The organism is Rhodococcus sp. UNC363MFTsu5.1 (genome assembly GCF_000686785.1).
In the GTDB taxonomy this organism is placed as follows: Bacteria; Actinomycetota; Actinomycetes; order Mycobacteriales; family Mycobacteriaceae; genus Rhodococcus_G; species Rhodococcus_G maanshanensis.
In genome coordinates, this window is record NZ_JMLO01000023.1 from 1 (window position 1) to 57,671 (window position 57,671).

General features: G+C 69.1%; 51 protein-coding genes, 2 tRNA genes and 1 pseudogene (1 of these 54 running past the window's edge). 16 read left to right on the top strand and 38 right to left on the bottom strand.

What is annotated here, in order from left to right:
- A pseudogene (locus tag BR31_RS29095) lies at positions 1–548 on the top strand (cytochrome b); the annotation flags it as partial.
- A 68-nt stretch (positions 549–616) separates the two neighbouring features.
- Here the strand turns inward: BR31_RS29095 and BR31_RS0117705 are convergent.
- The 3 genes from BR31_RS0117705 to BR31_RS0117715 all read right to left on the bottom strand — a co-directional run bounded on the left by BR31_RS0117705 (position 617) and on the right by BR31_RS0117715 (position 2,969).
- Positions 617–1,309: an alpha/beta hydrolase gene (locus tag BR31_RS0117705; protein WP_027502146.1), complete on the bottom strand. Its 693-nt coding sequence runs from the start codon at positions 1,307–1,309 to the stop codon at positions 617–619.
- Between the two features lie 218 nt (positions 1,310–1,527).
- Entirely contained in the window at positions 1,528–2,187 is a 660-nt protein-coding gene (locus tag BR31_RS0117710) for an aminodeoxychorismate/anthranilate synthase component II (RefSeq protein WP_027502147.1), read from the bottom strand.
- 83 nt (positions 2,188–2,270) lie between these two features.
- Complete coding sequence (locus BR31_RS0117715; protein WP_027502148.1) at positions 2,271–2,969, bottom strand: DUF881 domain-containing protein; 699 nt, start codon at positions 2,967–2,969, stop codon at positions 2,271–2,273.
- Between the two features lie 277 nt (positions 2,970–3,246).
- Between BR31_RS0117715 and crgA the strand changes: the two genes are divergently transcribed.
- Positions 3,247–3,510, top strand: coding sequence for a cell division protein CrgA (gene crgA / locus BR31_RS0117720; RefSeq protein ID WP_027502149.1), 264 nt, complete (start codon positions 3,247–3,249; stop codon positions 3,508–3,510).
- Positions 3,511–3,601: 91 nt separating this feature from the next.
- Positions 3,602–4,081 (top strand): PH domain-containing protein, encoded by a 480-nt coding sequence (locus tag BR31_RS0117725; RefSeq protein ID WP_231496546.1) that lies wholly within the window; start codon positions 3,602–3,604, stop codon positions 4,079–4,081.
- Between the two features lie 12 nt (positions 4,082–4,093).
- On the opposite strand, the gene BR31_RS0117730 is transcribed toward BR31_RS0117725, so the two are convergent.
- Both BR31_RS0117730 and BR31_RS0117735 read right to left on the bottom strand, forming a co-directional pair.
- A complete protein-coding gene (locus tag BR31_RS0117730) occupies positions 4,094–5,014 on the bottom strand; it encodes a rhomboid family intramembrane serine protease (protein ID WP_027502151.1) in 921 nt (306 codons plus the stop codon).
- A gap of 13 nt (positions 5,015–5,027) precedes the next feature.
- The gene (locus BR31_RS0117735) at positions 5,028–5,555 is read right to left on the bottom strand and encodes a peptidylprolyl isomerase (RefSeq protein WP_027502152.1); all 528 of its coding nucleotides are present in this window, start codon (positions 5,553–5,555) and stop codon (positions 5,028–5,030) included.
- 49 nt (positions 5,556–5,604) lie between these two features.
- Here BR31_RS0117735 and BR31_RS30670 point away from each other — a divergent pair, with 49 nt between their 5' ends.
- Positions 5,605–6,087, top strand: a complete 483-nt coding sequence (locus BR31_RS30670; RefSeq protein ID WP_051637531.1) for a hypothetical protein — start codon at positions 5,605–5,607, stop codon at positions 6,085–6,087.
- On the opposite strand, the gene BR31_RS0117745 is transcribed toward BR31_RS30670, so the two are convergent.
- The 20 genes from BR31_RS0117745 to dnaA form a co-directional block, all read right to left on the bottom strand.
- A complete protein-coding gene (locus tag BR31_RS0117745; RefSeq protein WP_156042533.1) occupies positions 6,014–6,823 on the bottom strand; it encodes a CPBP family intramembrane glutamic endopeptidase in 810 nt (269 codons plus the stop codon). The two genes, BR31_RS30670 and BR31_RS0117745, sit on opposite strands and share 74 nt — an antisense overlap.
- 81 nt (positions 6,824–6,904) lie before the next feature.
- Positions 6,905–8,197 carry a lipase family protein gene (locus BR31_RS0117750; protein WP_027502154.1) on the bottom strand — a complete coding sequence of 431 codons (1,293 nt, stop codon included), beginning with the start codon at positions 8,195–8,197 and terminating at the stop codon, positions 6,905–6,907.
- A 354-nt stretch (positions 8,198–8,551) separates the two neighbouring features.
- The gene (locus tag BR31_RS29105) at positions 8,552–9,208 is read right to left on the bottom strand and encodes a DUF8020 domain-containing protein (RefSeq protein ID WP_051637533.1); all 657 of its coding nucleotides are present in this window, start codon (positions 9,206–9,208) and stop codon (positions 8,552–8,554) included.
- Between the two features lie 190 nt (positions 9,209–9,398).
- A tRNA-Ala gene (locus BR31_RS0117760) sits at positions 9,399–9,471 on the bottom strand.
- 142 nt (positions 9,472–9,613) lie between these two features.
- Positions 9,614–9,687 (bottom strand) — tRNA-Ile (locus tag BR31_RS0117770).
- A 112-nt stretch (positions 9,688–9,799) separates the two neighbouring features.
- On the bottom strand, positions 9,800–11,113 hold the full coding sequence (locus BR31_RS0117775) for a DUF3566 domain-containing protein (protein ID WP_027502155.1): 1,314 nt from the start codon (positions 11,111–11,113) through the stop codon (positions 9,800–9,802).
- Positions 11,113–13,626: a DNA gyrase subunit A gene (gene gyrA, locus BR31_RS0117780; protein WP_027502156.1), complete on the bottom strand. Its 2,514-nt coding sequence runs from the start codon at positions 13,624–13,626 to the stop codon at positions 11,113–11,115. The genes BR31_RS0117775 and gyrA overlap by 1 nt, the downstream gene beginning before the upstream one ends.
- Positions 13,627–13,907: 281 nt before the next feature.
- On the bottom strand, positions 13,908–14,459 hold the full coding sequence (locus BR31_RS0117785) for a GTP-binding protein (protein ID WP_027502157.1): 552 nt from the start codon (positions 14,457–14,459) through the stop codon (positions 13,908–13,910).
- Positions 14,460–14,475: 16 nt separating this feature from the next.
- The gene (locus tag BR31_RS0117790) at positions 14,476–14,850 is read right to left on the bottom strand and encodes a DUF742 domain-containing protein (RefSeq protein ID WP_027502158.1); all 375 of its coding nucleotides are present in this window, start codon (positions 14,848–14,850) and stop codon (positions 14,476–14,478) included.
- A 13-nt stretch (positions 14,851–14,863) separates the two neighbouring features.
- The gene (locus BR31_RS0117795) at positions 14,864–15,298 is read right to left on the bottom strand and encodes a roadblock/LC7 domain-containing protein (protein WP_037177155.1); all 435 of its coding nucleotides are present in this window, start codon (positions 15,296–15,298) and stop codon (positions 14,864–14,866) included.
- A 14-nt stretch (positions 15,299–15,312) separates the two neighbouring features.
- Positions 15,313–18,171, bottom strand: a complete 2,859-nt coding sequence (locus BR31_RS0117800; protein WP_027502160.1) for an ATP-binding protein — start codon at positions 18,169–18,171, stop codon at positions 15,313–15,315.
- Between the two features lie 313 nt (positions 18,172–18,484).
- Positions 18,485–20,494 (bottom strand): DNA topoisomerase (ATP-hydrolyzing) subunit B, encoded by a 2,010-nt coding sequence (gene gyrB, locus BR31_RS0117805; protein ID WP_027502161.1) that lies wholly within the window; start codon positions 20,492–20,494, stop codon positions 18,485–18,487.
- Positions 20,495–20,669: 175 nt separating this feature from the next.
- Positions 20,670–21,623 carry an alpha/beta fold hydrolase gene (locus BR31_RS0117810; RefSeq protein ID WP_027502162.1) on the bottom strand — a complete coding sequence of 318 codons (954 nt, stop codon included), beginning with the start codon at positions 21,621–21,623 and terminating at the stop codon, positions 20,670–20,672.
- A 16-nt stretch (positions 21,624–21,639) separates the two neighbouring features.
- Positions 21,640–22,749 carry a PDR/VanB family oxidoreductase gene (locus BR31_RS0117815; RefSeq protein ID WP_051637534.1) on the bottom strand — a complete coding sequence of 370 codons (1,110 nt, stop codon included), beginning with the start codon at positions 22,747–22,749 and terminating at the stop codon, positions 21,640–21,642.
- A 25-nt stretch (positions 22,750–22,774) separates the two neighbouring features.
- The gene (locus tag BR31_RS0117820) at positions 22,775–23,683 is read right to left on the bottom strand and encodes a metal-dependent hydrolase (protein WP_027502164.1); all 909 of its coding nucleotides are present in this window, start codon (positions 23,681–23,683) and stop codon (positions 22,775–22,777) included.
- Between the two features lie 104 nt (positions 23,684–23,787).
- Positions 23,788–24,375 carry a DUF721 family protein gene (locus tag BR31_RS0117825; protein WP_027502165.1) on the bottom strand — a complete coding sequence of 196 codons (588 nt, stop codon included), beginning with the start codon at positions 24,373–24,375 and terminating at the stop codon, positions 23,788–23,790.
- 40 nt (positions 24,376–24,415) lie between these two features.
- Entirely contained in the window at positions 24,416–25,606 is a 1,191-nt protein-coding gene (gene recF, locus BR31_RS0117830; RefSeq protein ID WP_027502166.1) for a DNA replication/repair protein RecF, read from the bottom strand.
- Positions 25,607–26,554 carry a phosphogluconate dehydrogenase (NAD(+)-dependent, decarboxylating) gene (gene gnd / locus BR31_RS0117835; RefSeq protein WP_331281143.1) on the bottom strand — a complete coding sequence of 316 codons (948 nt, stop codon included), beginning with the start codon at positions 26,552–26,554 and terminating at the stop codon, positions 25,607–25,609.
- Positions 26,551–27,735 carry a DNA polymerase III subunit beta gene (gene dnaN, locus BR31_RS0117840; RefSeq protein ID WP_027502168.1) on the bottom strand — a complete coding sequence of 395 codons (1,185 nt, stop codon included), beginning with the start codon at positions 27,733–27,735 and terminating at the stop codon, positions 26,551–26,553. The genes gnd and dnaN overlap by 4 nt, the downstream gene beginning before the upstream one ends.
- Positions 27,736–28,489: 754 nt before the next feature.
- Entirely contained in the window at positions 28,490–30,070 is a 1,581-nt protein-coding gene (gene dnaA / locus BR31_RS0117845; RefSeq protein WP_027502169.1) for a chromosomal replication initiator protein DnaA, read from the bottom strand.
- Positions 30,071–30,662: 592 nt separating this feature from the next.
- On the opposite strand from dnaA, the gene rpmH reads away from it, so the two are divergent.
- From rpmH to BR31_RS0117855, 5 genes are read left to right on the top strand one after another with little or no spacing between them, the layout of a single operon-like run.
- On the top strand, positions 30,663–30,806 hold the full coding sequence (gene rpmH / locus BR31_RS31190) for a 50S ribosomal protein L34 (RefSeq protein ID WP_072754329.1): 144 nt from the start codon (positions 30,663–30,665) through the stop codon (positions 30,804–30,806).
- Positions 30,807–30,827: 21 nt separating this feature from the next.
- Entirely contained in the window at positions 30,828–31,205 is a 378-nt protein-coding gene (rnpA, locus tag BR31_RS31195; protein WP_081830555.1) for a ribonuclease P protein component, read from the top strand.
- Complete coding sequence (gene yidD / locus BR31_RS31200) at positions 31,202–31,579, top strand: membrane protein insertion efficiency factor YidD (RefSeq protein ID WP_081830556.1); 378 nt, start codon at positions 31,202–31,204, stop codon at positions 31,577–31,579. The genes rnpA and yidD overlap by 4 nt, the downstream gene beginning before the upstream one ends.
- 4 nt (positions 31,580–31,583) lie before the next feature.
- Positions 31,584–32,660, top strand: a complete 1,077-nt coding sequence (yidC, locus tag BR31_RS0117850; protein WP_027502170.1) for a membrane protein insertase YidC — start codon at positions 31,584–31,586, stop codon at positions 32,658–32,660.
- 20 nt (positions 32,661–32,680) lie between these two features.
- Positions 32,681–33,247 (top strand): Jag family protein, encoded by a 567-nt coding sequence (locus tag BR31_RS0117855; protein WP_027502171.1) that lies wholly within the window; start codon positions 32,681–32,683, stop codon positions 33,245–33,247.
- Positions 33,248–33,356: 109 nt separating this feature from the next.
- Here the strand turns inward: BR31_RS0117855 and BR31_RS0117860 are convergent, their stop codons facing one another.
- Entirely contained in the window at positions 33,357–33,770 is a 414-nt protein-coding gene (locus BR31_RS0117860) for a hypothetical protein (protein WP_027502172.1), read from the bottom strand.
- A gap of 2,999 nt (positions 33,771–36,769) precedes the next feature.
- Here BR31_RS0117860 and rsmG point away from each other — a divergent pair.
- The 4 genes from rsmG (at position 36,770) to BR31_RS0117880 (ending at position 40,549) form a co-directional block, all read left to right on the top strand.
- Complete coding sequence (rsmG, locus tag BR31_RS0117865) at positions 36,770–37,441, top strand: 16S rRNA (guanine(527)-N(7))-methyltransferase RsmG (RefSeq protein WP_051637535.1); 672 nt, start codon at positions 36,770–36,772, stop codon at positions 37,439–37,441.
- 67 nt (positions 37,442–37,508) lie between these two features.
- Positions 37,509–38,510 (top strand): ParA family protein, encoded by a 1,002-nt coding sequence (locus tag BR31_RS0117870; RefSeq protein WP_027502174.1) that lies wholly within the window; start codon positions 37,509–37,511, stop codon positions 38,508–38,510.
- Complete coding sequence (locus tag BR31_RS0117875; RefSeq protein WP_027502175.1) at positions 38,507–39,637, top strand: ParB/RepB/Spo0J family partition protein; 1,131 nt, start codon at positions 38,507–38,509, stop codon at positions 39,635–39,637. The genes BR31_RS0117870 and BR31_RS0117875 overlap by 4 nt, the downstream gene beginning before the upstream one ends.
- Before the next feature lie 234 nt (positions 39,638–39,871).
- Entirely contained in the window at positions 39,872–40,549 is a 678-nt protein-coding gene (locus BR31_RS0117880; RefSeq protein ID WP_027502176.1) for a hypothetical protein, read from the top strand.
- A 33-nt stretch (positions 40,550–40,582) separates the two neighbouring features.
- Here BR31_RS0117880 and BR31_RS0117885 read toward each other — a convergent pair whose 3' ends face one another.
- From BR31_RS0117885 to BR31_RS0117900, 4 genes are all read right to left on the bottom strand, one after another.
- Entirely contained in the window at positions 40,583–41,782 is a 1,200-nt protein-coding gene (locus BR31_RS0117885) for an N-acetylmuramoyl-L-alanine amidase (RefSeq protein ID WP_027502177.1), read from the bottom strand.
- Between the two features lie 118 nt (positions 41,783–41,900).
- Complete coding sequence (trxA, locus tag BR31_RS0117890) at positions 41,901–42,224, bottom strand: thioredoxin (protein ID WP_027502178.1); 324 nt, start codon at positions 42,222–42,224, stop codon at positions 41,901–41,903.
- 41 nt (positions 42,225–42,265) lie between these two features.
- Positions 42,266–43,255, bottom strand: coding sequence for a thioredoxin-disulfide reductase (trxB, locus tag BR31_RS0117895; RefSeq protein WP_027502179.1), 990 nt, complete (start codon positions 43,253–43,255; stop codon positions 42,266–42,268).
- Between the two features lie 44 nt (positions 43,256–43,299).
- Positions 43,300–43,920 carry a TetR/AcrR family transcriptional regulator gene (locus BR31_RS0117900; protein WP_027502180.1) on the bottom strand — a complete coding sequence of 207 codons (621 nt, stop codon included), beginning with the start codon at positions 43,918–43,920 and terminating at the stop codon, positions 43,300–43,302.
- Between the two features lie 280 nt (positions 43,921–44,200).
- Between BR31_RS0117900 and BR31_RS29110 the strand changes: the two genes are divergently transcribed.
- Positions 44,201–44,491 carry a hypothetical protein gene (locus BR31_RS29110; protein WP_037177133.1) on the top strand — a complete coding sequence of 97 codons (291 nt, stop codon included), beginning with the start codon at positions 44,201–44,203 and terminating at the stop codon, positions 44,489–44,491.
- A 6-nt stretch (positions 44,492–44,497) separates the two neighbouring features.
- Here BR31_RS29110 and nox read toward each other — a convergent pair whose 3' ends face one another.
- On the bottom strand, positions 44,498–45,703 hold the full coding sequence (gene nox, locus BR31_RS0117910; RefSeq protein ID WP_027502181.1) for a 4,4'-dithiodibutanoate disulfide reductase: 1,206 nt from the start codon (positions 45,701–45,703) through the stop codon (positions 44,498–44,500).
- Positions 45,704–45,797: 94 nt separating this feature from the next.
- On the opposite strand from nox, the gene BR31_RS0117915 reads away from it, so the two are divergent.
- Positions 45,798–46,364 carry a TetR/AcrR family transcriptional regulator gene (locus tag BR31_RS0117915; protein ID WP_027502182.1) on the top strand — a complete coding sequence of 189 codons (567 nt, stop codon included), beginning with the start codon at positions 45,798–45,800 and terminating at the stop codon, positions 46,362–46,364.
- A 12-nt stretch (positions 46,365–46,376) separates the two neighbouring features.
- Here BR31_RS0117915 and BR31_RS0117920 read toward each other — a convergent pair whose 3' ends face one another.
- The 5 genes from BR31_RS0117920 to BR31_RS0117940 form a co-directional block, all read right to left on the bottom strand.
- Positions 46,377–47,114 (bottom strand): hypothetical protein, encoded by a 738-nt coding sequence (locus tag BR31_RS0117920; protein ID WP_027502183.1) that lies wholly within the window; start codon positions 47,112–47,114, stop codon positions 46,377–46,379.
- Positions 47,115–47,168: 54 nt separating this feature from the next.
- The gene (sigM, locus tag BR31_RS0117925; RefSeq protein ID WP_027502184.1) at positions 47,169–47,753 is read right to left on the bottom strand and encodes an RNA polymerase sigma factor SigM; all 585 of its coding nucleotides are present in this window, start codon (positions 47,751–47,753) and stop codon (positions 47,169–47,171) included.
- A gap of 55 nt (positions 47,754–47,808) precedes the next feature.
- The gene (locus BR31_RS29115) at positions 47,809–51,732 is read right to left on the bottom strand and encodes a murein biosynthesis integral membrane protein MurJ (protein WP_156042534.1); all 3,924 of its coding nucleotides are present in this window, start codon (positions 51,730–51,732) and stop codon (positions 47,809–47,811) included.
- Between the two features lie 239 nt (positions 51,733–51,971).
- Entirely contained in the window at positions 51,972–54,365 is a 2,394-nt protein-coding gene (locus BR31_RS0117935; RefSeq protein ID WP_027502185.1) for a glycoprotein, read from the bottom strand.
- Positions 54,362–54,958 carry an NUDIX hydrolase gene (locus BR31_RS0117940; RefSeq protein WP_442970224.1) on the bottom strand — a complete coding sequence of 199 codons (597 nt, stop codon included), beginning with the start codon at positions 54,956–54,958 and terminating at the stop codon, positions 54,362–54,364. Before BR31_RS0117940 ends, BR31_RS0117935 begins: the two co-directional genes overlap by 4 nt.
- Positions 54,959–55,012: 54 nt before the next feature.
- On the opposite strand from BR31_RS0117940, the gene BR31_RS0117945 reads away from it, so the two are divergent.
- Positions 55,013–56,461 (top strand): CCA tRNA nucleotidyltransferase, encoded by a 1,449-nt coding sequence (locus BR31_RS0117945; RefSeq protein ID WP_027502187.1) that lies wholly within the window; start codon positions 55,013–55,015, stop codon positions 56,459–56,461.
- Positions 56,462–56,464: 3 nt separating this feature from the next.
- Here BR31_RS0117945 and BR31_RS29120 read toward each other — a convergent pair whose 3' ends face one another.
- Together BR31_RS29120 and BR31_RS0117955 are read right to left on the bottom strand one after the other, a co-directional pair.
- Positions 56,465–57,184: a hypothetical protein gene (locus BR31_RS29120; RefSeq protein WP_051637536.1), complete on the bottom strand. Its 720-nt coding sequence runs from the start codon at positions 57,182–57,184 to the stop codon at positions 56,465–56,467.
- Between the two features lie 18 nt (positions 57,185–57,202).
- On the bottom strand, positions 57,203–57,671 hold the 3' end of the coding sequence (locus tag BR31_RS0117955; RefSeq protein ID WP_442970223.1) for a DUF4185 domain-containing protein. Its footprint extends 1,046 nt past the window's final position; 469 of the gene's 1,515 nt are visible here — the last part of the coding sequence; the start codon falls outside the window, past its right edge — the gene reads right to left on this strand; it ends in the stop codon at positions 57,203–57,205.

Consider the following 57,671-nt stretch of genomic DNA (forward strand, 5'->3'; position numbering starts at 1 on the left):
CCTCGCTCGGCGCGATGGCCCTGACGTTCTACGCCATCCTGACGATCATGTGCGTCAACGACATCATCGCGTACAAGTTCAACATCTCGATCAACGCGACGACGTGGATGGGCCGCATCGGCATCGTCCTGCTGCCCCCGCTCGCCTACTTCGTCACCTACCGGTTCTGCCTCGGCCTCCAGCGCAGCGACCGCCAGGTGCTCGAGCACGGCCTCGAGACCGGCGTGATCAAGCGCCTGCCGCACGGCGAGTACGTCGAGGTCCACCAGCCGCTCGGACCCGTGGACGACCACGGCCACCCGATCCCGCTGGAGTACCAGGGCACCACAGTCCCGAAGAAGATGAACAAGCTCGGGTCGGCAGGCAAACCCGGCTCCGGCAGCCTGCTCGTCGCCGACCCGGCCGAGCAGTCCGATGCCCTCTCCGCGGCCGCCCACAAGAACGAGCACGACCAGCTGGCGATCCTCAAGGATGTCCAGGACAAGGCCCACGGCCACGGCGCGTACGCCAAGGGACACGGACCGTCGGGCGACGGCAGCGAGCGCTGACACGCACGGTCCCCGACCACCGCGACAGGTGGCCGGGGACTCCTGCTGAGTCAGGCGACAGCGCTGAGTCAGGCGACGGCGGCGGCCGCCGTCAGGATCAGCTGGGTCACCTCGTGCGGATGCGATGCCAGCGAGGCGTGACCGGCGTCGAGTTCGACGGTCTCGCGGGCACCGATGCGCTCGGCCATCCACCGTTCGGTCTCCGGCGGGATCATCCGGTCCTGGCCGGAGACCAGGTACCAACTCGGCTTCTGCTTCCAGGCCGGTGGGCCCGACGGGTCGGCGAAGCACTGACCCGAGATCGGCTTCTGCGTCGTGGCCATGACCAGGGCCTCGGTGTCGTCGAGGTCCTGACTGAAGCTCTCCTGGAACTTGTCCTGTGCGATCCACAGGAATCCCTGCGCATCGGGGGCGATGTTGGCCGCCCCCGCCGGCTGATCGGTGCGGGCGAAGATGCTGCCGAGGCTGTCCCCCTCATCGGGCGCGAAGGCCGAGATATACACCAGTCCAACGACATTCGCGGCGTGCCCCGCCCCCGTGATGACGGCGCCACCGTAGGAGTGACCGACCAGCAGCGTCGGCCCGTCCATCGATTCCGCCAGCTTTCGCGTGCGGTCCACGTCGTCGGCGAGCGAGGTCAGCGGGTTCTGCACGGCGACGACCTTGTGCCCGGCGTTGTGCAGGGTCGGGATGACGTGGCGCCAATGCGAACCGTCCCCCCAGGCGCCGTGCACCAGAACGATGTTCACCTTGTCGGCCATGATGGGCCCACCTCTCGGGTCGAGTGTTCGAACGGTGGTCACGGCCCGCCGTCCGATTGGGGGCCGCCGCGCGCGGCCCGAACTCCTCGTTGGCCGCGCAGAATCCACGCTAGGCAGACTTTGGGGCAAAGACCATGATCAGATCGCCATGATTTCGTGCCCAAACGCCGAACACCACCCGCGCCGTCCGATTGACGCGGCGCCGACCCGACGGTGGTTCAGTTGTGGGTGAGCGCCGACCCCAGCGCCTGCGCGACCTCGGCCTCCAGCGTCGCGACGAGCGCCTCCGGCGGCCGCTGCCCGCACACCTCCAGCCAGTTCGCCAGCATCCGGTGGCCGCCCTGGGTCAGCACCGATTCCGGATGGAACTGGACGCCGTGGATCGGCAGCTCCCGGTGCCGCATCGCCATCACGATGCCGGTGTCGGTGTGCGCGGTGGCGATCAGCTCGTCCGGCATCGTCTCCGGCAGCACCGTCAGCGAGTGATAGCGGGTGGCGGTGAACGGATCGGGCAGACCGGCGAGCACCCCGGTGCCGTCATGGCTGACCTGGCTGGTCTTGCCGTGCAACAGTTCCGGCGCCCGGTCGACGGTGGCCCCGAACGCGGCGCCGATGGACTGGTGACCCAGGCACACACCGAGCAGCGGGGTACGGGCCGCCGCGCACGCCGCGACCAGGTCCATGCTCGCGCCCGCCCGCTGCGGCGTGCCCGGTCCAGGGCTGAGCAGCACCCCGTCGAACTCCGCCGCGACGGCGTCGCGGTCGGCGAGCTGCGGGTCGTCGTTGCGCCAGACGGTGGCCTCGGTGCCGAGCTGGCCGAGGTACTGCACCAGGTTGAACACGAAGCTGTCGTAGTTGTCGACGACCAGGATGCGCATTGCAGCAGGATATGCGGCTTCGCCGGTTGTGCGCGATCGGCACCCCACCTGGGGTACGGATCACGCACGGGCGGCGCGGGCGCCTAGTTGGCGAACTTGGTCCTCAGTTGGCCCGTGTACGCCGGCACGGTCAACGAGTCCGAGGCGTCCTGGGTGTATCCCAGCCCGTAGCGGACCGCGTACTGCTTGAAGGTGCGCACGCCGGGCTCCGCGGCGAGCGCGGCCTCGATCCGGGCCGGGTCGCCGATCGCCGTCATCTGATACGGCGGGCTGTAGGTCCGCCCGTGCAGCAAGAGCGTGTTGCCGATGCAGCGCGGCGCCGAGGTGTTGACCACGCGCTGGTCCTGCATCCCGACCGCGGTCGCCCCGCCTGCCCAGAGCGCGTTCAGCACGCTCTGCACGTCCTGCTGGTGCACGACGAGGTCATCGGGCGAGGCGCCGGCGGGGAACTTGCCGTCGGAGTCTCGGGGCGCGTCGGTGAGGGTCACCCGCACGCCGGGTCCGGTGACCTCGCTCAGCCCCGCCGCGGCCTCCAGCGCCCGGCTCTGCTCGAGAACGCCCGCGACGTCGGAGTCGGAACCGGCCGCCTGGTCCTGCAGGGCGGCCAACTGCGCGGCAAGGCCGTCGCGCGCCCCCGCCGCGTCGTCCACGTCGGCCTGCGCACTGCGCACCAGGTCGGAGAGCCTCGTGGTGTCTCCACGCCGCAGCTCGTTGCCCTCCGAGACCGCGCGGGTGGTCGCCAACAGCAGCCCGGTCACCACGCAGACCACCGGGACGCAGATCTTCCAGAAGAGCTGCCTGCGCCGCGGCGCCGCGTGCGCCGCAGGCCGATGGGAGGCGGTCGGATCGGGATCGGTCGGATCGGGATCGGCCACGGTCCTCACCTCCTCCCCCTGTCCGCGCTCGCCTGCGCTCGCGGGTCCACCCAGCAGACCCTGCCCGGGCACGTCTGTGCTCGGCTAGCGTGTACTCACCACCGGTAATCTCGAATCTACCTGGTGGGCGTCGACGCCGACGCCGACGCAATCGCACGATCCGCACTGAACCAACGAGGACGTCATGCCCAAGTCGAAGGTCCGCAAGAAGACCGACTACACGATCAATCCCGCGAACCGCACGCCTGTGAAGGTCAAGGTCGGCCCCTCCAGCACGCTCTACGTGTCGGTGATGCTCGGCTTCATGCTGCTCGGGCTGGCGTGGCTGATCGTCTACTACCTGGCCGCGGACCAGATCACCTGGATGAACGACCTGGGGGCCTACAACTTCCTGATCGGCTTCGGTTTCATGGTTGTCGGCCTCATCATGACGATGAGATGGCGCTGACCTGGGAATATCCCCAGCCCAACCGCATCAATTACATCGTTGTCATTCATCCCCAATGTGGATAAACCCTGTGGATAGCTGTGGAGAGCCTGTGCACAACCCCGAAAACCCTGTGCACAACCCCGAGCTCGCATGGTCCACACCCACCGGTGCGCTGATCGCGACCGGTGTCGGCGGGGTGGCCATGCTCCTCGCCGCCGCGGCGGTGCCGTCGGATCCGGCGGGACGGGTGCTGATCGGTCTCGGCGCACTCGGGCTGCTGGCGATCACCGCGCTTGGGCTGCGTCAGCGGCCCCGGCTCGCCGTGCTCGACGGCGCGAGGGGGATCGCGGTGCAGCGGCTGAACGGGCGCCGCGAGTACCAGGCGTCGGAGCTGAGCCGGGTCAGGATCGTGCGCTATCCACGGCTGGGCCGTCGGGTGCCGATGCTGGAGATCGACGTGCGCCCGCCGGGCGTCGACGACGACAAGCTGCTGATCTTCGGTCGCTGGGACCTCGGCACCGATCCCACCGATGTCTTCGAGGCGCTCGCCGGCCGCGGGCTGGTGCCGCCGGAGCGACCGCGCCCGTAGCCGGCGAGGCGACTACATCCCGAGTTCGGCCCGCAGCTGCGCCATCCGCAGCGCGATGACACCGACCGAGAACACGGTGACGGCGGCGAGACCGCCCCAGCCGAGGGTGCGGGCCTTCTGACGCTCCGCTGGGGTGCCGAGGCTGCCAGGGGCGAACATCAGCGCGGCGGTGGCGGCGGCGCCCGCGACGAGCCCGCCGAGGTGTCCCCACAGCGAGATCCCCGGGATCGTCACGCTGATGATCACGTTGAGGGCGATGATGGCGAGGACCGGGCCCGGGCTGCGCTTGAGCCGCAGCAGGATCACCGCCTGCGCGCCCATCAGCCCGAACACCGCGCCCGAGGCGCCCGCGGTGACGGCGTTCACCTGGAATGCCATCACGGCGGCCGAGCCGCCGAGGATCGAGACGAGGTACACCGCGACGTAGCGGGAACGCCCGAGGATGATCTCGGTGTCGCGGCCGATCACCCAGAGCGCGAACATGTTGACCAGCAGGTGGACCGCACCGAAGTGCAGGAAGCCGCTGCCGAGCACGCGGACCAGGTCGCCGTCGGCGACCGCGGGCGGCCACAGCGCCCAGCTGGTGAACAGCGGCGAGCCGAGGTGGTTGTTCGCCACGTTGCCGGACTGGAGCACCGTGATCGCGTAGATCAGGACGTTGAGCCCGATCAGGACGTACGTGACGATCGGGGTCGGCAGGCCGGTCCGCACCGGCGCGCCCGCGACGGTGCGGGCCGAGCGGGTGGTCTTGGCGTCGGCGGCGATGCAGTCGACGCAGTGCTGGCCGACGGCGGCCGGTCGGAGGCACTCGACGCACGCGGGACGGCCGCAGCGGGTGCAGGACAGCGCGGTGGGCCGGTCCGGGTGCCGGACGCACCGCGGTTGGGGCGGCGTGCCGTCACCGGACACGCCACCCCAACCGGGGTTGGTCATCTCGCGGTACCGATCAGGAGATGGTGATGCTGTTGATGACGACCGCCTCCAGCGGGCGGTCCGTGCGGTCCACCGAGGTTCCGGAGATGGCGTCGACGACCTTCTTCGACTCCTCGTCCACGACCTCACCGAAGATGGTGTGCCTGCGGTTGAGGTGCGGGGTCTTGCCGGTGGTGATGAAGAACTGCGAGCCGTTGGTGCCCGGTCCGGCGTTCGCCATGGCCAGCAGGTACGGCTTGTCGAACTGCAGCTCCGGGTGGAACTCGTCGCCGAACTGGTAGCCCGGGCCGCCGCGGCCGGTACCGGTCGGGTCGCCGCCCTGGATCATGAAGCCGTCGATGACGCGGTGGAAGACGGCGCCGTCGTAGAACGGTCCGGTCTTGGTGCCCGAGGCGTTCTCCGTGCTGTAGGCCTTGGTGCCGTCGGCGAGCCCGACGAAGTTCTCGACGGTCTTCGGCGCGTGGTTGCCGAACAGGGCGATCTTGATGTCGCCGCGGTTGGTGTGCAGCGTTGCGGTTGCGGTCTGATTCGGTGAGGTCACTCCACCATGGTGCCATTCCGTCCCAGGGAACATGTGCGACAGTGGACAGATGACTCGCGCGACGAAGTCCACCCCGGTTTCTGTCCCCGCCCCGGCCGACCAGGCGCCCACCCTCGAGCTCGTACCCCCCGCACCCGAATCCTCCACGGTCAGCAGCGCATTGAGGCTCGCGCAGCTCGCGGCGCTCGGGTTCGCCAGGGGCACGGGAGGTGTCGCGAAGGGCACCGGAGTGGTGGCCAAGAGCACCGGGGCGTTGAGCCTCTACCTCGGCCGCCAGGGCTACGCCCTGGCCAGGAAGGCACTGTCCTCCCGACCCAAGGCCGTCCCCGCGCTCGCGCTGGTGGACGAGCAGGCCGTCGCGGCCGTGGCCGCCGAGCAGGTCAAGGGCCGCAAGCGCGGCAGGCGGGCGCTGCTGGTCATCGGCCTCGGTGCGGCCGTGGCCGCCGGCGCCGTGTACGTCAAGCAGCGTCGACGGGAGATGCCGCCGGTCGCGTCGGCGCCGCCGAGCCTGCGGGACGTCGAGAACTCCTGAACACCGCTGTCGCCGCGGCGCAGCCCGCCGCGGCGACGGCCATCGACGACCACAGCAGGGGCTCGCGGCCCCCGGCGTCGCCGAACACCAGCAGGCCGAGGTTGACGGCCGCGTGGAACCCGGTGGCGATCAACAGGCCGCCCTTGCGTCCGTTGTCGAGGAGCACCGCCAGCAGCACGGACATCGCGATCGTCGCCGAAAGGAAGGCCGCCGCGTACGCGGCGCCCTCCGTGAACACCTGGACGTGCCACACCCCCCACACGGTTCCGACGAGCACGCCGGTGACCAGCACGGAATACCTCGTGCGCAGGTAGGGCTGCAGGAACCCCCGCCAGCCGAGTTCCTCCCCACACGCCCCGACGCACTGCGCGAGGACCAGCAAGCCCAGCGGCGCCCCACCGGCCCGGACGGCCGAGAAGTCGGGGTCTGCGCCGAGGGACACGAGCACCGCCGCCGGCAGCGCCAGAACGACCAGTACCGAGCCGAGCGCAGCCGCGAGGGCGGCCATGTCGGGCCGCCACATGCCCAGTGCCAGCGGCGGACGCCATCTGCCCCGCCAGACCGCCAGGACCGCCGCCACCGCGATGGCCGGTGCGAATTGCACCAGTTCGAGCAGGTCCGCGTCGGGGCCGGTCACCGCCTGGAGCGCCACGAGGACGCCGCCCGCGAGAAACGCCACCAGCACGTAGATCGTCGTCGGCGCCCACCTGCGGGGCGGAGCTGCGTCGGTCGTCATGCCACGAGCATCGCGGCGCGCCGACGGCAGCACATCACCCCACGGTATCGGTGGCCCCTGCTACCGGAGGACCAGCAGGCGTCAGGACGAGCAGGTGCTCGGTGCCGGTCGATCGTGGAATCGGTCGACCATGTAGGTCAGTGCCTCGGGCAGGCCGAGGACCAGCGGCGCACCGTGGTTGATCACGGAGCCCGGCAGGACGCTCGGTAGCGGGTTCTCGGTGAACTGCACCGTCGCGCCGCGGCCGCACCAGGCCGCGGCCAGCTGTTCGGCCTGGCCGAACGGCACCACGTCGTCGTGGTTGCCGGACTGGATCAGGACCGGACCCGACGGCGTCCCCCTGCCGATCCGCTGCCGCTCCAGCAGTTCCTTCGCCAGCGGCAGCCGATCGAGCACCACCGAGAGCGATTCGCCGCTGCGGGTGTACTCGCTGGTCTTCTGGAAGGCGAAGCGCGCACCGGTTTCGACGACGCAGTAGTCGCGCGTCGCCGCCAGCATCGCCTTGCCCTTGTCGTTGAGCTCGGCCTCGATGAGCGGCCGGGACTCGGGGTAGGCCTGGGCGAGGCCGTTGATCGCGTACCCGATCGCGCCGGTGAGGAAGGACCCGTCGATCTGCGCCAGCGTCGCGGCGAGGTCCGCGGGCGGCGCCCCGGCGTAGGTGCCCTTCACCTTGAGTTCCGGCGCGTAGTCGGCGGCGAGCTCGGCCGCGGCGGCCGCCGCGCCGCCACCCTGCGAGTATCCCCAGAATCCGACAGGGCCGGACGCGGTGATGGAGGTGCCGGACAGGTTCCTGGCGGCCCTGGCCGCGTCCAGGACCGCATGCGCCTCGGCCGCGCGGTTGACGTAGGTGTGCATGCCCGGCGTGCCGAGGCCGTCGTAATCGGTGACGACGACGGCGATGCCCTGCAGCAGCAGTGCGTTGATGCCGAGCACCTCGTACTCGGTCATCAGCCCGATCGGCCCCTCGTAGGTCAGGAGCTGGTTCAGCAGCTTGGAGGGGGCGCACTGGTCGCCCTGGCCGTGGGTGCCGACCGCGAGGCTGACCAGGGGCCGGGGTCCGGGGCCCTCCCACGGCCGCTGCGGCTCGAGGTAGGTGCCGGTGACCGCGTTGGCCGCGCCGTTCGCGTCGGTGCTGCGGTACATGATGCGCCGGCCATCGGCGGGGAACGCCCCATCGGTTCCCGGCACCCGGAGCGCGAGTTCGGACGGCTCGGTGCGGATCAGGTCGCCGGGCGCGCTCGCCGTCAGGTCGGCTGGCGGCGTGTAGAAGTCCGCAGGCGCCGCCGCCGCCATGGGCGCCACGATCGCGGCCACGACCACCGACATGGCCGCCGCGACGACCGCACCCCGCCAACCGTTTACGCGCGCACTCATGTCCACCGTCGACTCCGCCCCGTGTCCGTTGACTCCGGTCGCGAAGCCGTACGCACGGTAACACATACATTTCGGCAGGTGGGCGGGCCGATTCCAGGGCGTCGACACCCGACCGCGCGGTACTGAAACCAATTGCTGCACAGGTTTGTTCACAATTGCACAGGCTCGGCATCGGCCATCGAGTGTGCAGCTACCGTCGGCTTCTCTCGACGTTCGCCCCCTCCCCCGAGCACTTCGTGCAGGGAGGTACCCCCAAACTGCACACTCGGCGATGCACAGCGCACAGCACACAGCCCGCGACCAGGAGCTGATCGCGGGCTGTGTGCCTACCGTCTGTTGCTGCGCGGGCGCGAATCAGGGCGCCGCGGGTGCCGGCATCCCCGGCAGGGTCGGGAGTGGCCCGACGAAGTTGAAGAACGCCGATCGCAACGGTTCGCCACCGACCATGTCCAGTCCGATCACGCCACCGATGAGCGAGCCGATGATCGATCCGGGGAAGCAGCCGGCGAGCACACCGACCACGCAGCCGACGAGGAGCCCGATGATGCCCCCGACGGTCTGCCCGACGATCCCGCCCATCTGTGCCTTCTGGATCTCCCCCATCAGGCGCTGCTGGTCCGCGGGGTTGTCCCAGGCGACCGGCTGAGCGAACGAGGGGATCGTGTTCGGGGTCAGCGTCAGGGTCCGGCCGCCGTCGCCGATCACGGGCGCGATCGAGTGCGTCTCACCGTTCGCGCGATATGCGAGAGGAATCGTGCCGATGGGCGAGCCGTCGTCCCGGAGCACGCTCACCCCGGACCCATCCCCCGAGACCCGGAACACGCCCGCGTCCAGCAGGGTGACGACCGAGTTCCCGCCCGGCGCGAGCCCGGTGCTGTACCCGACGCCCTGGTCCCGACCTTGCATCTGGGCGCCGACCAACGCGGCTGGCTCGGCGTGCGAGGTCGCCGCCCCGGCGCCCATCGCGGCCGTCACGAACAGTGCAGTGGCGACAATCTTCCTGAGTTTCATGTCGGCTCCCGGGTTCGGTTGCGATTTCCCCCAGCCGAACAGTAGTCGAGACCGTGTGATATCGAACACAATTCGATGAACTTGCCTCGGCATGCGATCCGCTTGTGACGTTGGCCCGCCGCCGCACCCTGTCGCCCATCCAGCAAAGAACACCCCTCACCGGAAAGTGAGGGGTGTTGATGTGATGCTGTGGAGCCTAGGAGATTCGAACTCCTGACATCTGCCTTGCAAAGGCAGCGCTCTACCAACTGAGCTAAGGCCCCGTCCGCGCTAGCGGCTGGTGACCTCGTGCCATACGTCCTGACTGCGGCGCGACCGCAGCTTGGTCAGCCCGAAGAGAACGGTCACAACGGCTGCCGTGAGAAGCAGTACCTTCATGCTCGAACCCTTCGTCGGCACGGGGAGTGGGCCTAGGAGGACTTGAACCTCCGACCTCTTCCTTATCAGGGAAGCGCTCTAACCGCCTGAGCTATAGGCCCTTAACCTCGGTCCGGGAGACGCGTTGAACTTGTCTCCCCGAACCGAGGCATGAGATTACCCCACCGACCGGCCGCGACCAAAACCGGCCCGGCGGGGAACCAAAACCCCTGGTCAGTCGCGATCGGCGAGGGTCACTTCGACCCCACCGACCAGGTCCGTGCAGAGGTTGTAGATGAACGATCCGATGGTGGCGAGCGCCGTGAAGAGCACCACATTGATGGCACCGACCAGCGCGGCGTAGCCGAACACCTGCCCGGCGCTGACGAGGCCCTCGTCGCCCGACTCCGACACGATGTCGGTGAAGGCGTTGTTCAGGCGATCCCAGACACCCATGCCGTCGAGCACGACGTACAGGAATCCCACGGCGAACATCCACACGAAGAACAGCGCCACCGAGATCACCAGGGACACCTTGAGCGTCGACCAGGGGTCGACCTTGCGCACCTGGATGGTCGCGCGCAACGGGTCACCCGCGACCGCGTCGATCGGGACGGCCACGACCGCGGGCTGCGCGCCCGTCTTGGCGCCGGCACCGGCGGCCGCGGGGGCGTCGCCCGGCAGCGGATGCTTGACCGCGGACAGGTCCGGCAGATCCTTCGCCAGATCGGAGCGGTCGATGTGCCGGGTCGGGCCGTCGATCACCGCCGTCTTGGCCTTGGCGGCCTCCTTGCGGGCCGCCTTCGCCGCGTCGTCCCCCGAGGGGGCTCCCGCCGCGGGCTTACCGGCCGCAGGACCACCGGGACGGGTCCCCTGGCCACCCGGGGCCGAGGCCGGACGCGTGCCGGGCGCGCCGGCGGCGGCACCCGGACGCGTCGCAGGACCACCGGCCGGCGCCGCGGGGCGCGTACCGGGACCACCCGTGGGCGAGCTCGGACGAGTGCCTGCGCCGTTGGCCGGGCCGCCGTTCTGCTGGGGCCGCTGGCCGGGCCCCTGGCCCGGCGCCTGGCCCGGCGCCTGGCCCGGCGCCTGGGTCGGCCGACCACCCTGCGGGGCGGCCGGGGCCGCACCGCCCTGCGCCGGAGCGCCCGCGGGCCGCGATCCCTGGGCGGGCGCCGATCCCTGGGCGGGCGCCGCGGGGGTCGCGGCAGACGGCTGGGCCTGGGCCGGACGGGACGGTCCGGTCGGCTGCTGACCCTGCGGCGCCTGCCCCTGAGGGCGCGGCGGTGTCTGGCCCGCGCCCTGCGCGGGCGGGGCAGGACGGTCCTGGCCGGGAGCCTTGGCGGGGGCCTGCTGCGCGGGGGCGGCGGGCTGACCCGGTGCCGACTTCGCCGACTCGGGAGCGTCGGGCTTGGCAGGCGGCGTCGGGGTCGACGGCGCCGGTGACGGGGCCCCGTTCGCCTCCTCCGGCTTACCGGCCTGCGGCTGGGAGCCCGGACCGGCAGGTGGCCCCTGCCGGTCGCTGCTGGGCTGGTTGGGAGTGCTCACTAAGACTCCTTCGATCCGTCACTCGCGGCGGTGTCGGACTCATCGGGTTCATCGGCGTTGCGCGCGATCGCGAGCAGGGTGTCACCGTCCCCGAGATTCATCAACCGCACGCCCTTGGTCTGTCGGCCGGCCTTCCGCACCTGCTTGGCCGCGGTGCGGATCACTCCCCCGCCGGAGGTGATGGCGTAGAGCTCGTCATCGTCGTCGACGATGAGCGCCCCGACCAGGGTGCCACGGCGCTTGTCGTACTGAATCGTCAGCACGCCCTTGCCGCCGCGGCCCTGGACCGGGTAGTCCTCCATGGCGGTGCGCTTCGAGTACCCACCCGAGGTCGCGACCAGGAGGTAGGTGCCGTCGCGCACCACGTTCAGCGACAGCAGTTCGTCGTCGCCGTTGAAGCGCATGCCCTGCACGCCGGAGGTGGCGCGGCCCATCGGCCGCAGCGCCTCGTCGGTGGCGGAGAAGCGGATCGACTGACCCTGCGCCGACACCAGCAGCAGATCGTCCTCCGAGGAGGCGAGCACGGCACCGACCAGCTCGTCCTCGCCGCGCAGGTTCACCGCGACGATGCCGCCGCTGCGGTTGGAATCGAAGTCGGTCAGCTTCGACTTCTTGACCAGGCCGTTGCGGGTGGCGAGCACCAGATACGGCGCGTCCTCGTAGGTCTTGATCTGGATGATCTGGGCGATCCGCTCGTCCGGCTGGAAGGCCAGCAGGTTCGCCACGTGCTGCCCGCGTGCGGTGCGGCTGGCCTCGGGCAGCTCGTAGGCCTTTGCCCGGTACACCCGGCCCTTGGTGGTGAAGAACAGGATCCAGTCGTGGGTCGAGCTGACGAAGAAGTGCTTGACGATGTCGTCCTGCTTGAGCCCGGCGCCCTGGACGCCCTTGCCGCCGCGCTTCTGCGAGCGGTAGAGGTCGGTCTTGGTGCGCTTGGCGTACCCGGTCTCGGTGATGGTGACCACCACGTCCTCGCGGGCGATCAGGTCCTCGTCCGCGACGTCACCGTCGGCCGCGATGATGCGGGTGCGCCGGTCGTCGCCGTACTTGTCGACGATCTCCTTGAGCTCGTCGCGCACGATCGCACGCTGACGCTCCGGCTTGGCCAGGATGTCCTCGTAGTCCGCGATCTCGCGCTCGATCTCGGCGAGTTCGTCGATGATCTTCTGACGCTCGAGGGCCGCGAGGCGGCGCAGCTGCATCGCGAGGATGGCATCGGCCTGGATCTCGTCGACGGTGAGCAGCTCGATCAGTCCGGCCCTGGCGATGTCGACGGTCTGCGACGCCCGGATGAGCGCGATGACCTCGTCGAGCGCGTCGAGCGCCTTGACCAGGCCGCGCAGGATGTGGGCCCGCTCCTCGGCCTTGCGCAGCAGGTACCTGGTGCGCCGGACGATCACTTCGAGCTGGTGCGTGGTGTAGAGGCGGATCATCTGATCCAGCCGCAGGGTGCGCGGCACCCCGTCGACGATGGAGAGCATGTTGCAGCCGAAGCTGGTCTGCAGCTGGGTGTGCTTGTAGAGGTTGTTGAGCACGACCTTCGCCACCGCGTCACGCTTGACCGTGACGACGATCCGCATGCCGACGCGGTCCGAGGACTCGTCGTGGATGTCGGAGATGCCTGCGATCTTCGCGTCCCGCACCTGCTCGGCGATCGAGGTGATCAGGTTGTCCGGGTTCACCTGGTAGGGCAGCTCGGTGATCACGATCGTGGTGCGCCCCTTGGCGTCCTCCTCGATCTCCACCACGCCGCGCATCCGGACCGAGCCGCGGCCGGTGTGGTACGCGTCGCTGATGCCCTGGCCGCCGACGATCAGGCCCGCGGTCGGGAAGTCCGGTCCCTTGATCCGCTCCATCACCGCCGCCAGGGTGGCTTCCTCATCGGCCTCGTGGTTCTCGAGCGCCCAGTAGATGGCCTCCGCGACCTCGCCCAGGTTGTGCGGCGGGATGTTGGTGGCCATACCGACGGCGATGCCGCCGGAGCCATTGATCAACAGGTTGGGGATACGGCTGGGGAGAACCGTCGGCTCTTGCGTCTTGCCGTCGTAGTTCGGCGCGAAATCGACGGTATCGTGGTCGATTTCGCGGAGCATCTCCATCGCGAGCGGCGTGAGCCTGCACTCGGTGTAACGCATCGCGGCCGCGCCGTCGTTGCCGCGGGAACCGAAGTTGCCCTGGCCGTCGACGAGCGGGTAGCGCAGCGACCACGGCTGGGCCATGCGGACCAGGGTGTCGTAGATCGAGGTGTCGCCGTGCGGGTGGTAGTTACCCATCGTGTCGGCGACCGGTCGCGCGGATTTCACGTAGCCGCGGTCCGGGCGGTACCCGTTGTCGTACATCGCATAGAGCACGCGGCGGTGCACGGGCTTGAGGCCGTCGCGCACGTCCGGCAGGGCACGGCCCACGATCACGCTCATCGCGTAATCGATGTAGCTGCTCTGCATCTCTTGCTGAATGTCGACGGGCTCGATGCGGTCGTGCCCCGTCCCCTCAGGCGGCAACGTGGTGTCGGTCATGAGCTCCTCTTCTACTCGGCTTCGCGTCTCCTCGCGGACTGGCCGCCTCGCAGGATGTCGCGCAACCACACGAGTCTATAGGTGCAGGTCAGCTAGACCCGGCATCACTCGCGGATTGTCGGCAGTTACCACGGGGAACACACCGTGACGGCGCTCGAGTCCGCAGGTCGATCCGTCGATCACCGGGGTCGTCCGGAGCCGGAACCGGCCCCCCGTCTACGACGGGAGGCCGGGGCTGGCACCGCGCGTCGCGGCACCACCGAACAGGGAGGAGACGAGTGTTACGCGACCGGCTGACCCAGCCGGCGCAGCGCGTACTCGGTGATCGCGACCAATCCGCCCTTGGCCGACTCCCGATCGCGGGCGTCGATGGACATGATCGGCACATCGGCCGACACCGCGAGCGCCTGCCGGATGTCCTCGAGCGGGTACCGCGGCGCGTCGTCGAACTCGTTCACCGCCACCAGGAACGGCAGCTTGCGGGCCTCGAAGAAGTCGACGGCGGCAAAGCTCTCGTCGAGCCTGCGGGTGTCGATCAGCACGATCGCGCCGATGGCGCCGCGGATCAGGTCGTCCCACATGAACCAGAACCGGTGCTGTCCCGGCGTCCCGAACAGGTACAGGACCAGGTCGTCGGCCAGGCTGATGCGGCCGAAGTCCATCGCAACCGTCGTGGTGGACTTCTGCGGAATCCCGGTGAGGTTGTCGACGCCGTCGGAGGCGTTCGTCACCAGCGCCTCGGTCCGGAGCGGCACGATCTCGGAGACGGCCCCGACCAGGGTTGTCTTGCCCACGCCGAATCCACCGGCGATCACGATCTTTGTCGAGGTCACCCGATTCTGCTGGGCGCTAGATTTGGCGAAGTCCACCGAGGACCCTTTCGATGAGTTCCCGACGCTCGCTGTCGCTCGCGTCTTCTTGCAGCGTGGCCAGGATTCGCAGGTGACCGGCCTCGACGAGGTCCGCCACCAGCACGCGCGCGACCCCGATGGGGACGCCGACCCGAGCGGCGATCTCCGCCAGCGAGGGCGATTGTGCGCACAACGCGACGATGGTCGCCTCGATGTCGCCCAGGTCCCAGTTCCGGTTCTCTTGATCGGGCAGGACCTGGATCAGCGCCTCCAGCGCCAACTCCACCGCGGGTTTCGTGCGCCCTGATGTGAGGGAGTACGGCCGGACCAGGCTGGGCCCGGTCTCCGTCTCTGCGTTGTGCTGCTCGTCCATGGCTACCTCGGAATCAGGTCGCGATACCGGCTCGCGGCGTCGCCTGCACGGAGGCGCCGACACGATCGACCAGTAGTGCCATCTCGTACCCGACCTGGCCGATGTCGCAGCCCGACGAGGTGAGCGCGGCGAGGTGCGAGCCGTCGCCGACGCTCATCAGCAGCAGGTACCCGTGCTGCATCTCGACGACGGACTGGAGGACGCCGCCGCCCTCGAACAGTCGGGAGACCCCGGCCGACAGGCTCGCCAGCCCCGAGGTGACCGCAGCGAGCTGCTCGGCGCGGTCCAGCGGCAGGTGCGCACTTCCCGCCATGAGCAGGCCGTCCGCCGACACCAGCACGGCGTGCGAGACGCCCGGCACCTCACGCGCGAAGTTCGAAACCAACCAGTCGAGCGAGTAGCCGCCCGCGGATCCCTGATCCGAGTTGAGCGCGGATCCCTGATCCATGTTCATCTGTCTCCTTAGATGCTGTTGCGTTCGGCATGGCTGGCCGCACGACCGTCGCGGATGCCCTGTTGGTGGCGGCTGAGCTTCTCGCGGATGGCCTCCGGGTCGCGCAGCTTGGCAGTGGTGATCTTGTCAGCTCCGTCGACGCCGCCGGGAACCAACTGGTGTCCCGGTTGCCGCTGCGGGAGTCCGGACTCGGTGCGGGCCTCCACCCGAGGGGTGATGGCGCGCTCCGCGGCGCTCCAGCCCTCGTCCGCGGCCGAGGTCCAGTTCTTGTTGACCTCCCCCTCTGCCGGCGTCGTCAACCAGTCCGAGACGATGCCGGTCGAGACCATGCCGCTGAAGATCGGCGTGGTCTCCTGCGGGTGCAGGATCGGGCGCAACGGCTCGACGTTGGCGCGCGGCTGGAAGAACGACGCGGTCTTCTGCGAGTTCACGCGGTAGCGGTGCTGCGTGCTGCCTGCGGGCTCCGCGCTCGTGGCCGGTGCCGCAGGTGCGGCAGGTGCGGCAGGCGCCGCCGGTGCCGATTCGACGGCAGGCGCGGCCCGAACCGGGGTGCTCACCTCGGGATTGACCGGGGGCAGTCCGGTCGTCGCACCCGGGGTGCGCTGCGGCAGACCGCTGGCCCCCGGGGTGCGCTGCGGGAGACCGGCCGACGGAGCCAGCGGACTCGGCTGCGGTGACGGGCTCGGCACGGACTGGCTGGGCTGAGGCAGACCCTCCGGAGCGGCCGGGGTGCGCTGCGGCAGAACCCCGAACATCGCCGGGGTGCGCCGGGGCGGAACGTTCGGCTCGGCCGGGGCGCGCTCCGGCAGACCGTTCGGAGCGGCCGGGGTGCGCTGCGGCAGACCGTTCGGCGCGGCCGGGGTGCGCTCGGGCAGCCCGATCGGACCCGTGGTCAGCGGTCCGGGGCCCACGGTGACGGTGACCGGGACCGCGGGTTCCGCGACGACGGCCTGTTCCCCCGTGACGGGGTAGCCGTCGGAATCGACCTTGCCCTGCGGGCCCGTCATCCCCATCGTCATCGACGAGACGAGTGCGGAGTGCGGGATGTGCACGCTGACCGTCACGCCCTGATTGCGGGCGGTCTCGAAGGTCGGCCGCATCCGCACGGTCAGCCCGTGCTGCTCCGCGAGTCGGCTGGCCACGAACAGACCCATGTGGCGGGCCGTCTCGGGGCTCACCTCGCCACCCGAGGCGAGGCGGTCGTTGATGACCGCCATCTCCGCGGTGGGGATGCCGATGCCGCGGTCCGTGATCTCGAGCAGGAGCCCGCCATCGACGGCACGCGAGAAGTTGAAGGTCACCTTGCTGTCCGGCGGGGAGGCCCGCAGCGAGTTGTCCAGCAGCTCGGCGAGCAGGTGCACGATGTCGGTGGCGACGGCGCCGCTGATGGCACCCTGCGGCGTGGCCTTGACCTCGACCCGCTGGTAGTCCTCGACCTCGGACATCGCGGCGCGCACGACGTCACCGACCTGGACCGGGGCGGAATGGCCGCGGCGGGTCCTGGTGCCCGACAGGATCAGCAGGTTCTCGCCGTTCCTGCGCATGCGGGCGGCGAGGTGGTCGAGCCGGAACAGGCTCTCGAGTCGCTTGGGGTCCTTCTCCTCGAACTCCAGGTTCTCGATGAGTCCGAGCTGCTGGTCGACGAGGGACTTGCTTCGCCGCGCCAGCGTCTCGAACATGTCGCCGATCCTCAGGCGCAGGTGCGCCTGCTCACCGGCGAGACGCAGGGCCTGGCCGTGGATGTCGTCGACGGCGCGCGCGAGCTGTCCGATCTCCTCGGTGGTCTGCACGGGCACGGGGTCGAACTCCATGACCCCGGAGTCGTCGCCGTCCTTGATGCGATCGATCGCATCGGGCAGATCGTGGTTGGCCACCTGGAGCGCGCCGCGGCGCAGCCTGCGGATGGGGTTGATCAGCGACCGGGCCACCAACAGGCCGAGCACCGTCGCCGCGATCAGCGTGCCGAGGACGACGAGCGAGTCGCGGATCGCGGCGCTGGTCGTTTCCTTCTCGCGCTCGGCGACCGTGGACGCGATCGTGTGGGTGGATTCCTGGAGCAGCGTGCCGTAGAGCTTGACGCTCTCGAGCATCGAGGCACGGAGCTCGAGCAGCGGCAGCGCGCCACCCACCGCCCCGTCGATGATGGCCACTCGGGCGCGGTTGCGATCGCGCAGTTCCTGGATCTGCGCGTCGGACTGGGGGTACGACCGGGCGAGGACGTCGATCATCGCCCGCTCCGCACCCGCCGCCGAGTACAGGGCGTTCAGCGAGGCGTTCGGGTTCTTGAGCACCTCGAGTGCCGCGGTGACCTGGTCGGCGAGGCGACGCTGCGATGCCCAGACGCCGACGAGACGGTCGTGCGCGTTGAGGACCTCGGCATCGTCGATGGGGAGGATGATCTCGTCGACGATGTCGGTCATGTCCGCACGGATGGCGGCGGTCTTGGCGGAGAGCTCGGGGTCGGCGACGCCGTTGTTGACGTCATCGCGGATCTTCTCGATCCCGACGAGCGCGTTCCGCAACTTCTCCGCGACGTCGTCGGGGAAGGCCGGGTTGAAGGTGGCGGCCTTGGCCGCGACGATCGCCTTCTCCATCGCGACGATGTCCTCGTTGGTGACCGTCTTCGTCGCATAGCCGGCGGACACGGTGCCGAAGATGGTGCCGAGGTCGACGATCTCGGGAATGTCTGCGACCTGTTTTGCCTGGTTGCGGAACTCGATCGCCTGGCTGACCTCGTTCTGAACCCGAAGTCCACCGAGCACGACGGCAACGGTGAGCGGGACCGCGAGCACCGCGGCGACCTTCCACCGCAGGCCCCAGCCCTCGAGGTTCCACGGCCTGTTCGGCGGCGGCGTCTCAGTGTTCATGTTGCAAACTCACTTTCCTCCCAGGTGCGGCACGACGGCCTGCATTCGTGCCGTACGCCCGATCGCGGAAAGCGAGTTCGCCGGGGTACGAGTCGAGACAGACGCCTAGGCGGTACAGAAGTGTAGATGCCCAAGCGTTACACGTCGACATTTGAATGTTCCCAAGAAGTTATCGTTTCGTTATACAGGTAGTTGAAGCCGAGAAAATAGCGACGTAACCGGCATCACTGGCACCACTGGCACCAGGACGCAATCAGCCGGGTCGGGCATTGTGACTCAGATCACAATGCGCCGACCCGGCTGGTGGGATGGATCAGACGTCCAGGAAACGGACATCCTTCGCATTGCGGGTGATGAAGCTGCGTCGGGCCTCGACGTCCTCGCCCATCAGGACGCTGAACAACTCGTCGGCTGCGGCCGCGTCGTCGAGCGTCACCAGGCGGAGCACCCGGACGCTCGGGTCCATCGTGGTCTCCCACAGTTCCTTGGCGTTCATCTCGCCGAGGCCCTTGTAGCGCTGGATGCCGTCGTCCTTGTTGATCTTCTTGCCCGCCTGCACGCCGGCCTCGAGCAGACCGTCGCGCTCACGGTCGGAGTACGCGAACTCCGGCTCCGACCGCTGCCACTTGAGCTTGTACAGCGGCGGCTGCGCGAGGTAGACGTGCCCGTGCTCGATGAGCGGCCGCATGAAGCGGAACAGCAGCGTCATCAGCAGCGTCGAGATGTGCTGGCCGTCGACGTCGGCGTCGGCCATCAGCACGATCTTGTGGTACCGCAGCTTCGCGATGTCGAACTCGTCGTGGATGCCGGTGCCGAACGCGGTGATGATCGACTGGACCTCGTTGTTCTTGAGGACGCGGTCGATGCGGGCCTTCTCGACGTTGATGATCTTGCCGCGCAGCGGGAGGATCGCCTGGTACATCGAGTCGCGGCCGGACTTCGCCGAGCCGCCTGCGGAGTCACCCTCCACGATGTAGATCTCGGACTTGCTCGGGTCGTTGGACCGGCAGTCGGCCAGCTTGCCCGGCAACCCGCCGAGGTCGGTCGCGCTCTTGCGGCGGACCAGCTCGCGGGCCTTGCGGGCCGCGACGCGCGCCTGCGCCGAGGAGACCGCCTTGGTCACGATCGTCTTGGCGTCGGCCGGGTTGGACTCGAACCAGTGCGAGAGGTGCTCGTTGCATGCCTTCTGCACGAAGGACTTGACCTCGGTGTTGCCGAGCTTGGTCTTGGTCTGGCCCTCGAACTGGGGTTCGCCGACCTTGACGCTGACGATCGCGGCGAGGCCCTCGCGGATGTCGTCGCCGGTGAGGTTGCCGTCCTTCTCCTTGAGGAGCTTCTTGTCCTTCGCGTACTTGTTCACCACCGTGGTCAGGGCCGCGCGGAAACCCTCCTCGTGGGTGCCGCCCTCGTGGGTGTTGATGGTGTTGGCGAAGGTGTGCACGGACTCCGAGTAGCCGGAGTTCCACTGCATCGCGACCTCGAGCTCGTGGCCGGTGCCCTTCGCGGTGAAGCCGACGACCGAGTTGTGGATCGACTGCTTGGTGCGGTTGATGTGCCGGACGTAGTCCTCGAGGCCGCCCGGGTAGTGATAGGTCCTGGTGCGGACGGACTGGACCTCGGGCGCCTTGGTCGCGTCGGCGTCGTACTCGGCCTCGGCCGCGACCTCCTCGTCGGTGATCCGCTCGTCGGTCAGGGTGATGGTCAGGCCCTTGTTGAGGAACGCCATCTCCTGCAGCCGGCGGGCCACGGTCTCCGCGTTGTAGGTGGTGGTCTCGAAGATGTCCGGGTCCGCCCAGAACCGGACGGTGGTGCCGGTTCGCTTGGTGGGCTCGCCCTTGACCAGCTCACCGGGGACCGCCTTGGTGTAGGTCTGGTTCCAGTGGTAGCCGTCGTTGTCGATCTCGACCTCGACCTTGGTCGACAGCGCGTTCACGACGGAGATACCGACGCCGTGCAGGCCGCCGGAGACGGCGTACGCGTCGGAATCGAACTTGCCGCCCGCGTGCAGCTGGGTCATGACGACCTCGACGGTGGGCACGCCGGAGGCGTGCATGCCGGTCGGGATACCGCGGCCGTCGTCGACGACCTCGATCCCGCCGTCTGCGAGCATCGTGACCGCGACGATGGTGGCGTGGCCTGCCATCGCCTCGTCGACCGAGTTGTCGACGACCTCCCAGATCAGGTGGTGCAGGCCCCGCTCACCGGTGGAGCCGATGTACATGCCTGGGCGCTTGCGCACAGCCTCCAGGCCCTCGAGAACGGTGATGGAGGAGGCGCCGTAGTCCTTGTTGGGAGTGCTCTTGTCTGATTTCTGGGCAGCCACGGGCGGGTTGCACTCCTTCTCGTCTCCAAGGCGGTCGCGGCCTGTCGAGCGTCGACCGCGTGGTACCCGGCCATCTTACTGTTACGTGCGTGGCCGGGGCCGCCAATGACACCCCTGACGGCCCCGTGAGCGCATTTTCGACCTCCCCGGTAGGTCGAAAGCTGGGCGGACTCCGTCAGGAGATGGCGGCGGACTCGTCGCTCTCGCCTCGGTCGATCACCGACATCACGAAGTCGGTGGTGAGCCGTGCGAGGTCCTCCGGGTGCGAGATCGGCGACCAGTGGCCCGACGGTATCTCCCGTCGCCGCAGGTCGCTGACCCATTCCTCGGTGTCCTCGTATCCGACCGGGCGCACGGCCTTGTCGTGCAGGCCGAGGATCAGCTGCACCGGGACGTCGGTGCGGCGCGGTGCGGGGTTGCCCAGCTTGGCCCGGATGTTCGCCCGGTACAGCTTGAGACCGTTGATCATGTCCGCCCGCAGAGTCCGCGCCGAATGCACCATCTTCGGATCCTGGCCCTCGAAGAAGCGCAGGAATTGCGGCCAGACCCGGTCCATGCCGAGCCGGAAGGGCAGCGGTCCGAGCACCGGTGTCTGGAAGAGCACCGTGTACGCCGAGGCCACCGCCTGGGTGAGCCGCTTCCACACCTTGCCGGGGGTTGGGGCGACGAACCCTCGCCGGGTCCAGGTCCCGAGGTGGTCGAGATTCGGCCCGGACACCGAGGTGAACGAGGCGATGCGACGCCTGGCGTCCGGCTCGCACACCGCCTCCCACGCCTCCACCGATCCCCAGTCGTGCGCCAGCACGTGCACCGGCTCCCCCGGGCTGACCGCATCGATCACCGCGAACAGGTCCTGGGCGAGCAACGCCAGCCGATAGTCCGCGACCGCCGTCGGCACCGTGGACTGCCCCGCACCGCGGCTGTCGTACCTGATCACCCGGAACTTGTCGGCGACAAGGGGGACCACCCGATCCCAGAGCTGGTGGGTGTCCGGCCAGCCGTGCACCAGGACCAGCGTCGGGCCGGTCGGATTGCCCTGCTCGAACACCGCCAGCTCGACCGAGCCGCTGCGGACGGTACGGGCAACCGCCGGTCTGGTCGAGTGAGAGTCGTTGGCACTGTTGGTCATTGGGTAGTCCTTACCGTCAGATATCGAGAACCAGGCGCTCGGACCCGGTCGATCGGGACACACAGATCAGCATCGAATCCTCGCGCTCCTCGTCGGTCAGACGGGTCTCGCGATGGTCCGGTTCGCCCGAGATGACCCGGACCTTGCAGGTGCCACAGAATCCCTGCTGGCACGAGTACCCGACGCCGGGCAGCCGCTCCTTGATCACCGACAGCGCGGACTCGTCGGCGGGCACGGTGAGCACCTCGCCCGTGCTCGCGAGCTGGATCTCGAACTCGGTTCCGTCGAGAACAGCTGGCGCACCGAATCTTTCGAAGTGCAGCGCGGTGGCCGCGGTGGCCGGGAAGTGCTCCCGCACCAGATCCAGCATCGGGTTCGGTCCGCAGCAGTAGACGGCACCGCCTGCCGCCGCCCGGCCGAGCAGGTCATCGGCGGTCGGCATTCCGAACTCGTCATCCGGACGAACGAAAACTCTGTCCTGTTCCCAGGTTTCGATCTCGTCGAGGAAGGGCATGGACTCACGGGAGCGACCGGAGTAGACGAACTGCCAGTCCATCCCGGCCGCGCGGGCGGCCCGCACCATCGCGAGGATCGGGGTGATACCGATACCGCCCGCGACGAAGAGCGCGCTGCCGTGCCCCACGAACGGGAATCCGTTGCGGGGTCCGCGGACGGTGACCGTCGTGCCAGGGGCCAGTCCGTGCATCTCGACCGATCCGCCGCCGCCGTCCGGAATGGACCGCACCGCGATCCGGTAGTGGGTCCGGTCGGCCGGGTCCCCGCACAGGGAGTACTGCCGCCGGCGTCCCGACGGAAGGTGGAAGTCGAGGTGGCAGCCGGGCTGCCAGGCCGGCAGCTCGCCGCCGTCCGGGGCACCGAAGGTGAGCGCGGCGACGTTCTCGTCCTGGGCCACGATCGTGCGGTCGGTCACCACGAGGGTCATCGCGGAGTCCGGGTTGTGACCCGCGTGCCCCGGGTCATAGTCATGGCGGGCGACCGCGCCGACGTACCGGTCCGCGAACGCCTCGAGCGCGGTCATCACCCGGTCTCGGCGAGGACGGCCGCGCAGATCAGCGGGGACCGCGGGTCGGGACTCTCCCGGTCGACGAATCATGGTTGGCAGCATCGGTTCTCGTGTCCTGATGTGGGGGTCAGCGGAGCGCGGCCTGTGCGGCGGGCGACGACGCGAGGTACGCCGCGGCCTGCGCGGTGGACCCCTCGCGGGAGGGATGGTAGTCCCGGCGGAAGTACCGGCTCATGCGCCTGACCAGGTCGGTCGAGGTCGGCAGGACGCCCCTGCGGCCTGCGGCCCTGAAGTCCGACAAGCGCGGCCGGCGCCGGGCAGGCGCCCAGTGCGCGAGCTCGGGATCGTTGGCCATGAGAAAGCGGGTCCCGCGGACCCACAGGTACACCAGGACGGGGGTCGCCACCAGCTGGGTGCGCAGTCGGCGGCTTTCCCGCTTGTCGAAGTACCGCATCACGTCATAGGCCACCGAGCGGTGTTCGACCTCCTCGGAACCGTGCCAGCGCAGCAGATCCAGCATCGTCGGGTGCACGCCGGCGGTGTCGAGCGCCCGGGCGTTGAGCACCCAGTCTCCGAGGAACGCCGTGACGTGTTCGATCGCGGCGATCAATGCCAGGCGTTCGACGAGGTAGTTCTCCCTGCGCCCGGCGGTGAGGGGGCGGGGCCCGAGCAGCGTGGTGAACAGCCAGTTCATCTGATCGGTGTACGGGGTGGTGTCCAGCCCCTTCGCCGCGAGGTGCCCGAGTACGCCGGAGTGCGCGTGCGAGTGCATCGCCTCCTGGCCGATGAAGCCCGCGACGTCGTCGCGCAACTTCTCGTCCTCGATGAGCGGGAGCGCCTCCTTGAAGGTCTCGACGAACCAGTCCTCCCCCGCCGGCAGCAGGATGTGCATCACGTTGAAGACGTGGGTGGTGAACGGATCGCCCTCGACCCAGTGCATCGGCAGGTCGGACCAGTCGAATTCCACGTCGCGGGCCTGCAGCAGGATGTGGTCCGGCTCGGCGACGGCGGTCGGGTGCGCGCTCTCGATGGACATCGGAATCTCCTCCGGCACCCAATACCGGGATGCCTGTGACACGGCTCATTCACTGTATAGCGAAGTAACCGTAACACGGAGTTATACGTACATCTAGGGGTCGATCAGCCGTAGGTGTCCCTCGGCCCGCGGCCCTTGATGTGCCGCTCCCCCTTGCGCCAGCTCGGAGCGGTCGGCCCGGTGATCCGCAGGCTCGTCACGATCCCGTCGCCGACCGCCGCCGCGATCTTCGCCAGGATCTGGGACTGCAGCATCCGCAGCTGGGTGGCCCAGGCCGTCGACTCGGCGGAAATGCTCAGGACGCCCTCGCGCAGCGCGACCGGTTCGGCATGCGCCGAGATGTCCTCACCGACGACCTGCTGCCAACGGCCGAGAACCGTGCCCTCGGCCACCCGCGGCGACCAGCCCCGGTTCTTCGCGACCAAGCCCGTCAACGCCCCGAACGGTTGCGGATCGCGTGCGTCCGGGCCCGCGCCCGACCAGCCCCGCCGCCCGGTGCCGGCACGCAGTCGCGGCTTCGGCGACGACCTGCCCTGTCCGACGGACTTCCCGCTTGCCTTCGCGGCCGCGCGCGCCTCTTCGAGCGCCCGTCGGGCGAGGTCGATTCCGCGCAGCTCGGGCACCGGTTCGGCGCTCGTGGGCTGCGCCGGTTCCGGCCCCGCCCCCCTGACCGGGGTCGACTCGTCTGTCATCCGTGCTCGCTTCCGTTCGTCCGTCGATGATAGGGCGAGCTCAGACGAGTCGTGAGATTCTCCCCGCTGTGGTGCTGACCGCCTCGATGCCGAAACGCCGGGCATCCAGTTCCGCCGGCACGTCCTCCGCGACGGCCGCGGTGATGAGCACCTGTTCCGCGTCCGCCGCCACGGCGGCCAGCGCGGTCCTCCTGGTGCGGTCGAGCTCGGCGAAGACGTCGTCGAGCATCAACACCGGATCGGCGCCGTCGGCGCGCAACAACGCGAACGCCGCGAGCCGCAGTGAGAGGGCGAACGACCAGGACTCGCCGTGACTGGCGAAGCCCTTGGCCGGCTGATCGCCGAGATGGAGCTCGAGGTCGTCGCGGTGCGGTCCGACCAGGCACACCCCGCGCTCGATCTCGCGCTGCCTCGACACGGCCAGCTCGTTGAGGAAGCTCGCCTCGAGCAACTCGACGTCGTCCCGGATCCAGGAGTGGTCCGGATCGACGAGCTCCGGGGGCATCGAGTCACCGAGGCTGCTGCGGTATCGGATCGAGGCCGGCCGGGATTCCGGAGCGATACCGCGATACGAGCTCGCGACGTGCGGTCCGAGCTCGGCGACCAACCGCAACCGCCCGGCCAGCAGTTCCGCCCCGTGCGCAGCGAGGTGCCCGTCCCAAACATCAAGGGTGGCAAGGGCACTCGCGCCGTCGGTCGATCGGGTACCGCGCCGAAGCGCGCCGCCCGCGGTCTTGAGCAGGGCGGATCGCTGCCGCAGCACCTTCTCGTAGTCCGCCTTGACCGCGGCCATCCGCGGCAACCGGGAGCAGAGCAGTTCGTCGAGGTAGCGGCGCCGATCCCCGGGGTCACCCCGCACCATCGACAGGTCCTCGGGTGCGAACAGCACGCTGCGCAGGACGCCGAGGATCTCGCGCGGGCGCCGCAACGGCGACCCGTTCATGCGCGCGCGGTTGGCCCGGCCGTCGTTGATCTCGAGATCGATCGCCAGCTCGCGTCCGTCGTTGACGACCACCGCACCGATCTGGGCCTGGGTCGCTCCCGCCCTGATGAGCGGAGCGTCGGTGGAGACCCGGTGCGAGGACAGCGCGGACAGGTAGCCGAGCGCCTCGAGCAGGTTGGTCTTGCCGTGCCCGTTCGGCCCGACGAACAGGGTGACCCCGGGTCCGGGTTCGAGGGCGACGGCGTCCCAGGAACGGAAATCCCGGAGCGTGAACTTACGAACGAACACCTATCCGGATTCCGACACCCGCTGCACCGCGTGACCGCCGAACTGGTTGCGCAGCGCCGAGACGGCCTTCATCGCGGGCGAGTCGGACTGCCGAGAGGCGAATCGGGCGAACAGCGCGGCGGAGATCACCGGCGCAGGCACGGCATGGTTGATCGCTTCCTCGACGGTCCAGCGACCTTCGCCGGAATCCTCTGTGTAACCAGAGATTTCGGCGAAATTGGGGTCTTCGTCCAGCGCCTTAACCAGGAGGTCGAGCAGCCAGGAACGGACGACGGTGCCCTTGGTCCAGGCGCGCAGGACGCCGTGCACATCGGTGACCAGGTCCTCGGCCTCGAGCAGTTCGAAGCCCTCGGCATAGGCGTGCATCAGGCCGTATTCGATGCCGTTGTGGATCATCTTCGAGTAGTGCCCGGCGCCGACCGGTCCCGCGTGCACGAATCCGTCGGCCCGCTCACCCTCGGGACGGAGGGCATCGAAGATCGGCATCACCAGGGCGACGTCCTCGTCCGAGCCGCCGACCATCAGGCCGTATCCGTTCTCCAGACCCCAAATGCCGCCGGACACACCACAATCGAGGAACCCGATGCCGTGCTCGGCCAGCAGGTCGGCATGAATCTTGTCCTCGGTGAAACGGGAATTGCCGCCGTCGATCACCAGATCGCCCTCGTCGAGAACGGTGGCGAGAGCGGTGATGGTCTCGCGGGTCACCGTGCCGGAGGGAACCATCACCCAGACCACCCGGGGTGCCTGCAGCGCGCCGGCCAGTGCGGCCAACGAGTCGACGTCGGTCACCTCGGGACGGGGGTCGTAGCCGATCACCTCGTGATCGTGTGCACGAAGTCGATCGCGCATGTTGAAACCCATCTTGCCCAGACCGACCAGTCCCAGCTGCATTGTTCGGTGTCCCTTCACTCGCGGTCGGTGCTGCTGCGGCCTTCCCGGGGTCAGCCGGGGAGGCGGACGGGCATCAGCAGGTAGGTGTAATCGGTTTCGGGCGCCGCGAAGGTGCCGGACTCGCCCGGCACCGGCTCCTCTTCGGGGGCCGGTCGCAGCACGGCGGGCCTGCTGGGGGTGGTGAACCCGAACGAGACCCGCTCGGTGTGCAGTGAACCGAGACCGTCGATCAGGTATCCGGGGTTGAACGCGATGGTGAGGGCTTCGCCCTGGAACTGCGCTTCGAGCGCCTCCTCGGCGCGACCGGCGTCATCGCCACCGGCGGCGAGCAGCAGCCCGTCGGCGGAGAACTGCATCCGGACCTGGGCACCACGTTCGGCGACGAGGGACACACGCTTGATCGCCTCGACCAGCGGCGTCACCTCGACGGTGGCGATGGCGGTGTGCTCGGTCGGCAGCAGCTGGCGGAACTTCGGGAACTCGGCGTCGAGCAGGCGGGTGGTGGTGCGCCTGCCTTCCCCGACGATGCCGAGCAGACCCTCGGATCCGACCGACGAACCGACGCCGAATGCCAGCTCGACGGGTGAACTAGAGACTCCGCCAAGGGTTTTCGCGGACTCCGAGAGGGTCTTGGCCGGGATCAGCACGGCCGCGGAGGTGTCGGGGTTTGCCGGGGTCCACTCGATCTGCCGGACCGCGAGGCGGAACCTGTCGGTCGCGGCCAGCACCACGTTGGTGCCCTCGATCTCGACCCGGATGCCGGTCAGCATCGGCAGGGTGTCGTCCTTGCCTGCGGCGATCGCGACCTGGCTGATGGCCTCGGAGAACACGTCGACCGGCAACGATCCGGTCTGCTGAGGCAGTTCCGGAAGTTGGGGGTAGTCCTCGACCGGCATCGTGGGCAGCGAGAACTTCGCGCTACCACAGGAAATGAGAACGCGAGTGCCGTCGACGGTGACGTCGACCGGCTTCGCAGGCAGCGAGCGGGTGATGTCGGCGAGCAGTTTTCCGGAGACCAGGGATTTTCCTGGAACGGAGACCTCGGCGGAGATCCGGACCTGCGCGGAAACCTCGTAGTCGAAGCCGGAGATGGTCAGTCCCTGGTCGTCGGCCGAGATCAGGACACCACCGAGAACCGGTACCGGGGGCCTGGACGGGAGGCTGCGGGCCACCCACGCGACGGAATCCGCGAAATCCTCCCGAGCGACACGAAACTTCATACTTCCAAGCTCCATCGCTCGGCTGATCCTCTCCGTAGGCATGGACATCTGCGGATGCCAGCAGTGTGACACGGCAGAAGCACACCGTATGCCCTTCGCGGCGAAGTTGAAAGCCGAAAGCGACGCCGGAACCGGGGTCGGGCGGCCGGTTCGGTCGGGTGTGAGCAGCCGCGGTCCACAGGACCTGTTTTCAAAGAGCGAATTACAAGTAGAGATCAGCAGTAGTAATAGGCACTGTGGATTCTGTGGACGAAGCTTGTAATCCGCTGGTCCGCCGGTGTGGCGCCGTGGGGATCACACCAGGCACGAACCGTGGACAGATTGGGGCTCGCTGTGGATGAGATTTTGTTGTTCACGGCTCGCCCCCGATTCATCCACAGGTTCACGGGGTTGTCCACACCTTTGTCCACAGGTGTGAGTAGTTTTCATGAAGATCACAAAAGTCGGCGAGTCGCGCGTGGCGGGCCCCGCAGGTACGGCACAGGAAAGGCCGAGCGGGCCGAGGCGGGTGAATGACCGGTCCGGGTGGAGGACGGGATTCCGGTGACGACACGGAGTTGCCCAGATGACACGGATCCGGCGAGATACACGAGATAGAGGTGTGGGGCGTGCGACCCCCTGCGGCGCACGCCCCACCTATAACGATGGTCGTCATCGTGGGGGCGGGGCGCACGCGTAGTGCACTACCTGTTCCGCTGCCGGACTACCTGCGGGCGTCGCGCGGGTAGTCCGGATTCCGACCGCGGCCGGGCCGGGACGGAGACGGGCGTCAGCGCTTGGAACGCTGCTTGATCCGGGCCGTCAGCTCCTGGACCTGGTCGTATACCTTCCGGCGCTCGGTCATCTCCTTGCGGATCTTCTTGTCCGCGTACATCACCGTGGTGTGGTCGCGGCCGAAGGTCTGACCGATCTTGGGCAGCGAGAGGTCGGTCAGTTCGCGGCACAGGTACATCGCGATCTGCCGGGCCTGAGCGAGCGGGCGCGCCTTGCCGGGGCCGCAGAGGTCCTCGATGCTGGTGCTGAAGTACTCGGCCGTCACCGCCATGATGGTCGCCGCGTTGATCTCGAGACTCGTCGAATCCGGCATCAGGTCGCGCAGGACCACCTCGGCGAGGGTCAGGTCGAGCGGCTGGCGGTTCAGTGAGGCGAACGCGGTGACGCGGATCAGCGCGCCCTCGAGCTCGCGGATGTTGCGCTCGATCCGGCTGGCGATCAGCTCGAGGACGTCGTGCGGCACGTCGAGTCGGTCCATCCGCGCCTTCTTGCTGAGGATCGCGATGCGCGTCTCGAGCTCGGGGGGCTGGACATCGGTGATGAGGCCCCACTCGAACCGGGTCCGGAGCCGGTCTTCCAGGGTCGCCAGCTGCTTCGGCGGGCGGTCCGAGGAGACGACGATCTGCTTGTTCGCGTTGTGGAGGGTGTTGAAGGTGTGGAAGAACTCCTCCTGGATACCCTCCTTGCCCTCGATGAACTGGATGTCGTCGACGAGCAGCACGTCGGTCTCGCGGTACCGGCGCTTGAAGGCGACCTTGCGGTCGTCACGGAGGCTGTTGATGAAGTCGTTGGTGAATTCCTCGGTGGAGACGTACTTGACTCGCATCCCGGGGAACAGCCGCTGCGCGTAGTGGCCGGCGGCATGCAGCAGGTGGGTCTTGCCCAGACCCGAGGCGCCCCAGACGAACAGCGGGTTGTAGGCACGGGCCGGCGCCTCCGCGATGGCGACCGCGGCGGCGTGGGCGAACCGGTTCGATGCGCCGATGACGAAGGTGTCGAAGGTGTACTTCGCGTTGAGGCTGTTCCCGCCGGAGGCGGCGGGGGCGTCGGCGGGCGGCTTGGTGAAGTACGACGGCCACGATTCGTTCACGCTGGCGATGGCCTCGCGGTCCTCGTCGATCTCCTCGTAGTCCAGCGTCTCGGAATCGGACGTCTCGGCCTCGGCCGCGCTCAGGCGCCTGCGGCGGAACGTCGGCACGCTCGGGGTGGAGGGCTCGCCCAGCGTCTCCTCGGCGACCGGCGGCGTCGGGGAGGTGGGTGCGGTGGGAACCGCTTCGACCGGGTCGACTGACGGGGGCGCGATGCGGACACCGAGTCCCTCGACGCCCGCGCCGATATGCCGGTTGAGTGCCTGCAGGATCGGTTCGCGCAGGTCGCGCTCGATCGCCTCCTGGACGAACGACGACGGGACCGACAGCAATGCGAATCCCTGCGCCAGGGTCAGCGGGCGCACCAACGCCAGCATGGCCTTCTGCGCCTTGGTCAGCTGTGGCCCGCCCTCGGGGGGTTCATCCGACGTCAACTCGGTGAGCACATCCACCCAGACCTGTTCCAGGGTGATTGCTTCCTCGGTCAACTCGTCCCTCCCCACATCGATGTGGGAGGGAGACGCACAGGGCTCATCACGATGTAGGCCGAGCTCTCCCACCCTGGGGATAACTTCCCCGCACAGAGATACGAATATGCCACCTGATCTGTAATTCCACACAATTATCCACAGATGTGGATAAAGCACAGGGTTGTGAGTAGCGGACCCTCCTCGCGTGGTTGATCTTGAACTGCACGTACCTCACCTGCGACGATGACGGCCAGCGGGCGATCGAGCCGTCCGGCCGGGGGTCGGCGTCCGGGACGATTGGCCGATCCGCGGGTGTTAGTTGGCTTACAGGGCACGACCGCCGCGGGTGCGGTTCGGATGGGTGGGTCGGCGGCACACTCGGCGGCCGAACACAAGCATCCTCGGGAGCGTGGCGTGTCCTTGGGCGTCCGGGTTTGACCTTGCGTCCGGCGCTGCGTACCCTCGTACAGTCACCCGAAGTCGAGGTGGCGGTTGCCTGCTGGCCATCTCGGTCTGCTCGGTCCCCGCCGGGATTTCGTCGCCGGGGACCACCAATTTTCAGTTACAGATGGCGTCGAACGGCGCCGATTATCTATGAGGAGTGTTCACCGTGGCCAAGGGCAAGCGGACGTTCCAGCCGAACAACCGACGCCGCGCGCGTGTTCACGGCTTCCGTCTCCGTATGCGTACCCGTGCCGGGCGCGCCATCGTTTCCGCGCGTCGCCAAAAGGGCCGCGCTTCCCTCACCGCCTGATCCAGACTTCGGGAGCTCGGGGTGCTACCTGAGCCGCACCGGTTGCGTCGGAAGGCGGACTTCGCGTCCACCGTTCGACGAGGTCAGCGGGCGGCCCGGCGGGATTTGGTTGTTCACGCTCTCGCCGGGGCAGATGCTGACGCGCTGGTGAGTGACCCGGGTCCACGATTCGGACTGGTGGTAAGCAAGGCTGTCGGGCCGGCGGTGATTCGACATCGAGTCGCACGCCGGCTTCGTCATATCTGTGCGGGCCTGGTGCACGAGATGCCCGAGGGCGTCAACGTGGTGATCCGTGCGCTCCCCGGCGCCGCGACAGCGTCCTCCGCGGACCTGGACCGGCAGCTGAGGTCCGGTCTTCGTAAGCTCAATCTTCTTGTCAGCGTGGGTAATTCGGTATGACCGAAGTTTCTGGTGGCCCCCCGTCCTTCTGGACGGCGGTGCGGCGTGCCCCCGCGCGAACACTCATCTTCGTCATCGAGCTGTATCGCAGCTATGTGTCACCCCTGCGCCTGCCGACCTGCCGGTTCACCCCAACCTGCAGCGAGTACGCGGTCGACGCCCTGCGTGAGCGCGGAGTCGTGATCGGCCTCGGACTGACCACGGTGCGCCTTCTCAAATGCGCGCCCTGGCACCCTGGAGGCTGGGATCCCGTTCCGCCGCGCAGGCCCCGTCGTGAGGAAGCCCTTGCGACCGTCGGAGCCGCGCGATCCGGTAGAGATACTGGCAAGCAACCCCACTGTCTGATCGAAGTGGACGAACAGAGGAGTACATAGAGCCGTGCTCGACTTCATCTACTATCCGGTGTCCGGGATCCTGTGGGTCTGGCACAAGGTGTTCGGCGCGATCCCGTTCCTGGGTCCGAACAGCGGCATCACGTGGGCGCTGTCCGTCATGTTCCTCGTGTTCACGCTGCGTGCCATTCTGTACAAGCCCTTCGTCAAGCAGGTGCGCACCACCCGCCAGATGCAGGAACTGCAGCCGCAGATCAAGGCGCTGCAGAAGAAGTACTCCAAGGATCGCCAGCGGATGGCGCTGGAGATGCAGAAGCTGCAGAAGGAACACGGCTTCAACCCGATCATGGGTTGCCTCCCGGTGCTGCTGCAGGCTCCGGTGTTCATCGGTCTGTTCCACGTGCTCCGCTCCTTCAACCGCACCGGCACCGGTTACGGGCAGCTCGGCATGTCGGTCGAGGAGAACGCCAACACCGCGAACTACTTCTTCAGCCCGGCCGACGTCCAGTCGTTCCTCGAGGCACGACTGTTCGGCGCTCCGATCTCGGTGGCGATCACCACGCCCCAGGCCCAGCTCGAGACGTTCGGTCAGTACGGCACCGTTCCGACCGTGCTGAACATCGCGGCCGTCGCGATCCCGCTGATGGTCATCGCGTCGATCGCGACGCACTTCAACTCGCGGGCCTCGGTGGCGCGCCAGAGCGAGGCCGCCGCGGCCAACCCGCAGTCCGCGATCATGAACAAGCTTGCGCTGTGGGTCTTCCCGCTCGGCGTGCTCGTCGGTGGTCCGTTCCTGATGATCGCCATCCTGCTGTACTGGGTGGCCAACAACATCTGGACCTACGCGCAGCAGCACCTCGTCTTCCGTCGCATCGATGCGGAGGAAGAGGAGAAGAAGCAGGCCGCGCTCGAACGTCGCGCCGACAATGCGCCGAAGCCCGGTGTGCGACCGGACCAGGCGAAGAAGCGTAAGGCCGCGACCGAGTCCTCCCCCGTCATCGAGGAGGACAGCGAGGCCGGCGCGGGCGGCGGTTCGGCCGCTGCCCCCGGCCAGGCCCCGAAACCGGGGGCGCGCCCGCAAGGCAATCGCGGCAAGACCACCAAGCCCAAGCGCAAGCGCTGATTCAAGGAAAGTAGACGACGATGGCGAATGATCCGGAAATCGGACAGGACGGGGTAGACGAGGCCGTGTCGGACGTGGTGGTCGAGACCGAGACCGAGGTCGTGGAGTCGGAGGCAGTCGATGCCGAGGACGAGCTGATCGAGGAGGGTGAGATCGCGGGCGACTACCTCGAGCAGCTGCTCGATGTCCTCGACTTCGATGGCGACATCGATCTCGACGTCGAGGGTGACCGTGCAATGGTCAGCATCGACGGCGGCGACGACCTGTCGAAGCTGGTCGGGCGCAAGGGCGAGGTCCTCGACGCCCTGCAGGAACTGACGCGCCTGGCCGTGCAGCAGGTGACCGGCGAGCGCAGCCGGCTGATGCTGGACATCGCGGGCTGGCGTGCGGGCCGTCGGACCGAGCTCAGCGAGATCGGTGTCGCGGCGGCGAAGCGGGTGCTGGAGTCGGGCGAGCCGGAGTCGCTGGCGCCGATGACTCCGTTCGAGCGCAAGATCGTGCACGACGCGATCGCCAAGATCGACGGCGTCTCGAGCGAGAGCGAGGGCGCCGAGCCTTCGCGCCGCGTGGTCGTTCTCAAGGATTGATCGGTCCGCATCGGTGGATGCGGACGGTAGACGGTGGGCCCCCGCTCTCGAGCGGGGGCCCACCGTCGTTTCCGGGGCCTTTCACCTGCGTGCTGAGCGCTCGAAAGCCCTAGGGCCTCACAGGATCATCGTCCGGGACGGCGGGCGGCATACCGGCCCCGTAGGGGTCGAGAATCGCCGCCACCTGTCTCCCCCACCGCTCGTGTGCCGATTGGCGCGTCATGCCCGTTGCGCGCCCGATGGTGGCCCACGTTGCCCCGCAGCGACGCAGGCTCATCACCGTCTCGACGGAATCGATCCCGGCGGCCAGTTGGATGCGTAGACAGGCCAGTTGCCACGCGAGCTGCCTCTCGGCGGGGATGTCGGTCCCCTCCTCCGCCTGCCACGCCTCGGATCCCGGAACGGGACCGGTTCCCACGATGAGGTCGGCCTGGCGACCGGCCTCCAGGACGCCCGCCGTGACCACCACCGCGGAGGCGCCCCCGACGTCTGCCGTGACCGCCCTGTCGATGAGGTCGCTCATCGTGTCCCGCCTCCCGAGTAGTTTTCTAGTGTCAGGCAAATCCTGACAGTGTGAGACTTGCTTGTCAAGCTATACCTGACGCCGCTCCCGGAGTCGGGCCCGCCCGCCCCGTCGCCGAGGGTGCTCGGAGGGGTGGCCGTCGGCGCGTGTGGTCGATTTGGTGGATGTGTTCCCGCCTCCCGGCCACCACGGCCCTTTCGTCACACTGACGAATCTTCTTCCTGGGCCCCGCCGTGGCGCGTCCCCGCTGGGTGATCCCGGTCCGGTTCGATGCCGAACGCGTTCTCGGTTGAGGCCCGTTCGAGAGCGCGTTGGCGGTGTTCGTACCGCACGCCCGCTCCGCTCCACGGTGCGACGGGATCATCCGGGCATGCAGTCTTGCCGACCCGGGTGTTCGACGAGTCGCGAGTTATCCACACTCGGTGGATCAATCTGTTGGTGAATTGCGTTCCCCGTGGTCCAGGGCGTGCCGGCGATCGGGTGAGGGCGACGAGAACCGTCGATCTCGGCTCGTTCCGCGTGCCGAGGGCGCCGTGTTCCGCTTCCGGTATCGCGGTTCGTTTCACGTGAAACGCGAGTGGCGCCCGTCGGGTTCCGGAACCCGGAGCCAGGCCTCGGATCGCGGCGGACCCCTCCCCTCCCCCGCCGGGAGGCGGTGCCGGTCTCCGCCGCTCGGCCGGTGCCGCGTCCGCACCGGCCGACCATCGGCTCCGGGATCGGCGGTCCCGACGACGCCGAGTCGGTCCCCGTACGACCACTCCCCTCCCCCGCGCCGGGAGCCGCATCGCGGGACGAGGTGTACCGGCCCGGTGCCGATCGGCCGAGTCCCGATCGCCTGCCGCCGTGTCGGTGAATCGACTCCGTCGTTCGGCGGGACTCGGTCGGGATCGGTCATCATGCCGGATCAGGTCCCTTGAGGGAATCCTCGTCGGCACCGTTCCGATGCTTCGGTATGCGCCCGGGTATGCGCCCGATCGCGAGGGGCGAACCGAGGCGTGTGGGATCGGGGGTGGTGGCGCACCTCTGCGGTCTCGGCGAGAACGCGGCCGCCGAGCATGGTCGCCCGCCCGCTGTTCCACCGACGGACGGGTGCGGGGCGGACGGAGCTCGCCCCCGCTCCGGCGCGGCCCCCGCATCGACCGAGATGTGCTCCCCGGGTGGTCTCGGGGACGTGTGGATCGGATTCACGTGAAACATCGAGGTCGAGGTGCAGAACGCGAGACTGCCGGAGGCGGGCGACGAAGGTGGATCCCGCGGGCAGTTGTGACGCCCCCGGGGACCGACGACTGAGTCAGGTCCCCCGCCGTGCGCCGTCACTGGAGCGGCCGTCGGTGGACGATCGGGCCGGGTGCACTCCCCGAGCGCCCGCGCCGGGATTCCGGTGACCCCACGGCCGGCGCGCGGCGGATGTTTCACGTGAATCCCTCCGTCCCGAGTCGGACGGAAGCGCGAACGGCGGACGTCGGATCGGGCCGTAGCGATCGCCGATCGGCGCATGACACCACCCAGATCGAGCGCGGAGACCCAAGCGGCCTCGTCGACCATCGATCGAAGTCGATGAGGTCGGACGGCCACGATCCGGCGGCGTGTGGCGCTCGCCTGCGGTTCGGGCGGTGGGCGAATGCAGATCCGGAAGCGGTGGGGACGCATGCCCACCCCCATGCGGCGTCTTTCGAGCGCGCGCCGACCGATGCGGTCGATCGGATGTTCCATGTGAATCCGACCGTGGCCGGCGCGCCTCAGCGGTTCCGTGACGGGCGTTGGCCGGTTGGGGACTGCCGGGTTCGTGGCGTGAGTCTTCCGCGCTCGGAGCGGGTACGGACACAATCTGTCCGGTGGTCCGGTCGGGCGGCGGGGGTTTCACGTGAATCCGACCGTGGCCGGCGCGCCTCAGCGGTTCCGTGACGGGCGTTGGCAGGTTGTGGACAGCGCCGGGTTCGTCGCGTGAGCTCTACGCGCTCAGCGAGGCGGATCACCGGACCGTTTGCGTCCGGTGCCCACTGCGTTCGGGCGGGCCGATGTTTCACGTGAATCTGCGTGCCTGGGGCTGCGGGCCTCGGTTTGACCATGTCGGGTGTGACAGCGGCCGGGTGTCCGATGCGGGAGTTGATTCTGGCGTGCCCAACGGTCGCGGTCTCCCCCTGACCCCTGTCGGGTGATGCCACGGACGGGGTACCCGATGCGGGAGGTGATTCTGGCGCGCCCAAAAGGTCGCGGACTTCCCGGCCGACCATGTCGGGTGTAGTTGCATTCGGGTACTCAATGTTCCACGTGAATCCGCCGAGGGTGGACACCTCGGCCCCGGCCGAGGGCATTGGGCAGCCCGCTTCGTTCGCTCCACTTCGAATGGTCGATTCGAATGTTTCACGTGAATCCGGACATGGCCACGGCCCGGAGTGCCGTCGGGGCGGATCGCACTGTCCGGTGCGGCGTCTCGTTCCCAGACCGGGTGGGGGCCGGGCGTACACGGGTTCACGGAGCGGAGTTCAGTCATCTGTCCGCCGGACCGTGATCGAGCCCGACCGCATCGGCTCGTGCTTGATCGCTGGGCGCTGTGCGGGCCGCCGTCCCTCGCGGCGAACCCGGTCCCGCACCGCCCGCGGGTCGCGGGTCCTGGCATGGCGTTCGGTGGCGCCGCTTCCTCGATGCCACATCGGTGCCGATCCCGCGGGGCGTGACCCACTCCCTGACGCCGGGCCCGAACGCCGGGTGGGGAGATCGTCGGCGATCGAGGTCGGGTCGCCCCTCCCCTCCCCCGCTCTCGTGGGCGGGGTAGATCACGGCCGCCGCCGCGCGTCCCCCACCCGAGTTGCCGTGTGCCCGTGAGTGAAGCCGGACCGGAGGTGCCCCGCCGGGATCCGTGTCCCCACCCCGATCGCCGCCCGATGCCTCACCACCGTCGCCTCTCACCGCCCGGCGGCGCGTAACCCGCCTCTACGGCCCGATGCGGTGCAGAATCACATCGTCAGGGTTTGGGGAATTGCGGGCGTCACGGGAGGATGTTTCACGTGGAACACATCGAGTCCGAGGACCTGCCTGACGCCGCTCGCACACTCTTCGGAGACCGACTCGAACTCGCCGAAAAGTACCATCTATCCCTCGCCACCGATGGTGTCGAGCGCGGCCTGATCGGTCCGCGGGAGGTCCCCCGGCTGTGGGAGCGGCACCTGCTCAACTGCGCGGTGATCGGAGAGCTGATCGCGGAGGGCGAGTCGGTGGTGGACGTCGGTAGCGGCGCCGGGCTCCCCGGCATTCCCCTCGCGATTGCGCGCCCCGATCTTCGGGTCACCCTCGTCGAGCCGCTCCTGCGACGATCGGTCTACCTCGCCGAGTTCGCCGAATCGGTGGGTCTGGACATCCTCGTCGTGCGCGGGCGCGCGGAGCAGCCCGGCGTGATCAAGGAGGTCGGGGGCGCCGATGTCGTCACCTCGCGTGCGGTCGCACCCCTGGAGAAGCTTGCGCGGTGGTCGATTCCGTTGATCCACGAGGGTGGTCGGATGCTCGCCATGAAGGGTTCCAGTGCGGCCGAGGAGATTTCCCGGGATCGCGCTTCCCTAACCCGTATGGGTGCTGGCAAGCTAGAGATCGTCGAGTGCGGTGTCGACCTTCTTCCCACTCCGACCATTGTGGTTCGGGCGGAGCGAGTCTCCCGGCGATCTCATCGCCGATGACAAAGTCACCGTGCGCTCGTGTGCGAATGCGACGATCTAGCAGGCAAGTCCAGTGAAGGAGCAATCTATGTCGGGTGGACCCGAATCAACTGTTTCACGTGAAACAGATCACGACGCCACGAGTTCCACCACCGACAACAAAGAGAACCCGTACTCGGCCCCCGCCGCGTACGCCGGCATCTCCTCCGTGGACACCCCGATCGGTGCAGCGGCACAACGGGCCAGCCAGGTCCTGCACCCGCACACGGTCACCCTCCCCCGGCCGAAGACCCGTCGGATGCTCACCATCGCGAATCAGAAGGGTGGGGTCGGCAAGACCACCTCGGCGGTGAACCTGGCGTCCGCGCTGGCCGTGCAGGGGCTCCGGGTTCTCGTCGTCGACCTCGACCCCCAGGGCAACGCCAGCACCGCATTGGGCGTACCGCACCACTCGGGCACCCCGTCGAGCTACGAGCTGCTGATCGGTGAGGTCACCGCGGCCGAGGCCATCCAGCAGAGCCCGCATCACGAGGGCCTGTTCTGCATCCCCGCGACGATCGACCTCGCGGGCGCCGAGATCGAACTGGTCTCCATGGTCGCGCGCGAGGGACGGCTGAAGAACGCGCTCTCCGAGAAGGCGCTCGCCTCGATCGACGCCGACTTCATCCTGATCGATTGCCCGCCCTCGCTCGGGCTGCTGACGGTCAATGCCCTCGTGGCGGCAAACGAGGTCCTCATCCCCATCCAGTGTGAGTACTACGCCCTCGAGGGCGTCGGTCAGCTGCTCCGCAACATCGAGTTGGTGCAGTCGCATCTGAACCCCGACCTGCACGTGTCGACCGTGCTGCTGACCATGTACGACGGTCGTACCAAGCTGGCGGATCAGGTCGCGGAGGAGGTGCGCAGGCACTTCGGCGATGCGGTCCTGCGCGCGGTCATCCCGCGCAGCGTGAAGGTGTCGGAGGCGCCCGGATTCGGGATGACCGTCCTCGACTATGACCCGGGTTCGCGGGGCGCAATGAGCTATCTCGATGCCGGGCGGGAACTCGCAGCCCGGACCGAAACGATCAACTCGCAGGAGCAGCAGTGAGCCAGAGAAGCAAGGGCGGACTCGGGCGGGGACTCGCCGCGCTCATTCCCACCGGTCCGGAGGCGGGGCCTCGTCTCGGAAGTGCCGCCGCCGACGTCATCATCGGCAACGCCACCGCGCCGATCGCGGTGAAGCCGGCACCGGTCGTCGAGGCGCCCGAGGCGCAGGAGACGCCCCAGGCCCCGGTGAAGGAGGAGGCGCCGGCGAAGCAGGAGAAGCCGGAGTCGGCCACCGCGGCGACACCGTCCACCGATGGTGCGGCCACGCCGCCGGTCGACGGCTCGGAGGTGGCGGACGGACCCGACCTCTCCCCCGTCGGTGCCGTGTACCGCGAGATCGCCGCGGCCCAGATCGAGCCGAACCCCCAGCAGCCGCGCCACGTCTTCGACGAGGAGGCCCTCGGCGAGCTCGTCCACTCGATCCGCGAGTTCGGCCTGATGCAGCCCATCGTGGTCCGCCGGGTCGCCGCCGACCGCTACCAGCTCGTCATGGGTGAACGCCGGTGGCGGGCCAGCCAGGAGGCCGGGCTCGAGCGGATCCCCGCGATCGTGCGGGAGACCAACGACGGGTCGATGCTGCGCGACGCGCTCCTGGAGAACATCCATCGGGTGCAGTTGAACCCGCTCGAGGAGGCCGCGGCGTATCAGCAGCTCCTCGAGGAGTTCAACGTCACGCACGACGAGCTCGCCACCCGGATCGGTCGCTCGCGACCGGTGGTGACGAACATGATCCGGCTCCTGAAGCTGCCGATCCCCGTGCAGCGCCGCGTCGCCGCCGGGGTGCTCTCGGCCGGCCACGCCCGGGCGCTGCTGTCGCTCGAGGCGGGGCAGGAGGCACAGGAACAGTTGGCCGCCCGGATCGTGGCGGAGGGCCTCTCGGTGCGCGCCACCGAGGAGGCCGTCACGCTCGCGAACCGGGAGGGCGAGCCGGTGCCTGCCCCCGCCGCCAAGCGCAAGCCGATCCAGATGCCCGGTCTCCAGGACGTCGCGGAACGGCTCTCCTCCTCGTTCGACACCCGCGTGACGGTGAGTCTGGGCAAGCGGAAGGGCAAGATCGTCGTCGAATTCGGCTCGGTGGAGGATCTCCAGCGGATCGTCGAGATGATGGAGTCCCAGTCGCCCGGATAGGTCGGATTCTCCGGGTACAGACACCCGCGGACGATACGTCACTGTGACAGTACGGTCGCGGGACCGCGGGTGTCTGACTCCGGTTCCATCGAGATCCCTTGCATGCAAGTACATTTCGGGTCTCGTCCCGTGAACGACGCCGGCCGGACGTGGATCGCCTATCCTTGATGGCAGAGAAGGTGTCACGCGGGGGCCCACGGCCTCCGCATTAGGTGTTTTGGAGGCGGAGTCAGGGTGTCGATGCGCATCAGCCCGCTCACCCTCGACGGTTTCGATCAACTCCCCCGTCATTCCCGGCGGTGCGTCTTCTGGGAGATGGACCCGGCCGCCGTCCGCAGCTCCCGCGACTTCTCCGATCCCGAGTTCGAGAAGGAAGCCTGGCTGTCGATGGTCATGCTGGAGTGGGGATCCTGCGGTCAGGTCGCCACGGTCGACGGCACTCCCGCCGGCTGCGCGCTCTACTCGCCGCCCGGTGTGGTGCCGCGCGCCAAGCTCTTCCCCACCTCCCCCGTCAGCCCGGACGCGGTCCTGCTGACGACGATGAGGCTCGAACCGGCCGCGGAGCTGGATGGGGTGGGCCCGAGTCTCATACAGGCCGTGGTGGGCGATCTGGTTCGCCGTGGTGTGCGCGCACTCGAGGCCTTCGGGATCCGCGGTGTGGAGGACGATCCGGTGGCCGCACGGCGCGGCCAGGAGTGCACCCCGGCCGACTGCATGATCGATGCCGAGTTCCTCGCCGACATGGGATTCGAAGTGGTTGCCGCGCATCATCGGTACCCCAGGATGCGCCTGGAGCTGGACCGGGATCACGGGTGGAAGGCCGACGTGGAGTCGGCACTGGAACGGCTGCTCGCGGTCGCGTCGCTGACCATGACCGACATCGAACAGAAATCGACCGTCGGGGTGCTCTGACCGCGTCGCCCGCGAGCGGCGACAGCGGGTTCCCTAGGCCTGGTCGGCCTTCGAGAGCTCCTCGGCGAGCAGTTCGGCGAAGGTGAAGGTGCCGGTGGGCTGATCGTCCTGCCCGAGCAGATAGAGGCGCTTGACCGCGATCAGGATGGACTCGGCGATGATGTCCCGGTTGCGCGGATTGGCGAGCACGCTGACATCGGATTCGTTTGTGAGATAACCGATGTCGACCTGCACGGTCGGCATGTTGGTCAGCCGCAACAGATCCCAGGTGCGGCCGTGGGTCCGGCAGTCCTGCAGCGAGGTCCGGGCCACGATCTCGCGCTGGATGAAGCTGGAGAGAACCTGCCCGATCCGCGAGGTGGCACCGTGCGAGTTCCCGAAATGGAAGCTGGCAACGCCATTTGCGTGCGGGCTGGTGCTGGCCGAGCACCGCAGCGAGATCATCAGGTCCGCCTCGAACGTGTTGGACGTCTCGGCGCGCTGTGCGGGCGACGGGTTCTGGTCGTGCGGGCGGGACAGGAACGTCTCCATGCCGGTCGCCGCCATCCGGCCCTCGAGCCGGCTGGCCAGGTCCCAGAGGATGTCGGACTCGGTGATCGGACCGAAGGCCGTGTCGAGCACGATGCCGGTCTCCCCACCGCCGAGGTCGGGGTCGATCACGATGCGCTTGCCGCTGAGCTGCGGACCGGAGCGGCGGACCAGCTCCTCCTCGGTGATGGCGTGGGGCGAGCCGCCCGTGACCCGGGTCCCGAGCAGATCGAGCGACCGCAGCGTCTGCGGGCCGCAGATGCCGTCGGAGGCGATGCCGATCTCACGCTGGAACGACGACAGACCCTCGTGGGTCTGCGGGCCGAAGTAGCCGTCGACGCGGCCGGGATAGAAGCCGAGGTCCTGCAGCTTGGTCTGCAGTGCCGCCACGTCGTCGCCGTACAGCGGCGCCGACAGCTGGTAGATCAGCGTGCGGGCGCCGAGCCGGTAGGAGGCCTCCTTGAGCGACCGGTAGGTCGCGGTGCCGACCACCCCGTCGACGAGGAGGCCGCGCTGCTGCTGGAACGCGCGCACGGCGCTGTCGAGGTGGTGGTCGAACACCGCGTCGGGCGCGATCCACTGCGAACCGTTGATCGCCTCACGCGAGGTGGTGGACACCCCGTTGTGCAGGAAGCCGAGCGTGGAAAGGGTGCCTCGAACCTCAGCGACGGCGGGACCGTGGTCGCCGTGACGGAGTCGATGCATGCTTCCCGGCCCTTTCGTCAGTTCCTGACGGCGCACCGAGGCGCCGCGCGTCGCACGTGTCGATCGATTGTCGCAGAAGCCCCCGAGAAACAGTCAATCTCGGGGGCTGCGATGTGACCTACAGGACGTCGGACAGGTCCTTGAGCAGGGCGGCCTTGCCCTTGGCTCCGACGATCTGCTTCACCGGCTTGCCGCCCTGGAACAGGATCATCGTGGGGATCGACATGACCTGGAAGTCGCGCGCGGCGGCCGGGTTCGCGTCGATGTCGAGCTTGGCGACGGTGAGCTTGTCGCCGTGCTCACCGGCGATCTCCTCGAGGACGGGGGCGACCATCTTGCAGGGGCCGCACCAGGTCGCCCAGAAGTCGACGAGGACCGGCTTCTCGGAATCGAGGACATCCTGCTTGAAGGAGTCGTCGGTGATGGTGATCGTGTTGGGCATTGTCTGTCTCCTCGGGTGGCTGGTCGGGGTACGGCGGGCGATCAGGCCTCGACGGCGACCGGTTCGCCGGCCGCCTCGAGGGTGTTCGCGGTGATGTCGCCGCGCTCGGCGAGCCAGCGCTCGGCGTCGATCGCGGCGGAGGCACCGGTGCCCGCCGCGGTGATGGCCTGGCGGTAGGTGTGGTCGACCAGGTCGCCGGCCGCGAAGACACCCTCGAGGGAGGTCGCCGTGGTCGGCGACTGCACGCGGACGTAGCCCTCGTCGTCGATGTCGACCTGACCCTTGACGAGCTCGCTGCGCGGGTCATGACCGATCGCGACGAACAGGCCGGTGACGGGCAGCGTCGACTGCTCACCGGTGACGGTGTCGCGGACGACAAGACCGGTGACGCTGTTCTCGCCGATGACCTCGACCGGCTCGGCATTGGTGACGAAGCGGATCTTCTCGTTGGCCTTGGCGCGCTCGAGCATGATGCGGGAGGCGCGGAACTCCTCGCGGCGGTGCACCAGGGTGACCGAGCGGGCGAACCGGGTCAGGAAGGTGGCCTCCTCCATCGCGGAGTCACCGCCGCCGACGACCGCGATGTCCTGGTCCTTGAAGAAGAATCCGTCGCAGGTCGCGCAGGCGCTGACGCCGCGGCCGAGCAGCCGCTCCTCCCCCTCGATGCCGAGGTAGCGGGCCGCAGCGCCCATCGCGAGGACGACGGCGTGTGCGTAGTAGGTCTCGCCGTTCGCGACGACCTTCTTGACCGGGCCGGAGAGGTCGATCTCGTCGACGTCCTCGGTGCGGATGTCCGCGCCGAAGCGCTTGGCCTGCTCACGCATCTCGTCCATCAGGTCCGGGCCCATGATGCCCTCGCGGAAGCCGGGGAAGTTCTCCACCTCGGTGGTGGTCATCAGGGCGCCGCCGAACTGGGTGCCCTCGAAGAGAAGGGGTTCGAGCTCCGCTCGAGCGGCGTAGACGCCTGCCGTGTATCCGGCGGGTCCGGAGCCGACGATGATGAGGTCGCGGACGGAGGTCGGAGTAGTCATGCGGGCCTTCCGAGGTAGTGGACGTTATGTGCGTCAACAACAGCCTAAGGGGTGTTGTTCCCGCTGTTCGTGGGTACGCCGCGGGCGGCGGCACGCTCGACGTACGGCGCGATCAGTTCCTCCGTGCGCTGATGGACGGCCGCCACGTCGGCGCCCTTCTCCAGCTGCCGGGTCGCGGCGTGCACCACAGCGTTGATCAGGTCCGCCGTGGCGGCCGGGTCCTGCGCGCCGAGTTCGGCGAGGGCGGCGGCGAGCGGGGCGATCAGCTGCCGGTGCATCGCGGCGCTGGACTCCGCGATCACCTCGCGGGGCGCGATCGAGGCGATGGCGGCGGCGATCGCGTGCTCGCCGTCCGCGACCAGATCGAGGTTCGCGCGCACATAGGCGAGCACCCGCCGGTCCGGGGGGCCGGCCTCGGCCATCGCCGCCTCCACCCGCTCCGACCAGCGCGGGAAGGCATCCTCGATCAGGGCGGTCAGCAGGTGCTGACGGGACCGGAAGTACTGGTACATGCTCGAGCGGGCCAGCCCGGCCCTGGCTGCGACCTCGGCAAACCCGGGGATCTCGGTGGCTCCCTCGGCGAGCACCGCCCTGGCGGCGTCGAGCAGCGCCCGCTCCTGGGCCTCGCGGTGTTCGGCGACGGTGGGCGCGGTGATCCGGGGCAACGGGTCTCCCTTCGCCCTGTGCGTCCGCTGCTGCGGGCCGTACATCAGCCGGTCACGATCTACGCCGGACATCGTAATCGTGCCGTCCAGGAGACATGCGTCGACCGGCGACCCGGCCTCTCGCCGTCGCCTCCGTGCCCGCGCCCGCCCGCGGGCGTCGCGTCGATTTCCACCCTGTGACCTCTGTACAGGAGGCCCTGGTCGGGGGCATCCTGATCGTGAAGCCCGCACATAGGGTCACCGGAGGTCCGTCATTCCTTTCCACACCGCAGCTCGCGCAGTGCTCGTCTCCATCGCCGCGATCGTTCTCACCGTCGCCGGCGGCGCCGGGGCGGAGGCGGCTGTGTCCGGCACCGACCAGGCCACGACGACGCCCGCCCCCACCACGAGCGAGCGGGCGCAAGGGAACGCCACTCGCTACGTCAGCAACCCCCCGAGCAACCCGAGCGATCAGGCCTACTGCAACCTGCAGGCCGACCGGGCGAACTCCATGGCCGCCAGCGATCCGACGAGTGCGAAGTGGATAGTCGAGTCGGCCAACTCCAACGGTTGCAAGATCGTCGAGGCCTGACGCCGCTCAACCGATCAGCTGCTGCGCCTCGCGCACGACGCAGCGGGTGCCCGTGTAGATGGTCGGCATGCACTTGTTGCAGTGGATGCAGTGGCCCTCGGTCGCGGTCTCGTCGCGAAACCTGTTGACCAGATCGGGTTCTCGTAGCAACGCCCGTGCCATCGCGACGAATTCGAAGCCCTCGTCGAGGGCGCCGACGATGGTGTCCATCCGGTTGATGCCCCCCAGCAGGATCAACGGCATCGACAGGATCTCGCGGAACTGCCGGGCGAACGGGAGGAAGAAGGCCTCCTCGAACGGGTAGGTCGGGAACAGGTGCGGCCCGTACACCCTGAGCCCGAGTCCGACCAGCTTCGGTTGTGACGCAACGAATTCCGCCATCGGAACCTCACCGCGAAAGAAGTACATGCCGTTCAGCAGGGAGCTGCCGCCGGTCAGCTGCAACGCGTCGAGGTGCCCGTCGGACTCGAGCAGCTTCGCGATCTGCATGCTCTGGTCGAGCCACAGTCCCTTCGGCACCCCATCGGACATGTTGAACTTCGCGGTCACCGCGACCTTGTCCCCCGCGGCCGCCCGGACGCGTTCGAGCACCTCGCGCGGGAACCTGGCCCGGTTCGCGACGCTGCCCCCGTAGCCGTCCTTGCGCTTGTTCAGATTGGGGCTCATGAAGGAGCTCAGCAGGTAGTTGTGGCCGAGGTGCACCTCGATGGCGTCGAACCCGGCCTCGACCGCGACCCTCGCCGAGCGCTCGAAGTCCGCGGTCACCGCCGCAAGCTGGTCCGGTGTCGCGCCCCGCACCAGACCCATTGCGGGAGCACTGATCCGGGTGGACGGAGCGAGGGTGGGGCTCTTGTTCGACAGCGTGTTGGCCACCAGGCCGGCGTGGCCGATCTGTGCGGCGGCCAACGCGCCCTCGGCGTGCACGGCGTCGGTGAGCCGGGTCAGACCCGGCAGGCTCGACTGGTCGAGGACCAGCGTGTTGCGGTGGACTCGACCGCCCTCGGACACCGCGCAGTACGCCACCGTGGTGAGCGCCGCTCCCCCGGCGGCCACCGCTCGGTGGAACTCGATGAGCTCGTCGGAGACCGCCCCGCGCGGCATCACGCCCTCGAAGGTGGCGGCCTTGATGATCCGGTTGCGCAGCGTGAGCGGGCCGAGCCTGGCGGGCTCGAAGACGCGCGTCGCGCCGGGCGTCTCGTTCGGGGAGGTCATGTCGAATCCTTGGGTCGTGGAATTACGATGCCACCGGCCTCGTAATAGGACACGGTATAGCCCCGAGGCCGGACATGGAAGAGAATTCGGGGCAATGACTAAAACCGGATCGGGTCGGCCGCGGGACCCACAGATCGATGCGGAGGTGCTCGCGGCCGCCCGCGAGCTGCTGGTCGACGTCGGATTCGACCAGCTCAGCATGCGGGCGATCGCCGCACGGGCCGGGGTGAGCCGCGCGGCGATCGACCGTCGCTGGGACTCGAAGGCGCAACTCGTGCTCGACGCGGTGCTCGGTGTGACCCCGGACCTGACGCCCTTTGCAGGCGCCGATCGGGAGGGCTGGATCAGGTGGGTGGTCACGGGGAGTTCGGAGTTGTTCCGCAGGCCCGAGGTGCGGGAGGCGGTGCCGGGCCTGCTCGCCACGCTGCGCGATCAGGAGGACCTGCGCAACACGCTGTGGCGGGGCTTCAGCGGCCCGAGCAGCGCACTGTACGCGGAGTCCTCCGGTCCTGACGATCAGCTGGATGCGCGCGCCCTCCTGGTACTCGGGGCAGGGGCGGCGCTGTTCCTGTCGCTGATCGCGGTCGAGGAGGACACCCCCGAGATGCGCGAGCGGGTGTTGGAGATCCTGCTGCCGGTCGCGCGGGGCCAGCGGGGGTGATCGGTCCGGCCGTCAGCCGATGTCGCTGCGCGCCAAGGTTTCCGGGCGCGAGTCGGCGCACCCCGTACCGACCACCAGTGCGGTGATCTGGGGCGGTCGAGGGCCCGCGAACAACATCAGTACGCCGCGGATCCCCCGGATCCGCACCGGGCCGGACCCGAGCAGCGGGGTGGCCGGATCGACCCCATTGGCGCGCAGGCAACCGGCGAGCGCGTCCGGGGCGGACAACGGGCCGAGTGAGGACCGTCCCATCATGGTGAGGGCGGCGCCGGGGGTCAGATCCGCGCCCAGGTCCGGGTCGTCGACGCCGGGCATCAGCGGCTGGGCCACGGTCGGTGCTGGTGCTTCGGGTTCGTCTCCGAACACGCCGGCCCCGAGGGCGATACCCCCGGCCAGCAGCACGATCGCGGCGGCCGCGGCGACGGGGATCCACGCTCGCCTGCGCCGGGTGTGGTCGGCGAGAGCCGCAACGGGAACAGTCGGTGCGCCCTCGGCGGCCAACGCCGCGTGAATTCGGTCGAGGACCTCCGGGGGCGCCGGGGGTGCCGGGGTGTCGTCCGCGCGGAGCCCGGCGAGCCGGGTGCTGACCGAGTCGAGCGCGGCGAGGACCTGTCGGGCCTGCGGGTCGCTCTCCACCGCGGCACCGAGGCGCGCCTCGAACGGGGGGTCGAACAGCCCTGCGTGCAGGTCGGCGATCAGTTCGGGGTCGAATGGGGGCTGCAGGAGCGCGTCATCACCCTGACCGACCATGTCACCTCCCTGCTGAGTCCTCGACTTACGGGCACGTCATTATGATTAGACCCCTCAAGGATGGATTTGGTTCCGCTCATTCTGCAAATATTTCAACTGCTGGGCCAGCTTCAGCCGTGCCCGCGCGCAGCGGCTCTTGACGGTGCCCTCCGGAATCCCGAGTAGCGCTGCCGCTTCCGTGACCGAGTACCCCTCCAGATCGACCGCCACGACGGCGGCCCGCTGCTCGGGCGACAGGGTGAACAGGGCGGCGTCGATGGCCATCGCGGTCTCGCAGTCGTCCATCGGGTCGCGGGGCCGCACCGGTTCCTGGTGGTCGTCCTCCAGCGGCACGGTCGGTCGCGCCCGGTTGCGGCGGATCCGATCGAGACACGCATTCACCACGATCCGGTGCAACCAGCTACGCACGGCGGCATCCGCCCGGAACGATGCCGCCGTCCGGTGGGCGGACAACAGCGCCTCCTGGAGCGCGTCAGCCGCGTCCTCCGGCGTGTAGCTGGTCCGTTTCGCCGTCTGCCATAAATGGTCCTGATGTCTGCTCAACAACTCCGCAAATGCGCGTGCGTCCCCCGACGCGTGCGCTGCCAGGAGCTCGGCATCAGACATGCCAGCCCCGGCGACCCCCCTATAGATTCGCACGAGAAATGCTAACCGACCGTAAGGTCTGGAGTCACTCCGAGGGCTGAACCGGCGTTCAGGGTGCCTTCGTGAAGCCGATCTCCGCGATCGAGGACTGGTTCTTTCCGCCCTCGCTGGCCAGCTTGGTGATCCACACCAGGACCTTGCCCGTCTTGCCCTCGCCGGTCACCGGAATCTTGGTGACGCCCTTCCCGAGGACCCCCGAACCGATCACCTGGGTCTGGTCCAGTGTGGGGTTCGCCGTTGCGGCGGTGCGGATCTCGACGGCGGTGCCCGCGCTCGGCGAGTTGATCGAGACCTCGCGCAGAGTGCTCGGCTCGGCCAGGTCGACCATCAGGCCGACACCGTTCTTGAACGTAGGGAACTGGTCGAAGTAGCCGTCCGTGGTCCACGCGGTGGCCGGGTTGCCGTCGATCGCCTGCCGCGCGGTTGCCGGGTTGTCCGGTGAGCCCTGCGGCGAGTACACGGCGGCGCCCGTGGGAAGCACTGCCGCCCCCGCCCCCGCGGCGGCGGGCCCTGGCTCGGCGGGCGCCGACACGGAGGCCTCGGACGGGGCGGTCGTGAGGCCGAAGTTCTGGTCAGTCAGCGGTTCGCTGGAGCCGCCACCCGCCAGGAAGTTGGCCAGCCACCAGCCGACCAGCGCCAACACGACGACGGTGAGGACACCGAGCGCGGACAACGCGATGATCATCTTGTTGTCCTTGGCCCGCTTCGCCTCGGCCTCCTCGGGATCGAGGAGGGCGCGGCTGGTCGCCCCCGCGGGGCGCTGTCCGAGTCGCAGTGCGGGCATGAGATCGGTCTTCTGGTCCACCACGGACGCCTGGTCCAGCACGTGCTGGACGGTCGCGGCCGTGCGGATCCCGCCGCCCTGCTCGAGCGCCCTGACGGCGACAGCGGAGATCTCGAACGGGACCTCGGGCCGCAGGCGTCGCGGCTCGACCGGCACTCCGTCGTCGCCGCGGTCAGCCAGCCGCATCCCGCCGACTGTGCCGGCCGCGTGCGGCGTGCGCGGGTCCGCGCCCGCCTGCGGGGCAGGAGCGGGGGCACCGGACTCGGGTGCCGGTGCCGGCTCGCCGAGCGGCCACCGCGCCGTGATCAACGCGTACAGCATGGCGCCGAGTCCGCGCACGTCCGAGCTGGAATCGGCGTCGGCAAGGGTGGCCGGGAAGGCCAGCACCGCGTCGCCGCCAACGGAGATCCGGATCCGGTCCGGGTGGTCGATCGACAGCGATCCGCCACCGCGGTGTGCGGCCTCCGCCGCCGAGGCGAGAGCGCGGATCGCCCTGGCCGCGCCGATCGGAGACGGTTCGGTCTCGGCCATCTCGCGTAGCGACCGTCCTGGCGTCCACTCGGCGACGACGATGCCGCCCGAGCTGCCGCGGACCACGTCGAGGACCCGGGCCAGGCCGGGCGAATTGATCCGACCGAGCCGCAGCGTGCGCGACAGGACCGCCTGCGGTCCCTCCGACTCAGGCGTTGTCGAGCTCGCACGCTGGTCGGCGTCGACGAAGGTCAGCGCGACCTCGCGATCGAGCTTGATGTCGTGGGCCTGCCAGAACTTGAGTCCGCGGGCACCACCGTGCGGGGCGAGGAGGCGGTAGCGCCCGCCTGCCACCGAGGCACCGGGGATCAGCTTCGGGCCGCGCGTCGGCTTCGCCGTCGAGGTGGAGTCGCCCACCCGCAGCGGGGGCAACGTCGGCGAACCGATCGGGATGACGCCGGTGTCGACGGTCAGGTCGCGCTCGGGGCGCACCACGGCCGGTTTGTCGGCCTTGGCAGGAGCCTTGGCCCCATCGCCGTCCGGGGTCACCGTGGTGGGCCCGTCGTCCGTTGCCTCGATCTTTCGCGGGGCCGATTCGGGCACGGACGCCTTAACAGCGGACACGCCGGACTGGCCGTCGGCAACGTTCTCGTCGCTCACCCTCACTCCTTCGCGCATAAGTGCCGAAATCTCTCCTGTTGAGAACTGGTCCCCAGACCGCCGAGCATCAGCGTACGGGAGTGGTATCCCACCGCTGAGGGGTATCTGAGCACCATCGATGGCGGGGATCAACTCGGTCTCCGCCTCATAGAGTGGCACGACCGTCGGCGTGTCAACGCGCGATTCCTGCGTCGACCGACCGAGAAGTCTGTTCACCACACGCCCCACGGCCACCGTGCCGGCCACCACCTCGGGCACCCGGGCGATGCGCAGCAGCCCGAATGTGAGCCCGAGCATGATGACCGCGCCGATACCGACCTGGACGAACGCACCTGGCCCGCCGAACCGGTCGCCGAGACGATCGAGACGCAGCAGCTCCTCGGCCGTCAGCATCGTGATCCCGCCCGCGACCGAGGCGACGACGACAAGGAATGCGGTCTTGCCGACGTTCGCCATCCGCAGGTTACCGAGGCTCCGCCGGAGCAGGTACCCGCCGATCAGCGCGCCAACTGTGAAGCCGAGGCCGTTCGCGACACCGAGCAGGCTGACGACCTGCTCGTCACTGGAGGCCACCACCGGCGCCAGCATCGAGAGCCCGACCTTCACCCCGGTGATGCCGAGGATGATCCAGGTCGGTGTCCAGGCCTGCTCGCGGGCGTAGAACACCCGCAGGTGGATGAGCACGAGGGCGTACGGGATCAGGGTGAACGCGGACCAGCTGACGGCATGTCCGAGCCGCTCGGCGTCGGCAGAACCGAAGTTGCCGTAGCCGAACAGGGCGTGGCCGACCTGTGGGCCCGCGAAGGTGAGGAACACCACCACCGGCACCAGCGACACCATCGTCAACCGGGTCGAAACGGACAGGTCGTCGACGACCGCCGGGGTGTCCTCCGCGGCCGCGTTGCGACTGAGCCGCGGCATGATCGCGGTGAGCACCGTCACGCCGAGGATGCCGTACGGCAGCTGCAGCAGCAGCCAGGCCTGCTGGTAGATCACCGGTCCGGCCGCGTCCGCCGCGGCGGCGATGCGGGTGCCGATGCTGAAGCCGATCTGACTGATCAGGACGTACAGGACGATGGCGACGCCCATCCCGGCGAACATCTTCAGCCGGGCATCGATGCCCCACAGCGGCTTGAGACTGATGCCCTCGCGTCGGATCGCAGGCAGGAGGGTGGCGGCCTGGGTCACCACGCCGAGCGTCACGCCGAGGCCGAGCAGCAGCACCCGCCCGGTCGTCATCTCGTCAGAACCGCGGGTGACCAGCCAGAAGACCGCGAGCACGCCCAGCACCACGAGGTTGTTGAGCACCGGCGCCCACGCGCCGGGCTTGAACACACCCCTCGTGTTGAGCAGCGCGGTCAGCAGGGCCGACAGGCCGTAGAACAGGATCGCGGGCAGCAACAGGTAGGCGAACGAGGTGGACAGTTCGGCGTCGACCTTGCCGTCCTCGGGGAGGAAGATCCGGGTCAGCAGCGGGGCCGCGGCGACCGCGACCACCGCGGCGACGCCGAGGATCAGGCAGGTGATGGTGAACAGCCTGCGCACGAATGCCGCGCCGCCGTCGTCGTCCTCCTTCTCGGCACGCACCAGCACCGGCACCACGATCGCGGTCAGTACCGCGCCGAGGACCAGTTCCGAGATCATGGTCGGCAGCTGGCTGGCCACGGTGAACGAGCTGGCGGTTGCGGCGCCGAGCACGGTCAGCAGCAGCACCTGCTTGAGGAAGCCGGTGATCCGGCTGACAAGGGTGGCCACCGCGATGGAGCCGGTGGACGCGAGGAGGCGGGAGTTCGAGCTCTGCGTCTCCTGCGTCTCCGGTTCGGGAGTCGGCTCCGGATCCGGCGCGGGAGCCGCGGGCCTGTTGACCGCCGGGCTCGGCGTGGGCTGTGTGGGCTGTCCCGCGCGCTGGTGCGGGGGCGGCGGCAGGTAGCGCTGCGGGGCGGCGCGCGGCGGCGCGGGCTGCGGTCGGTAGGTCTGGGGCTGGGCGGGGCGGAACGGGCGCGGCTGTTCCGGCGGTAACGGCGGCTGCGACCACGGCTGGCCGGGCCGCGGCGGCATGCGCCCCGCCTCGTCCGACGGCGGAACCGGGCGCGGGTCGGCGGGTCCGTGCGGTGTCGGGTTGGCCCGTTCCCACGGGGCGGGCGGCGCCGGTTCGGGATTGTGGGGTCCCGGATGCTGGGGTCCCTGCGCGGGCTCCGCGCCCGGGTACCGGGGTTGCTGCGGGGGCTCCGCGCCTGGATTCTGGGGTCGCCCGCTGGGGTCCGCTCCCGTGCCCGGTGGGCGACGCGTGCTCCCCGTCATCGAGCTTCGTACCCTTCATCCGCTGGGTCTGGCTGACCCCGGAACCGGTGCCACAAGCGCCGTCCCGCAAGTAGCAAGAGTAGTGCGCCCGCGCAGGCGGTGATGATCGCCAGCGCCTTGCCGTACGTGTTCGTCCGGATCGACACCGAGGTGGGCTCGCCGAGTTCGCGGCCGTTCGTGGTGGTCAGCGCGACATCGACCACCAGCTTGCCCGCGTTCTCGACGGTCGCGGGTACCTGCAGCGTCCGGCTGCCGCGCGGGGGCAGTTGCTGATCGCCGATGTCGGTGATCGTCATCTCGGGCGGTGCCGAGATCTGGAGCCGCACGTTGATCCCGACCGGCAGGTCGTTGCGCGCGACCAGCAGCAGCGGGCTCTGCTCCGAGGCGAGGGTGTAGGCGCCGCCGGGCGGGAGCACGGTCACCGACGCGTAGATGTCGGTCATCGCCTCCTCGACGTCGCTGACCCGGGTCTCGGCGGCGGCCGTCGCGGCGCCCCTGTCCCGGTCGCGCCTGCCGGAGGTGCTCAGCGCCCGCAGCAGGTCCTCGCTCAGCGGCGCGGTGTAGGCGCGCGGGGTCAGCGCCGACTGCGGATCGTTCACCAGCGTCTCGGTGAGCGCATTGATCTCGGGGGCGACGGCGGCGGCCCCGGTCTGTACCCGCTCGGGGGCGCCGTCCTTCGTGGCCTGCGCCGGATAGTCGAGATCGACCGGCGGCTGGGCGGTCGGTCGGTCGAGCAGGTCGGCGAGCGGGCGCGGGTTGGCCAGCCCCGACCGCATCAGCGTCGACACCGTCGAGAGCACGGCACGCGCCTCGTCACCGTCCACCGACCAGTTCTGCGGCGGCACCACGAGCAGACCGTGGTCCTGGTTCGCGGTGGCGTTCTGGGGCGGCGTGAGTGCGGGCCAGGCGATCGCGCCGAGTGCGTCCTGGAGTCGGGCGGTCCGCGAGTCCTCGGACAGGTCGTATCGCACGTCCGACGGGGTGTAGGTGGGGGTCTGGGGGGTGGCACCGACGGCGGCGAGCGCGGTGGCCGCGGGCACGTCGAACAGCGCAGCGGACAGCGGCCGATCGACGGTCGTCCCTGCCAACGGCACGGTCGACCGCGTGGTCTCCTCGGCCACCGCGTTCTCGGCCAGCAGCGCGGTCGGACCGAGCCCGCGAAGGCCCGCCGCCTCGGGGTTGAGCACGCCCGCGTCCGGCCAGGTCAGGCCGCGGCGCGAGGTGATCCCCAACACGCCGTCGACGATCCCCGCCGGGGCCGAGAGGGCCCGCTCGACCAGGGTCGGGTCGTCGACCCTCTGCAACGCCGCGAGATCGACCTGCGCGAACGGAACGGCGGTCGTGCACATGCGGGAGGTCAGCGACCGCATCCGCTCGAGCCACTCGGTGGCCGCGGTCTGTCCGGTCCCCTCGTGTGCCGGGCCGGTCGGATCCGAGGGATCGTCGACCACCAGGTATCCCCTGGTCATGTTGCTCACGGTGATCAGCAGATCCGGGTCGACGGCCAGGCACATGCTGTCGCGCAGCTTGTGGTCGCGGTCGAGGCTGTCGCCGGTGGCGAACTCGACGGCGGCGAGCAGTTGCTCGAGCCGGCCGCCGTCCGCCACCGAGTCGGCCAGCTCGTCGTCGACCAGTCGCACCTTCTCGTCCGAGGACCCCGGGATGCCGGACGCGAGCCGGGGCTTGTCGGCGAACGGCCACATCAGGGTGACGGCGAGCGGGTCGGTGATACGCGGCGGAACGGCCGCCCCTTCGGGGCGATCGGCGCCGCGGATGCTGGGGTCGCGCGGGAGCCCGAGCACCGGCAGCAGGAATCGGGCGTCGTCGAGGCGGGCCTGGCCGCCGTACTCGGGTGTGCCGTTGACGTTGACCAGCAGCGGGTACACCCCGGGCGCCGTGATGCCGAGCGACACCGAGGAGGCCGACCGCAGCGGCATCGCCAGGGTGAACCGGCTGGACTGCCCCACCTGCAGCTTCTCGGTGACGGTGGTGAACTCCCCGACCGTGTCGTAGGCCTCTTGGTCGGCGGTGAGCATGGACCTGAGCTGCTCGGACTCGGAGATGGCCGGTCCGCTCTGGAGCCGGACCTTCACGTCGTGGACCGCCCGGTCGCCCACGTTGCGGACCGACCCGGTGACCGTGACGAACGGTTCGCTCGAGGTGGTGACGGCGGTCGGGGTCACCTTGTCGACCGTCAGGCTCACGAACTCGCGCTCGTCGGTGTTCGCCCGCAGACCCGGGGAGGTCGGGTTCATGGCCGCGGCCACCGCGCTGACGGTGTCGGGTCGCTGCGCGGGCTCCGCTGCGGCCACCGCGGCGCCCATCGGGGCGGCGGCCAACGCCAAGGCGGACAGGGTCGTCACAGCTAAGCGACGCAGGGTGGCCCTCATCCGTTCTCTCGGGTCGCTTCACTGGGGGCGGACGCCATCTGGTCGATCAGCTCTCCCGCGACTCCGGCGAGTCGGCGTTCGTCTGCATAGGCGAGCCGGGACTCCAACTCGGCCAACGGAACCCACGCCACCTCGGTCACCTCGACGTCGGCGTCGGAGAGCTCACCGCCCTGGAACCGGAGCAGGTAGTGGTGCACGGTCTTGTGGACACGCCTGCCCTCGGTGACGAACCAGTAGTCGATGCTGCCGAGTTCGGCGAGCACGGTGCCCTGGATCCCGGTCTCCTCGGCCACCTCACGCATCGCCGTCTGCTCGGCGGTCTCGCCCTGTTCGATGTGACCCTTGGGCAGCGACCAGAGCAGCCGTCCCCGCCGGTCGGTCCGGCCGATCAGCGCGGCGCACTGCTTGTCGCGGGGGCCGTCGAGACCGTCGACGACGAGTCCGCCGGCCGACGTTTCGCGGACCGTACGCATGCGCGTGTTTGCGCGGTCGCCGTGCCCGCTTCGTCGCCGCGGGTTGCGGCGACTGCGATTCGCACGTTCGGCAGCAGACACCCAATCAATACTAGTTGCCCAGCGGGACCTGCCCCGAATCCCACACCGGCCGAGCGGTAACCCGTCCCCTGCGCGTCGGTAAGCTGCGTACTCGTGGTTTCCCCTACTCCCGACGCCGATCGACGCGCCCGACTGCTCACGGCTGCCGACGCGACCCTGCGGGGTCTCGCGGATGTGCTGACCCCGCTCGGCGCGCGGTTCGCCGCCGCCGGGCACGAGCTGTACCTGGTGGGTGGCAGCGTGCGGGACGCGGTGCTCGGCAGGCTGGGCACCGACCTGGACTTCACCACCGACGCGCGGCCGGAGCAGGTGCAGGCGATCCTCAAGGGCTGGGCCGACAACCAGTGGGACACCGGCATCGCCTTCGGGACGATCAGTGCCGCCAAGGGTGATCAGCAGATCGAGATCACCACCTTCCGCACCGATGCCTACGACGGGGTCACCAGGAATCCGGAGGTCGTGTACGGCACCAGCCTCGAGGAGGACCTGGTCCGTCGCGACTTCACCGTGAACGCGATGGCGGTCCGCATCGGCGCGGACGGCTCGCAGGAGTTCACCGATCCGCTCGGTGGCATGGACGCACTGCTCGGCGGGGTGCTCGACACCCCGGCCGCGCCGGAGATCTCGTTCAACGACGACCCCCTCCGCATGCTGCGGGCCGCCCGGTTCGTCTCCCAGCTCGGCTTCGCCCTCGCCCCCCGGGTGCACCAGGCGATCGTCGAGATGGCCGGACAGATCGACCGGATCACGGCCGAGCGGGTGCGCGCCGAGCTGGACAAGCTGATCCTCGGCGAGTATCCGATCGACGGCATCAACGTGATGTGCGAGACCGGGCTGGCGGCCCGGGTCATCCCCGAGATTCCGAAGATGAAGCTGGAGATCGACGAGCACCACCAGCACAAGGACGTCTACCAGCATTCGCTGACCGTGCTGCAGCAGGCGATCGACCTCGAGGACGGCGATCCGGACCTCGTGCTGCGCTGGGCCGCGCTGCTGCACGACATCGGCAAGCCGGACACCAAGCGCAACGAGCCCGCGGGCGGGGTCAGCTTCCACCACCACGAGGTGGTCGGGGCGAAGATGGTGCGCAAGCGGATGCGGGCGCTCAAGTACTCCAAGCAGATGATCGACGATGTCGGCCAGCTGGTGTTCCTGCACCTGCGCTTCCACGGCTACGGCGAGGGGCAGTGGACCGATTCCGCGGTCCGTCGCTACGTCACCGACGCCGGTGAACTGTTGCCGCGCCTGCACAAGCTCGTCCGCGCGGACTGCACCACCAGGAACAAGCGCCGGGCGGCGAAGCTGCAGGCCACCTACGACGACCTCGAGCAGCGGATCGCGCGGATCGCCGAGCAGGAGGACCTGGGCCGGGTCCGGCCCGACCTCGACGGCAACGCGATCATGAAGCTGCTCGACATCCCCGCCGGGCCCGAGGTCGGCAAGGCATGGACCTTCCTGAAGGAACTGCGCCTTGACCGCGGCCCGCTCAGCCCGGAAGAGGCCGAGGCCGAGCTGCTCGCGTGGTGGGCACAGCAGAAGTAGCCGCTACCCGATCAGCCGGAGCAGCTGCGTCAGATCGAACGAGCTGCTCAGCGTCGGGATCTCGAGGGTGAAGCGGACGACGTGGCCGTCGCGGGTTGCGCGGACATTCCTGGCGTCGTTGGGCAGCGGCGGCAACGGGATGACCGGTGCGGGCAGGTAGCGCCCGGGAACCGGGAGCCCCCGCCAGCGGGCCTGGATGACCTCGATGCGCAGCACGTCGTCGGCGACCGAGGCATCGACGACGGCGGTCAGTCGGCGGTGCCGGTGCTCAGCGCGGATCAGGCCGGATTCCTCGGCGTGCAGCGTCCAGTCGAGGCCACGGCGGTTGACCTGCGCCAACAGTGCCGACAGCGCGATGCGGCCCTCGAGATCGATCTGGGCGGTCCGGACCCGGGTCGGCGCGCCGGGCACCAGCCGAACCCCGTTGGCGACGGCCGTCACCTCCTCGAGGGTGTGCCCGCCCCAGTCGATGCCCGTGAGCCGGGCCCGTGACTCGAAGTGGGCCCCCTGACGTCGCACGCGAAACGATCCGAGCCGGGCCGTGACCGGCACGCCCTGCAGGGTGACGGTGACCTCCCGCCCGACGTACCGCCGCGCGATACCGAGGCTGAGCGCGGTCATCACGCTGTCGGGGACCAGCGCCGTCATCGTGCCCGCGCCGAGCGTCGCCACCGGGTCCACCCAGGAGGTGGTGATCGACGACAACGACCATCCGGTGCCCATGATTGGCAACGATAGGCCTCAGCGCAGCGTCGCGCGCATGAGATAGACGTTGTAGCTGTCCCACTCGGAGATGGTGAAGTACACCTCGTCCGCGGTGGACCACGGATGCAGGAAGCCGCCGTACAGCTTCGGGTAGTCGGCGCTGCGCACCATCGGGATGCCGGCGGACCACGCGCCCTGCGGGCTCGTCGCCTGGCGCAGCACGATCGTTCCGGCCGGTGCGTCCAGGTAGCTCATCTGCCACAGGCCGCGGGACTCGTCGTAGCGCACCGACAGCTCCGCGGCCACACCGTTGAGGACCGGGGTCGGCGAGTGCTCGCCGACCGGGGTCCAGGTCCCGTCGACCCAATATTGGTAGGCCGACTTGTTGAGCACCTGGTCCCTGGCCACCCGCGCGAGCGCGATGGTGCCGAGCCGTCCGTTCGGGGTGCCGAACATGTAGACGTGGTCGCCGGCTGGGACCATGCTCGCGACCTGGAACTGGTTC

Coding starts and splice junctions, on each gene's coding strand:
- BR31_RS0117705 (WP_027502146.1), bottom strand. CDS start 1,309: ATGGCCGACAAGGTGAACATCGTTCTGGTGCACGGCGCCTGGGGGGAC.
- BR31_RS0117710 (WP_027502147.1), bottom strand. CDS start 2,187: ATGCGCATCCTGGTCGTCGACAACTACGACAGCTTCGTGTTCAACCTG.
- crgA (WP_027502149.1), top strand. CDS start 3,247: ATGCCCAAGTCGAAGGTCCGCAAGAAGACCGACTACACGATCAATCCC.
- BR31_RS0117730 (WP_027502151.1), bottom strand. CDS start 5,014: ATGACCAACCCCGGTTGGGGTGGCGTGTCCGGTGACGGCACGCCGCCC.
- BR31_RS30670 (WP_051637531.1), top strand. CDS start 5,605: ATGACTCGCGCGACGAAGTCCACCCCGGTTTCTGTCCCCGCCCCGGCC.
- BR31_RS0117745 (WP_156042533.1), bottom strand. CDS start 6,823: ATGACGACCGACGCAGCTCCGCCCCGCAGGTGGGCGCCGACGACGATC.
- BR31_RS0117750 (WP_027502154.1), bottom strand. CDS start 8,197: ATGAGTGCGCGCGTAAACGGTTGGCGGGGTGCGGTCGTCGCGGCGGCC.
- BR31_RS29105 (WP_051637533.1), bottom strand. CDS start 9,208: ATGAAACTCAGGAAGATTGTCGCCACTGCACTGTTCGTGACGGCCGCG.
- gyrA (WP_027502156.1), bottom strand. CDS start 13,626: ATGACCGACACCACGTTGCCGCCTGAGGGGACGGGGCACGACCGCATC.
- BR31_RS0117790 (WP_027502158.1), bottom strand. CDS start 14,850: ATGGACGAGCAGCACAACGCAGAGACGGAGACCGGGCCCAGCCTGGTC.
- BR31_RS0117795 (WP_037177155.1), bottom strand. CDS start 15,298: ATGGATCAGGGATCCGCGCTCAACTCGGATCAGGGATCCGCGGGCGGC.
- BR31_RS0117800 (WP_027502160.1), bottom strand. CDS start 18,171: ATGAACACTGAGACGCCGCCGCCGAACAGGCCGTGGAACCTCGAGGGC.
- BR31_RS0117810 (WP_027502162.1), bottom strand. CDS start 21,623: ATGACCAACAGTGCCAACGACTCTCACTCGACCAGACCGGCGGTTGCC.
- BR31_RS0117815 (WP_051637534.1), bottom strand. CDS start 22,749: ATGCTGCCAACCATGATTCGTCGACCGGGAGAGTCCCGACCCGCGGTC.
- BR31_RS0117820 (WP_027502164.1), bottom strand. CDS start 23,683: ATGTCCATCGAGAGCGCGCACCCGACCGCCGTCGCCGAGCCGGACCAC.
- BR31_RS0117825 (WP_027502165.1), bottom strand. CDS start 24,375: ATGACAGACGAGTCGACCCCGGTCAGGGGGGCGGGGCCGGAACCGGCG.
- dnaN (WP_027502168.1), bottom strand. CDS start 27,735: ATGGAGCTTGGAAGTATGAAGTTTCGTGTCGCTCGGGAGGATTTCGCG.
- yidD (WP_081830556.1), top strand. CDS start 31,202: ATGACCGAAGTTTCTGGTGGCCCCCCGTCCTTCTGGACGGCGGTGCGG.
- BR31_RS0117855 (WP_027502171.1), top strand. CDS start 32,681: ATGGCGAATGATCCGGAAATCGGACAGGACGGGGTAGACGAGGCCGTG.
- BR31_RS0117860 (WP_027502172.1), bottom strand. CDS start 33,770: ATGAGCGACCTCATCGACAGGGCGGTCACGGCAGACGTCGGGGGCGCC.
- rsmG (WP_051637535.1), top strand. CDS start 36,770: ATGTTTCACGTGGAACACATCGAGTCCGAGGACCTGCCTGACGCCGCT.
- BR31_RS0117870 (WP_027502174.1), top strand. CDS start 37,509: ATGTCGGGTGGACCCGAATCAACTGTTTCACGTGAAACAGATCACGAC.
- BR31_RS0117885 (WP_027502177.1), bottom strand. CDS start 41,782: ATGCATCGACTCCGTCACGGCGACCACGGTCCCGCCGTCGCTGAGGTT.
- trxA (WP_027502178.1), bottom strand. CDS start 42,224: ATGCCCAACACGATCACCATCACCGACGACTCCTTCAAGCAGGATGTC.
- trxB (WP_027502179.1), bottom strand. CDS start 43,255: ATGACTACTCCGACCTCCGTCCGCGACCTCATCATCGTCGGCTCCGGA.
- nox (WP_027502181.1), bottom strand. CDS start 45,703: ATGACCTCCCCGAACGAGACGCCCGGCGCGACGCGCGTCTTCGAGCCC.
- BR31_RS0117915 (WP_027502182.1), top strand. CDS start 45,798: ATGACTAAAACCGGATCGGGTCGGCCGCGGGACCCACAGATCGATGCG.
- BR31_RS0117920 (WP_027502183.1), bottom strand. CDS start 47,114: ATGGTCGGTCAGGGTGATGACGCGCTCCTGCAGCCCCCATTCGACCCC.
- BR31_RS29115 (WP_156042534.1), bottom strand. CDS start 51,732: ATGCCGCCGCGGCCCGGCCAGCCGTGGTCGCAGCCGCCGTTACCGCCG.
- BR31_RS0117935 (WP_027502185.1), bottom strand. CDS start 54,365: ATGAGGGCCACCCTGCGTCGCTTAGCTGTGACGACCCTGTCCGCCTTG.
- BR31_RS29120 (WP_051637536.1), bottom strand. CDS start 57,184: ATGGGCACCGGATGGTCGTTGTCGTCGATCACCACCTCCTGGGTGGAC.